Raw genomic sequence first — 56,822 nt, 5'->3', positions numbered from 1 at the left:
TCGCATCGCCATTGATGATTTCGGCACCGGCTACTCGTCGCTGAGTTATCTCAAGCACTTTCCGGTAACGGCACTCAAGATCGATCGTGCCTTCGTGCGGGATGCCCCGGATCAGCCCAAGGATCGCGCGATCATGGAGGCTGCGATCTTCATCGGCCACCGCCTGGGCCTGGAGGTCGTGGCCGAGGGGGTCGAGAATCGTGAGCAGCTCGCACTGGTCCGGGAGATGCGTTGCGACTTGGTTCAGGGGTTCTATTTCTTCCGTCCCATGCCCGCTCTGGCAATGGAACGTGTGCTGGGTGGTCTGGTAGCGGGGCACCCCGGGGTTTCGGGCTGAGTCTGTCGCCTGCTTGGCGTAGAATGTCAGCCTTGCGCATGACACGGCACGTCGCCGTGCGGCGGCAACGAAGATGACAGACAATACGGCGATGGGCGAGTATGTGCCCCTGCCGACGAGGTGGACGACGAATCGAGGAGACGAGCATGCGAAAGGAGAGGCCGTGAAGCTGCTGCTGGCGGATGCGGGACATTGCTTGAGTCTTGCGCTGGCGCGTGAGGCCAATAGACGTCGCGATACTCAACTGACCATCGTCGAGGAGACGCAAGTCGCGGCGGAGGCCTTGGCCGAGGCCCGGCCTGATGCGCTGATAGTGCCGCCATTATCGGCGCCGTCACGTTTGGCGCCCGCCGAGGTCATGGCCCATGTCGAAGCGGTCGACGCCAATCTCGCGCTGTGTCGGGAATACGATGTGCCGTTGATCTGGTGCGTGTCCGATGAACTCTATGAGGAGGGGGGCGACGGGCCGCTCGACGAGCATGTCATTCCGGCGCCACGAGATGACAGTTTGAAGCGCTTGATTGCGACCGGCGACCGGGTGCGTGAGTGTCTGCCTAGGCACCTCATAGTACGGCTGGGGCCGCTGTTCGCGCTTGGCGGGGCGCATGCCTGGTTGCCCGAGTTACTCGACACGCTGCTGGCGGGTGACGAAGTACGCGCCGCGGAAGACGTCATCCTGTGTCCGACCTCGGTCGATGCGGTGGCCATGGCGTTGATCGGCATGATGCAGCAGCAAGGTTGTGGCGCCGATGCTTGGGGCGCCTACCATCTAGCGGGTACCGAGCCGATCAGCCCGTATACGTTCGCCTCCGTCGTGCGCACATACCTCACCACGCATCTTGAACGGCAGGAGCGTGACGCGACATTAGGGACATTGCATGCCTTGCATCACCATCACGACCGTCCCTTGCGGCGGGTCCTGAACTGCCGCCGCGTGTTGGACGTTTTCGGTATCCATCAGAAGCCTTGGCGGCTCGAGCTGAGCCGCATGTTGGATGATTGGTGCCTGTTGCATGACAAGGAGTCGGCAACGTGAAGGTATTACGCAGTCTCGTATTTTATGCCGGCTACTTTCTGGCACTACTAATCAGCGGCCTAGTGTTGCTACCGGCCGCACCGTTCTTGCCGTTGTTTTCGCGTTTTCGGCTGCTGAATTTGTATAACCGTTTCATCGTGGGCTGGTTCGCCGTGTCCTGTGGGGTGCGTTATCACGTTAGCGGGCGCGAGAACGTGCCTGAGGGCCCCTGCGTGGTGCTCGCTAATCATCAAAGTGAGTGGGAAACCCTGTTCCTGCAGCTGCTCAAGGTTCCGGTGTGCACGGTGCTCAAGCGTGAGCTGCTCAATATGCCGGTCTTCGGCTGGGGGCTACGATTGATCAAACCTATCGCGCTGGATCGCTCGCGACCGTCGCGGGCCATGCGCATGGTGCTCGAGCAGGGCTCGCAGCGTTTGGCTGAGGGACTCTCGGTGCTGATCTTTCCCGAGGGCACTCGGGTGGCGCCAGGGCAACGGCGTCGCTACAACAAGAGTGGTGTAGTAATTGCTTGCCGCTCTGGTGTCCCGGTGTTGCCTGTGGCCCACAATGCCGGGGAACATTGGCCGGGACGGCATTGGGTCAAGAAGCCTGGACACTTGCATGTGGTGGTCGGCGAGCCGATCGATACGCAGGGGCGCGCGACCGACGAGGTGTTGGCCGAGGTAGAGCAGTGGATCGAAGCGCAGCTTCGCGAGATCTCCGCGGTACCGCGCCCCGAGGTTGAGGGCGAGCCCACTAAGGTGCCAGCCTGAGCTTCTGTCGACGATTGTGTGGTAGCATGCCAAAAAGGGGCGTCTCGTGAGAGACGCCCCTTTTTCGTGTTACCGGGAAACGCTCGGCGCTCAGGTCGCGGATCAGTCCCGGTAGCGCTGCAGCACCAGGCAGGCATTGGTGCCGCCGAACCCGAAGCTATTGGACAGCACGCGCTCGATGGCAACATTGTCGCGACGTTGCTCGACGATATCGAAGCCCTGGGCAGCATCGTCTAGCTCGCTGATGTTGGCCGAGGCGGCGATGAAGGCGTGTTCCATCATCAACAGCGAGTAGATGGTCTCCTGCACGCCGGTGGCGCCCAGCGAATGCCCGGTCAGCGATTTGGTGGAGCTCATCGCTGGCGTGGTATCGCCAAACACCTCGCGAACCGCCTTGAGCTCGGCGATGTCGCCCACCGGGGTGGAGGTGCCATGGGTATTGATATAGTCGATCGGACCGTCCACGTTCGCCATGGCTTGCCGCATGCAGCGTGCGGCACCCTCGCCCGAGGGTGCAACCATGTCGTAGCCATCGGAGGTGGCGCCATAGCCGACGATTTCGGCATAGATCTTGGCGCCACGTGCCTTGGCGTGTTCCAGCTCTTCGAGCACCAGCATGCCGCCACCGCCGGCGATGATGAAGCCATCGCGCGAGGCGTCATAGGGACGCGAGGCGGATTCAGGTGCGTCGTTATAGCTAGTCGAGAGCGCGCCCATGGCGTCGAACAGACAAGACAGCGTCCAATGCTCCTCCTCGCCGCCACCGGCAAAGACCACGTCCTGCTTGCCGAGCTGGATCTGCTCGACGGCACTGCCGATGCAGTGGGCCGAGGTCGCGCAGGCTGAGGAGATAGAGTAGTTGACGCCCTTGATCTTGAACGGCGTGGCGAGACAGGCGGAGACCGTGCTGCCCATGGTCCGCGTGACCCGGTAGGGACCGACGCGACGTAGGCCCTTCTCGCGCAGGACGTCGGCGGCTTCGACCTGGTTGGCGCTGGACGCGCCGCCGGAGCCAGCGATCAGGCCGGTACGCTCGTTGGAGATATCGCTTTCGTCGAGGCCAGCATCGCGGATCGCCTGTTCCATCGAGACATAGGCGAATGCCGCAGCATCGCCCATGAAGCGACGCAGCTTACGGTCGATTAAAGTATCGAGATCAATATCGATGACACCGGCCACATGGCTACGGAAACCACGTTCGGCGTATTCTTCTTTGAAACGAATACCCGAGCGCCCGTTGCGCAGTGCGTCCAGTACCTGGTGCTGGTCATTGCCGAGGCAAGACACGATGCCTTGGCCGGTGACTACCACTCGTCGCATGGAAGCCTCCTGATCAGAAATTCGCGGTGGAGGTAAACAAGCCAACGCGCAAATCGTTGGCCTGATAGATATCGCGACCGTCGACCGAGACGGTGCCGTCGGCAATCCCTAGTATCAACCGCCGGGTAATGATCCGCTTGAGGTTGATCCGGTAGGTGACCTTGGCGGCATCGGGCATGATCTGGCCAGAGAACTTGACCTCGCCACAGCCCAAGGCGCGCCCGCGGCCAGGATGGCCCAGCCAGCCGAGGTAGAAGCCGACCAGTTGCCACATGGCATCCAGACCCAGGCAGCCAGGCATGACCGGGTCGCCGGGGAAGTGGCAATCGAAGAACCACAGGTCGGGGTGGATATCCAGTTCGGCGATGAGCTCGCCCTTGTCGTACTCGCCTCCGCCCTCCTGGATCTGCGTGATGCGGTCGAGCATCAGCATGTTGGGGGCCGGCAGCTGGGCGTTGCCCGGGCCGAAAAGCTCGCCCTGGCTGCATGCCAGCAGTTCTTCGTAGCTGAAAGAATGTTGCTTGGTCACTGAGTCTTTCCGAGAGTCGAAATTGTGGTGCGTCGCAGAGCACGAACACCTTAGTCTACTGGCAGTGCCGAATGAATGCACGCTGGGCTAGCCTACCGGGCGCGCGTTATGGGTGCAATCCGCGGATGGGTGCGGGTTGCGCCGGTCGCAAGAGAAGGGGCATGATGCCTGCACCTTCACGAACCTCTATTGATTGAGCCGCTAATTCACCATGTGGTCCGTCTTTACGCTCAACCGTCCCTTGGTATGGACGGGCATTGCTGCCATGGCCTCCATGAGCCTGTTGCCGACGCTAATGCTGCGCCTGGCGGCTTTGGTGATCGTAACCATTGGCGCCCTGGATGCCTGGCGGCAGATTCGTCTAGAGGCGACCCGTCGTCGGCTGACCGAAGCGGCGCTCACGCTCTCCCCCGATGGCGTGGTTATTTCCAACTCCCACAATCGCATCGAGGCGGTCAATCCGGCCTTTACGCACATCACCGGCTACAGTGATGACGAGATACGCGGCCTCGATCCATCGGTGCTCTCCTCCGGGCGCCATGACAAGGCTTTCTACGAACATTATTGGCAGACCCTCAATGCCACCGGGCAGTGGGAAGGGGAAGTCTGGAACCAGCGCAAGCATGGCGATCAATTCCCCGAATGGCTGCGTGTGCGGGCGGTCGCAGATGACAAGGGGCGTGTCACGCATTACGTGGGATTGTTCACCGATATCACTCGTCACAAGGCACGTGAGCAGGATTTGCAACGTATCGGCTTCGAGGACCCGTTGACCGGCTTACCCAATCGCCGACGTCTGCATGATTTGTTGGCCTCGCGCTTGCAGCGACTGCGAGCAGGCGAGGGATTGGATATCGCGTTGATCGATATCGATGGCTTCAAGGCCGTCAATGACACCATGGGCGTCGACAAGGGCGATCGCCTGCTATCACGCTTCGGGCAACGGCTCGACGCCTTTGTCGCCGGAGGGGTGGTAGGGCGCCTGGGCGGCGACGAGTTCATGGTCATTCGCACCACGACTTATGATGATCACGAACAATGGGTGGAAGGGCTACGCGGGCATCTTAGCGAACCGTTCGAAATCGGTGACAAACCCCTTCGCCTGGGGCTGACCATCGGCACTTGCCGGGCGCCCGAAGACGGGCGTGATCCCGGCGTGCTGTTCCAGCGTCTCGAGTCGGCACTCTATGCCGCCAAGCGCCACGGGCGTAACCATAGTCAACGCTTCCGTCCTTCGCTGGAAGTCGCGGGGGATCCTCAACTCGAGCTGCTCAACGAGCTTCGCCAAGCCCTGGCGCACGGTACGCAACTCGAGCTTTTCTACCAGACCCAGCACTATCTCGACGACGGCCGTCTGGCCGGCATGGAAGCCCTGCTGCGCTGGTATCATCCCACGCATGGCATGATTTCGCCGGCGACGTTCATCCCTTTGGCCGAACGCCACGGTTTGATGGCGTCGCTGGGCGATTGGGTGATCGATCACGCCTGTGCGCAGTTGTCGACCTGGCGCCAGCAAGGGTTATCGTTCGTGCCAGTGTGGATCAATATCTCTGCGGTGCAGCTAATCCAGGGCGATCTTGAGTCCCGGTTGTCTGCCAGTTTGTCCAAGCACAACGTGCCTGCGGCCATGCTGGGACTGGAACTGACCGAGTCGGTACTGCTCGACGAGCGCGCTGGGGACATATCGACGCGTCTCGTCGCGCTGCGTGACAAAGGGCATCCGATTGCCATCGACGACTTCGGCACCGGCTATTCATCGATGGCCTATCTCAAGCAGTTGCCGGTGGATAAGCTCAAGCTCGACCGTGCCTTCGTGCGTGCCCTGCCCGACGATAGCGCCGATGCTGCTATCACCTCGGCAGTGCTCGCCATGGCTCGCGGCCTTGGGCTGGACGTGGTCGCCGAAGGGGTGGAAACCGAGGCGCAGCGGGATTATCTGCGTGCAGAGGGTTGTGCCATGGTGCAAGGCTTCCTCTATGCCCGCCCCGAACGGGTCACCGATGTCGAGAGGCGGCTCAAGGGCGATCTCGAGGTGTCACTTTCCTGAGCGCCAACCATCCGCATAGACTGCTCCACACTACGGCCTGCACCGCCACAGCCCAAGGCGCCAGTTCGACATCCGCCAGGCGTGCACCCCCCAGGTAGGAACTCGGCCCACCGAGCGCCCCGCCAAGCATCGCCAGCCACGGGTGCGACCATAGCCAAGCGAGTGAATGGTGAATGGTGGTCGCGAATAGCGGCCAGAGCAGCCACAGCCATAGCGGCAGTACCGGAGTGAGTTCCGATCCATCGGTAAAGCGTAAACCGCCGAGCAACGTCAGCGTGCCGTCCACGCCCGCGCCGAGTAGCGTGAATCCCGCCAGCCAGCGCCACTCTCCCGGTATGCCCAGCCACCGCAGGTGACACGTCACGATTACCGTGACCGTGAGCAAGGCCCAGGGCGTACCACCGAGCACGCAGGCTAGCCAGCCGACTTGAAACGCGAGCGCGTTTAAAATCTTGCCAAGCATGGCGTCAAGGTGCGCCGGTGAGCGGTGCGCGCCGGCTGCCAGGTTTGGCCAGTAGCCACTGCGAGGCGCCGATGGTGCGCTCGCGGAAGCCGCCTTCGCAGTAGCACAGATAATAGCGCCACATGCGGATGAAGCGTTCGTCATAGCCGAGACTACGAACGCGCTCGAGGCTGGATTCGAAGCGCTGGCGCCATTCGCAAAGCGTACGCGCATAATGTGCCCCGATCTCGTCGAGGATGAGTACGTTGAGTTGCGTGCGCCGCGCGATGCTTTCCAGCATCGCCTGGTGGGAAGGCAGGAAACCGCCAGGAAAGATGTAACGCTTGATGAAGTCGACCTCGCGCTTGGCTGCTTCATAGCGCTGGTCGCGAATGGTGATGGCCTGAATCAGCGCCAAGCCGTCGTCATCGAGTAGACTGTCGACGGTGGCCAGATAAGTGTCCAGGTACTGATGCCCCACTGCCTCGATCATTTCCACCGATACCAGGCGGTCGTAACGCCCCTCGAGGTCGCGATAATCGCGCTTGAGTAGGGTGATGCGATCCTCGAGGCCGGCTTCGCGTATGCGCAGCGCAGTATGCGCGTACTGCGCCTCGGAAATGGTCGTGGTGGTGACGCGGCAGCCTCGGGTGCGTGCCGCGTACAGTGCCAGCCCGCCCCAGCCGGTGCCGATCTCCAACAGGTGATGTTCGGGGCCAACATCCAGCTTGTCGAGAATGAGCTCCAGCTTGTATGTCGACGCGTCTTCCAGGCTAGCTTCGGGGCGTGGAAAGATGGCGCTGGAGTAAAGCCAGTGCTCGCGATCGAGGAACGTCTCGAAGAGGTCATTGCCGAGGTCGTAATGCGCGGCTACATGGCGTCGGGCGCGACCAGAGGTATTGCGTTGTAGGGATTGGAGAGTACTGAGCACACTATGCGCCAATCGTGCGGGGCCTTTCTCCAGACGTTCGTTGACGTGCTCCAGGTTGCGCGCGAGCAAACGAATCAGCGCGACCAGGTCATCGCAGTGCCAGTCACCGTCCATATAGGTTTCCCCGGCCGCGACGCTGCCCCCCAGCGCAATGCGTCGCCAGACTCGGTCATGATGTACCTGCAGGCGTACCGTGAGTGGTCCACCCTGGCCGAGACGATGAGTGCGTCCGGCTTCCTCGATGATGAGCACGCCGCCCTCTATGGTCGACAGCTGACGCAGCAGGCGTGGCTTGAGCCAACGTGCTATGCGCGCACCGAGCGTGCTGGCAGGCGTCTTGGTGGCGGAACGGGTCGTCGTCACGGGCGTGTCTCCTCGCCACGGGGATGGGAAAAGAGTGGCACGCGCTTCAGCCATAGACGCAATGCCTCGAAATGAATGCCGGCCAGCGTCTTGAGGCTCATCCAAGGGGCCCGTGCCAGGGCGGCAAGCCACGCGCGCCGTCCCGCTGGTGCGAAATGCAGGCTCAGCGTGGCATCGAAATGGCGCGTGTCCTCGCGCCATGCCTCCATGTGCATCAGCAGGTGCTCGCTTGGTGTGTTGAAGCGCCAGCGATAGCGCATGTCCATGGGGTTGAACGGCGAGACATGCAGCGCCTTGTCGAAATACGCGGCATGGACATGGCGCGTCGGCGTCACTCGGTAGGCATAGACCTGGCGCTCCCGCCACGGCGTATTGGTGACTTCGCCGAGAATGGCGCACAGACGCTCGTCTCGGTCGTAGGCGTAATACAGCGTGATGGGGTTGAAGAGCACCCCGCAGAGGCGCAGCTGGGTCAGCATGCGAATCGGGCCGTCGGGTGCTTCGCCCAGCTCGTGGCGAAGTCGCTGCCGCACCGCCGTCTTGAGCGGCAGATGCGTGGGCCCCAGATAATCCTCGCGGCGAAAGCGCGCCAGCGCAGCACGTCGTGCACTGAATCCCGGCAGCGGATCGAAGAGTTCGGGTAGCTCGTCCAAGTCGAGCCAGGCCATCCACACGCGGTAGGTGAAACGGTGCGTTCGCGGCGTGAATCGCCGATGGCGCAGTTCGCCCAAGGCTACCCGGCTATGCAAGGGGGCGCTCATGCCTGGACTCCTTCAGGTACTGCGGTTGCCGGTGAGAGAGACCCTTGCAGGACACCGAATTCATCGCAGCCCAGTGCACGGGCCACGCGCAGCGCGCTCCAGACGCCGTCTTCGTGGAAACCGTGGCGCCAGTACGCGCCACAGAAATGCGTGCGCTGGTGCGGACCGGAGATTTCCGCATGACGCTGCTGGGCAGCGGCACCCGCCAGCGTGAAGCAGGGGTGACGATAGACGAAGCGCTGAAGCATGCACTCGGGGGCGATGGCGTCGCTGTCGTTGAGCGTCACGCAGAAACGCGTCGCGCCTGTCAGATGCTGGAGGCGGTTCATGTCGTAGGTCACCGAGACGCGGGCGTCGTCCTGGCGTCCATCGATGCGATAGTTCCAGCTTGCCCAGGCGCGGCGCCGTCGTGGCAGCATTCGGGTATCGGTATGCAAGACAACATCATTGTCCTGATAAGGCAGGGCATCGAGGATCTGTCGTTCTGCTTGACTAGGGGCGCTGAGCATCGCCAGTGCCTGGTCGCTGTGGCAGGCGAGCACCACCTGATCGAAACGCTCCCGCCCTTGGGGCGTGGTCAGTGTCACGCCCGTTGCATCGCGATCGATACTCCGCACCGGGCAGGCCAAGCGGACGCGCTGAGCATAGGCGGCCGTCAGCGGGGCTATGTAGCGTCGTGCGCCGCCCACTAGCGTGTACCACTGAGGGCGATTATGCACCGACAGCAACCCATGATGATGAAAGAAACGCACGAAGGATGTCAGCGGGAAATTCGCCATGTCGCGTTCGCTGGCGGACCAGATAGCGGCACCCATGGGCAGCAGGTAACGGCGCCGGAAAGCCTCGCCGTAGCCACCCCGCGCCAGGTACTCGCCCAGCGTCATGCCCTCCGGCAAGGTGCCGTGTGATAGGTCGCGTACCGCGTGGCGATTGAAGCGCAGGATATCGCGCAGCATTCTGTGAAAGCCGGGGCGCAGTAGATTACGACGCTGGGCGAACAGAGTATCGAGGGTATGGCCGTTATATTCGAAGTCCTCGTGCGTGGCATGCACCGAAAAGCTCATTTCGGTGGCTTGTGCGGTCACGCCCAACTGTGCAAGCAAGCGCTGAAAGTGTGGATAGGTGCGGTCGTTGAAGACAATGAAACCGGTGTCGATGGCATGCCGGTGCCCGTCCAGCTCGACATCCACGGTCGCAGTGTGGCCACCGAGGTGCTCGTTGGCCTCGAACAGTGTCACCTCGTGGCGTTGCGAGAGGTAATGGGCGGCGGCCATGCCGGCAATGCCGCCGCCGACCACCGCGATGCGTGAGGCGGGCACGTTCACGGTCGACCCTCTTCGGCGGTGTTACGGGTCAAGAGACGCCCGAGCCGATGACGTAGCGCAGGCGGCAGGATGCCCGCCAGCTTGACCAGCAAGGTGAAGCGGCGCGGGAAGTGAATGTCCAGCACGCGTTTTTCCAGGCCGCTTAGTATGGCCTCGACGGCGGTATCGACCTCGACGCGCATGGGCATGGGGAAGTCGTTGCGCTCGGTTAGCGGTGTGCGCACGAATCCGGGGTGTATGACGCTGACATCGATGCCTTCCGCCGCCAGGTCGAGTCGCAGGGAGGTGAGGAAGTAGCTGATCGCGGCCTTGGAAGCGCCGTAAGCTTCGGCGCGTGGCAGTGGAAAATACGCCGAAGCGCTGGAAACGGCGGCCAGCTGCGGACGCTGCGTGCCATGGCGAGCGCGGCGCAGTAGCGGCAATGCCGCATCGATGGCATACAGGGTGCCGTGCAGGTTGGTGGCGAGCACGCGCTCGATCAGGTCGACGTCGAAGTGGCGAGCATCCAGATACTCGCAGGTGCCGGCATTGAGCAGTGCCAGCTCGAGCCCACCGAAGACGGCTTCGATCCTTGCTCCGGCCTCACTGACCGACGCGCGGTCAGTGAGATCGGCGGGGACCACCAGGGCATTCTCGAAAGGGGCGGCGAGTGCCTCCAGGGTGTCGCGTCGACGTGCGGTCAGGGCTACGCGGTGCCCGTCTTGCAACAACCGCTTGGCAAGGGCTTCACCGATGCCGGAGGTGGCGCCGGTCAGCCAGATACGTCGGGGTGCCGTTGGGGTCGCCATGGGCTCTCCTCTAGATGCCGAGCGCACGTGGTGCGGGATACCTAGCGCAAGTGGCTCGCCGGATCCACGCGCCGCTTGAGCCAGCGAATCACCGCCCCGAGCAGGGGCAGGTGTTCGTAAAGCATTGCACCGGCATCGAAATAATCACGATGCCGACAGACCCGGTCACCACGAAACGTCAACTGCGAGCATCCCGCGATACGCAGAGGCCGTCCTCGAGCGAGACGGGGATGCGTCAGGTGAAGCGTCCACGCCACGAAGGCGTCGTCGCCCTCACGCTGACGGCGAGTCACCTCGAACCGGCATGCCTGAACATTGGCCAGCATGTCCGCGTAATAACGCATCAGGACTTCGCGGCCCTCGATGTGATGTAACGGGTCGGTGAATGCTACATCGTCAGTGTAGAGGTTTTTGAGAGACTCTGTACACCTTTTGTCCAATTTATCGAAGACATGACAAAAGGTCGCCAATGCGGTGTCTTGGCTCATGCTGTCCTCCGAAAAGGGCGTGGGGCTGTGGCTTGCGCTTGGGGTGGGTTACGTCGTCAGTGACTTGAAGGCGTCCAGCGCGCGTTGACGTGCTGCCTTGTGGTCGACGATGGGTGTGGCATAGCCGGTCCGGCGGCGTTGCGACTCGTCGGGGAAAAAGCGTGACTTGACGGGGAGCTCGGCCAGTTCGGGGAGCCATTGCGCGATGAATCGCCCCTCGGGGTCGAAACGTTCCGCCTGCGTGGTGGGATTGAAGATACGGAAATAGGGCGCGGCGTCGGTGCCAGTGGAGGCGGCCCACTGCCAGCCGCCATTGTTGGAGGCGAAGTCGCCATCGATGAGATGCCGCATGAAGAAGGCCTCGCCGCGACGCCAGTCGATCAGCAAGTGCTTGGACAAGAACATCGCCACCACCATGCGCAAGCGATTGTGCATCCATCCACAATGGACGAGCTGGCGCATTGCGGCGTCGACCAGGGGATAGCCTGTACGCCCTTCGCACCAAGCCTGAAACCCCGCGTCATCGTCGCGCCAGGCCAAGGCCTTTGTATGCGACTGAAAGGGGCAGTGGCGATTGATGTCGGGAAAGCTGGCGGCGATATGCAGATAGAACTCGCGCCAGACCAATTCATTGGCCCAGGCGGTGAGGCCGGCATCGCCGTCGGCCAGGTGGCCCTCGTTGTTGCTCATCACCGCGTGCAGGCACTGGCGATGCGAGATCATGCCCAGCGCCAGGTAGGGCGACAGTTCGCTGGTGCCGGGGAGTGCGGGGAAATCTCGCTGGCGCTTGTAATGATGGCCGCGAAAACGCAGGAAGCGTTCGAGGCGGTCGCCGGCTTCGTCCTGTCCCGCGGGCCACAGACTCGGGTCGAGTGGCGCGTCGGCCATCGCCTCGAGATCACGAGAAGGCGGCGGGTCGGCGTCGATAGCCAGTTGGGCTTGGGGCTCAGGTTCTTCCACCAAGGCGATGCGGCGTGACGCCAACTGGCGATGCCAAGCCTTGGCGAACGGCGTGAACACGCTATATGGCTCGCCCTTGCCGGTGAGCAGCTCGCCGGGGGCGTAGGCGACGGCATCGGTATGGCCCCATACTGCCAGCCCGTTCGCCTGGAAGGCAGATTCCACTGCCGCATCGCGGCGGGACTCGTTGAGAGGATATTCGCGATTGAAGTGCAGCGCGCTGGCGCCATGAGTGCGCGCCAGTTCGAGCAGTGCTGCGGGTGCCTCGTCGTAGGTCGCGATGCGTCGTTGCAGCAAGGGGATATTGAGACCGGCCAGGTGCTCACGAAGCGCTGCTGCGCCACGCAGCCAGAAGTCCACCTTGTTGGCGCCGTGGTCGTGATGTTGCCACTGCGGAAAGCTGATCAAGAAAACGGCGATTACCGGTCCGCGTTCGGCGGCGGCATGCAAGGCGCGGTTATCGAAGGTTCGCAGGTCGCTGCGGAACCACATCAATTGCACATCGGACATGGCCCATCCCTGGCGCAGGTGTAAGGGTTAGCGTCCCAGCAGCCCATGCAGGCGGCTGAGCGCGGCGGGTAATTCGTTGCCGAGCGTGGCGACCTGGGTGTTTTCCAGTTCCGCACCGCGGATGCGTGCCACGGGGCCAACTAAGCACAGCGGCATCTCGAGTTGCTCCGCCAAGCGCGGCAACTGACGCCGAATGAGATCGCTGCGCTCGGCATATCCGCTAGTCATGAGCACGGCGTCTGCCTTGAAGCGTTCCGCGGCCAGCGGCAACTCGTTGAGCGGCAGGTCGGTATCCAGCCATTCGACCCGAAATCCCGAGGCAGACGCGACCAGCGCCAAAAGCAACAGGCGCAAAAGGTCGCGCTCCTCGGGCAGGCGCAATAGCAGTAGACGCGCCCCCCGTGAGGCTTGGTTGGCGTGGTAAAGGCGAATGCCGACCCGCGTGCGCAAGAAGCTTTCCAGCAAGCGGCGCTGCAACTCGGCACCGAACTGATCGCTCCAGCGTTCCTCGAGTTGATCGATCACCGGCTGCCATAACTCGGTCACGCACAAACCCGCGGGATAAAGCGCCATGCTGCGACTGAACAGGGCCTCCAGCGTATCGTTATCCAGCGCGTCGACGGCCTGCAGCAGTTGCTGGCGTTGGCTTTCCCAGTCGCTGATGTCTGGCGGTGGGGCATCATTGGCTGTGGGCTCGGCCTGCTCGAGCAGATCGCGTACTTGGCTGACGGGAACACCCCGGTTTAGCCATTGCAGAATGCGTTCGACGCGGCGTATGTCCTCGCGTGCGTAGAGACGGTGTCCCTTTGGGGTACGCTGCGGGCGAATCAGGCCGTAGCGACGCTCCCAGGCGCGCAAGGTCACGGAATTGACGCCGGTCAGCCGTGAAACCTCGCGGATCGGGTACAGCGGCGAACTGGCCGGATCCATCGCCTGTTCACTCATGCGCTTAGGTGCCTCCTGTGAATCTTGCCACTTAGCATGGGGGATGAAGTTGTACATCGCAATAGTTCTGTACAATCTCCATTACGGCCTATCTTTCCAGCGACGCCTCTACGCGGGCCGTCACGATGCCCGCCAATGCTTCGACGAAGGCGGGGTGCTGGCCCACGGGGTCGAGCAGCGTCAGTGCCGCCTGGGGATATTGCCCGCGCAATGCCTCAAGCTGGGCTGGTACGTCCTGACGCAGGTGACGTCCGGCGGCGAAAAACAGTGGCAAGATGTCGAGGCGTCGATGGCCTTGGTCATAAAGTTCGGCGACTCGGGTTTCCAGCGAGGGTTCACTTAGTTCCATATAGGCGATGACAGCGGGGGTTTCGAGGCGTGCGCGCAGGTCGTGTTCGAGCGTCTCGAAAGGCGCGCGCCAGCGCGCATCGCTGGAGCCATGGGCAAGTAATATCAAAGCGTGGCTCATCGAGCAATCTCCTATGGTATTTGGCGTGGCGCCTTGCGTGGCGCCTTGCGTGGCGACGACAGCCGCGTGGCGGGTGGCCATGAGCTATGCTGTTCGCTCAGGCCAATACATATTTACCTGGACAACTCTAGCAAACTGTACAACGGTCGTATAATACGTATTCGGAGAGTCATCATGCGCATACTGATCACCGGCGGTAGCGGTTTCGTCGGACGGCTGCTTTGCCATCGTCTACATGAGGCTGGCCATCGGTTGCTAGTGGTATCGCGCTCGCCCGCCCGGGCGCAAACGCATCTGCCCGAGGGCATCGAGATCCGCGAGTCGGTCATGGCATTTGCAGAAGACGCCCCCGAGGCGATCGTCAACCTCGCTGGCGAGCCCATTGCCGACAAGCGCTGGAGCGAGGCGCAGAAAAAGCGTTTGCTCGAATCGCGGCTGAACATCACGCGCGAGCTGGTGGCGTTGTGCGAGCGTCTGGAGACGCCGCCGAGGGTCATGGTCTCCGGGTCGGCCATGGGCTTTTACGGCGATCAAGGAGAGCGCGACGTCACCGAGCAGACGCCGCCCACCGATGAGTTCGCCCATCGCCTGTGCGCGCAATGGGAATCGGCGGCGCGGGCGGCCGAACCGCTGGGTGTGCGGGTCGCGCTGTTGCGTACCGGGCTGGTGCTCGATGCCGGTGGTGGCACGCTGAGCAAGCTGCTCCCGCCTTTCCGGCTGGGTCTCGGTGGTCGTCTGGGGAGTGGGCGTCAGTACATGCCGTGGATTCATCGCGAGGATCTAGTGCGCATCGTGCTGTTGTTGCTCGAGCGGGATGACCTCGAGGGGCCTTTCAATGCTTCTGCGCCGCACCCCGTCACCAATGCCGACTTCACGCGTACCTTGGCGCATCATCTGCATCGTCCTGCACTGATGAAGGTGCCCGCTAGCTTGCTGCGGCTGGCCCTGGGCGAGATGTCACGCTTGTTGCTGACCGGCGCCCGTATGCGCCCCGCGCGCCTCGAGGCGGCGGGGTTCACGTTTCACTATCCGACGCTGGACAGCGCCCTGAAGGCGATTCTCGGACGCTAACGCGCGGCCTCTCAACCTAGGTTTACTCGGGTGGGTCGACGGTGACGATCACGCGCACTGCATCGAGGCGTAGCCGTGTGGCATCGATGGCCGTATCCAGCGCCTGGCGCTCGTGGGCAAGGGCATCGATTTCCGCATCGCGCACTGCCGGGTTGTGGCGTGCCAAGGCCTTGAGGCGGGCCAGTTCGGTGTCCAGCGTCTCGCGCATGCGCGTCTGTGCAGCTTCGACGATGCTTGGCAACTCGTTATCGGCCTCGCCTTCGGCGTTGGTCAACAGCTCGCGCAATTGCGCATGGCGCGACTTGATCAGATCTCGCGCCACGGCCTTCTTGACCTTCTTGAGGTTCTTCGCAAGGCCCCCGAACGAGACCTTCTGGGTCAAGTTGGCACCCGACTCGTCGAGCAGCAACCGAACCGCCGTGGGTGGCAAGAAGCGCCCGACATTCAGGTGCCGAGGCGCCGGACAATGGGTCCGGAACACCAGCTCGGCCATCAGCCGGCCACCGGGAATCGAGGGGTGCTGAAGCAGCGCCAGTGCAGTGTTGCCCAGGGTGCCGTCAAGGATGCGCTCCATCATTTCGCGCACCAAGGGGTGTTCCCAGGAGAGGCGCTGCACGTCGTCGCGGGCCAAGGCGCGCTGCCGGTCGAACGTCGCCGAGAAGCCTTCCTCGCCTTTGACCAGTCCCGGCAGGCCGTCGAGCATGTGCGGTCCCGCCAGCAGGTGCTGGATATCGTTACCCAGGTCGCGACTCTCGACGCCGAACACGTCCAGAGCCTTGTCGACGTAACGTGGCAGTGTGGTGTCTTCGTCCAACTCGCGAATGGCCTCGGTGACGGCCTGGGCGCGTTCCGGGCGGCAAGCATTCCATTCCAGCAGCCGGTCGCGGCCGGCCTCATGCTCAGTGAGGCGACTTTCGAAATAGGCACGTGTTTCCTCGATGACCTCAGCGAGGGAGTCGTTATCGAGCAGGGAGTCGGCCACGGTATCGCCGAAAGCATTGTAAAGCTCGCTGCCGATGCCATGCGGGGCGTTGAAGGCACGCATGCCTTCATCGTACCAGCGCAGCAGCCGCTCGCCGGGGCTATCTTCGAATACCGGCACGTAGATTTCGATGGCGTGTTGCTGGCCGATGCGGTCGAGGCGGCCGATACGCTGCTCGAGCTGATCGGGATGCGCCGGTAGATCGAACATCACCAGATGCCGGCAGAACTGGAAGTTGCGCCCCTCGGAGCCGATTTCTGAGCACACCAGCACCTGGCAGCCGTCTTCGTCGTCGGTGAATGCCGCCGCGGCCCGGTCACGCTCGATGAGCGTCAGGCCTTCATGGAAGACCGGCGCCTGGAGGCCGCCCAGCACGCGCAGTGCCTCGCTGAGGTCGCTGGCGGTTTCGCGGTCGTGGGCGATAACCAGCACCTTGTCGCGGCCAACCTCGGTCAAGCGCTCCAAGAGCCAGGTAACGCGCGGGTCGATTTGCCACCAAGGTTCGGTATTGAGCGAAACGTCGCCCGGCGAATCGTCGCACAGCGCACGATACATGGCGTCGGGATAGAGCAGCACCTCGGGATGATCGAGGCCGGTGGCGATCAGAAGGTCATCGAGGTAGTCCATGTCGCGATCCAGCTTACGCAGTTCGCGGCGGTAGCTGGAAGGCGGAGTCAGGCGCGTGACGTGCAAATGGCGCTCCGGGAAGCCGGCGACATGGCGGCGGCTGTTACGGAACATCACGCGGCCGGTGCCGTGGCGGTCGAGCAACTGTTCACGGAGCTGGCGGCGGGCGCTATGGCGCTGCGCCTCATCGCTTTCGGGGTCGAACAACGTCTCGAGCAGCGCCTGGCTGTCGGCATCGTCGATGACGGCGCCCACGGCGTCGCGATCCGTGGCATCGCCAGGCAGGCGTTCGAGGGCGTCTACCGCATCGGCGACCTTGGCGTAGCCCGCCTCTTCGGCGGCGAAGGCCACCAGGCTGGTGTAGCGCTCGGGGTCGAGCAGGCGCAGCCGCGCGAAGTGGCCGGATTGGCCCATCTGCTCGGGCGTGGCGGTGAGCAGCAGCACGCCGTCGATGACGCGCGCCAACTGCTCGACGCAGGCGTAACCCGGGCCGCTGGCCTCGGGGCTCCAGCCGAGATGATGGGCCTCGTCGACGATCAGCAAGTCCCAGTCGCAGGCCTGGGCCTGAGTCTGGCGGTGCGGGTTGGCGAATAGCCACTGTTGGCTGGCCAACACCAGTTGAGCACTCTCGAAAGGGTTGCCGACGCTGTGTTGGCTTTGCTGTTCGTCGAGCAGCGTGAAATGCAGCGAGAAGCGGCGCAGCATCTCGACCAGCCATTGATGGCTCAGGCTGTCGGGCACCAGGATCAGGGCGCGCTCAACGCGTCCGGTGAGCAGCAGGCGATGTAGTATCAGGCCGGCTTCGATGGTCTTGCCCAGGCCCACTTCGTCGGCAAGCAGTACGCGTGGCGCATGACGGCGCGAGACCTCGTCGGCGATGTACAGCTGGTGGGGGATGAGGTCCACACGTGGCCCGGCCAAGCCGTTCGCCGGGTTCTGGGCAATGCGGTGATAATGGTGCAGGGTGCGGTAGCGCAGCTCGAACCAGTCGTTGCGATCGACTTGGCCGGTGAGCAGTCGGTCGCGCGCTTGCTGAAAGCGCATGCTATCGGCGAGGCGGCTTTCGGGAAGCTCGTCGTATTCGCCGTCTGCCGTCTCGACGATATAGACCAGTAGCCCGTCGCGTTCCTTGGTGTCGTCGACGGTCAGCGTGCGGCCGTCGGCGGCTTCGATCCGGTCGCCGGCGCCGAAAACCACGCGGGTCAGCGGCGCCTGGCGAACGCTATAGGTGCGCGTTTCCTGGCTGGCGGCAAAGAGAACGGTCACGCTTCGGACGTCACAGCTCAGGATCGTGCCCAGCCCCAGCTCGGCTTCGCCGTCGCTGACCCAGCGCTGGCCCGGAATGAATTCGCTCATGATGCCTCGGGATGATGATGTAACGGTGCGTGGCGCGCCGTCTTGCCGGGGGAGCATGCAAGACGGCGGGGCGCGGTATTCTACCGGAAAGCGGCGAAGGGCTTAACAGGCGATTGCGTTTTCAGGTCGTGGACGACAGCCAGCGCATGAGATGCGCCGTGGGAATCTCGCCCGTCTGGTAATCGCGCAGCCTGCCATGGGCGTCGAGACGCAGTGTCAGCGGCAGTTCGGGCATCCCGAAATAGGCCTGTAGGCGTTGTTGTGGGTCACGCAGGTCATGGGGGAAGGAGGCATCCCGGGCATCGAGATAGCGCGCGGCTTGCAGCAGGGTCTGGCCTTCGTTGACCGTCACCACAGTAGCGGTATCGCGATTCAGGTCGGTGAGCCGAGCCAACGTACGGCGGCATGCCCGGCAGTCGCTGCGCCACAACACCACGATGAGCGGAGACGCCGACACCAGCGTTTCGATGGACGTCGGCGTGCCGTCGAGTGCCTTCAATGTCAGGCTAGGCAAATGCGAGGGCGGAGGATCGCCCGCCAGCGGTTGCCAGGCGTTCAGCCCCCACCATAGCGCGCTGCATACCATGAGCGCGCCAGTGGCTCGTCGCATTTGGTGCACGGGCAGGTTGCGCAGGCACCACAGTGTCCATGCGACGGCGCCGAGCAAGGCGCCCAGCGGGTGATACCCGGACTGCCACAACGTGATGGCCTCGAACGGCGCCTCGCGGTAAGCCTCGGGATGAAGCGCGATGTATACCAGACGAGCCCCGATCAGCGCTGCCACCAACGTACCGCTCAACCACTGGCGTCGCCGTGTGCCGGGTAGGCGCAATAACGCGCCCAGCGCCAATAGTGCGAGCGCCGCGACGGCGGCGTATAGAGGCGCAGATGGAAGTGGCACGTGGCCGAGCATGATCGGCGGCATGGGATCCTCATGGTGGCGATGACGAAATGCGATCCAGACACGTTACACTAACCCCCTCGGGGTCGCCTCTTTAACGAGCATGGTGGCTGGGTTGAAGCCCTCGCGCGGCGGGCGTCAGTGCGAGGCGAAAGGAGGAACATGCATGGTGAGTTCGCGCTATGGGATCGATGGGTTGCGCGCGGCAGCCATCGCCAGCCAGGCTCTGGGATTCATCCTGATCATGACGCTGGAAACGTGTCTGGGCGACGCGGCGCGCCCCTGGCAAGGCATGACCCTGGCGCTGATGCTCCTTGCCGCATGCTGGGTGGCGCTAATGCGTCGCTATCGCCGCAACAAACAGCGCCGGGCCATGGCCGAGCGGGTCAGACGGGCGAAAGAAGATGATGAGTGATGGGGCACGTCAAGGTGCCAGCCTGTGCGGGCCCAAGTGTTGGCAGCGGGATGGGTCGAGGGCCAGTAGCATCAGTTGCCAATCGCCGGGTAGCGGCATGGTCAGCACCCGCCAAGCACAGCCACGCGATGCACTAGGATGTTCACGCGACGTTTCCAGGCAGCGCGCGCCTTGGCTGGTCAATCGGGGGGCAAGATGCTCGAACTCCGCATTGTCGGCTTCCAGGCGTAGCGTGCTGGCGGATGCCTCAGGGTGCTCTTCAAGCAGTAGCACATGACTGTTATGGCCTTCGCAGTGGAGTTCAAGATAAGCGCTGTACGGAGTACGCAACAAGACCGGCAATGCCAGATGCGTTTGCAGCCACTCCAGCAAGGGGGTGAGTCGAGCGACATGAAGCGCGGCGGGTTCCAGTGATAAGCGTTGCATGATGGACTCCCAAGACGCCGATGGGCGTATCCATCAGTATGGACGCTGACGCGCCGCTGGAAAGCACTGCATGGCTATGATGCGGATACACCATGCCTATCGACGTTTTGGTGCAAACGTTCTGGTGAGCGTACTGGCAAAGAGAAGAGTAAGAAGGTTGGCACATCCGTGTGCCACGGGGCTTCCTAGCTTGGTTACCATGACGGGCGGAACGCGATGTTTCGATAACTCAGGTTAAGGAATCGAAGTGGCGGGGCCAGGACGAGAACCTGAATGCAGGTTCTTGGGAAAACGCGTAAAATAGAGTCTATCGAATGAGGAGGACTTCCATGACAGCTTCCACAGCGTTCAAAAAACGTCGCACAGTGGATCGCAAAGCTCTACTGAAGGCCGTTGCCACGTCCACTGCCGTGGAAACCGGTAAGTCTAGCCACGCTATTGAGACAAAGCTGAGCACTAGCCAGTCCCGCTTCAAGTCCCTGCCGCTTTACTGACTCGTTCTATCATCGGCCCGTAATCGCCGCTCAGGCCGGCGTGGATCGCGCCTATGTAGGCGTCTTTGTTCTCGATCCAGTCGTGGTAGTCCAGCAGGTTCATCCCCGCCTGATAGGCCATGGCATCGGCCAGCAGACGCGCGATGCGTCCATTACAATCCCGGAAGGGATGGATCAGAATTAGCTCGACATGCACCTGAGCGATGACTCTGATGGCTGCCTCTCGGGTCATGCCACTACATGGCGTCAGTGGGCTCAGCCATTTCTTGTCTAACTGATGCAGTAAATTGGGTAGCTGGGCCGCTGCCGCAAACGGAAAGCCGTCCTTTTCCAGGTTGACCTGGCGCTCCTCCCCCGCCCAGTCGTAGAGGCTACCCAGCCAACGGCGATGCCAGTGCTTCAACGTCTCGGTATCGATGGACTGGTCTTCCTCCAGCGTGCTGAATACGTCTTCATAGAGCTTGAGAAGCAGCTCGGTTTCCGCTTCATCCAGGCTTTCCTGATCGGTAAGGCCCAACTTGTTGGCCATGACCTTGCCATCCGAGCCAGGCTCGGCACTGCCTTGGGCACCGGGAGCATGATAACGGCTCATGGGTTGCTCCTTTCGGTTCTTGTTATCCGCATGCTTTCAGGTTTTACGCTTTTCTGGCACCTGCCAGCAACTTCTTGTCTCGATAAGCTCAAGCAGACGCCGCTCGTGCAGCACTTGTCCCATTATCAGCCTTGGCTGAGGACTTCTCGATGTGTGGAACCTGGAGGGCGCAGCAACGAAAAACGGCCACCGCTCTGATGAGCTAAGTGGCCGTTTTTACTGATGTTCTTGGTCGGAGTAGCAGGATTCGAACCTACGACCTCTGCCTCCCGAAGGCAGCGCTCTACCAAGCTGAGCTATACTCCGTTCGCGCCGGGGGTGCCGGCTCGACGGGGCTGCATTATACGCATCCGCGATGCGCGCGCAACCCTTTTGCGAGGCGGCGGGTCAGGTCTGGCGCTCGACAGCGAGATGGGCGAGTTCGGCCATGCTGTCGCGGTAGCGGCTTTCGGGTAGCAGCTCGAGTTGGGCCAGCGCACGGTCGGCCATTTCCACGGCGCGGCGGCGGGTATATTCCAGAGCGCCGGTGTCGTTGACGATGGCCAGCACCTCGTCGAGATGGTCGAGTCCGCCCTGGCGGATGGCGCGGCGAATCATCTTGGTCTGTTCGGTATCGCCGGCGGACATGGCATGGATGAGCGGCAGTGTGGGTTTGCCCTCGGCAAGGTCGTCGCCGACGTTCTTGCCCATGGCATCGGCGTCGCCTTGATAGTCGAGCAGGTCGTCGACGAGCTGGAAGGCCAGGCCTAGATAGCGCCCGTAGAGCTGGAGTGCTTCTTCCTGCGCGGGGCTGGCTTCGGCGAGTACCGCGCCGCTGTGGCTGGCAGCCTCGAAGAGCATGGCGGTCTTGCCCTGGATGGTCTCGAAGTAGGCGGCCTCATCGATATCGGGGTTGCCGATATTGGTCAGCTGCAACACCTCGCCTTCGGCGATCACGCAGGTGGCGCCGGAGAGAATCTCCATCACGCGCATCGAGCCGACCTCGACCATCATCTGGAACGAGCGCGAGTAGAGGAAGTCGCCGACCAGCACCGAGGGGGCGTTGCCCCAGGCATCGTTGGCGGTGGCCTTGCCACGGCGCAGGTGTGATTCGTCGACCACGTCGTCATGCAACAGCGTCGAGGTATGCATGAACTCGATCAGCGTGGCCAGGGTCACGTGGCGCTCGCCCGGATAGCCCAGCGAACGCGCCGCGAGCAGCACGAGCAGAGGACGCAGCCGTTTGCCGCCGCTTTCGATGATGTAGTGGCCAATGGTTTCGACGAGGGGAACCCGGGAAGCCAGTTGGGCGAGGATGGTGCGATCGACGGCGGCGAAATCATCCGCGACCGCCGCATGAAGAGGCGATGCGTTAGGCTGCATGGGTCGGCTTGTCGCAAAAAGGGGTTGGGCCGGCTCATTGCGGCCTTGGGCTCAGGCTATGCTAGGGGGCCCCCCGAGGGGCGTCAAGGCGCACGCGGTGCCTGGAGTCGGAGCGCGCCATTCGTGGCACGAAAGACACTTGCCCGGTACGCGAGAGTGTCGCTATAATGCGCGGCTCGACTCATCATGCTCCCTGTCAGATGGCTGCCGGAAGGGGCGCCACTCGCCGCAGGCCGATGAAGAGCGCAATCCCGATGAGTGCTGGAGAGTGACATGTACGCAGTTATCAAAAGCGGTGGCAAGCAGTACCGCGTTCAGGAAGGCCAGACCCTGAAGCTCGAGAAGCTGGAAGTGGCCACGGGTGAAACCCTCGAACTCGACCAAGTTCTGCTGGTCGCCGATGACGATGACGTCAAGGTCGGCGCGCCGTTGGTCGAAGGTGCCAAGGTGACGGCGGAAGTCGTTTCCCATGGTCGCGGCGAAAAGGTGCAGATCATCAAGTTCCGTCGCCGTAAGCACCAGATGCGTCGTCAAGGCCATCGTCAGTGGTTCACCGAAGTCAAGATCACTGGAATTTCCGCTTAAGCGATATTCCCTAGATAACGCGAGGTATTTGCAATGGCTCATAAAAAGGCTGCCGGTAGTTCTCGTAACGGTCGCGATAGCGAATCCAAACGTCTTGGTGTCAAGCTGTTCGGTGGCCAGGCGGCGACCGCCGGCAACATCATCGTGCGTCAGCGTGGCACCAAGTTCCACGCGGGCAGCGGCGTTGGTATTGGCAAGGATCACACCTTGTTCGCTCTGAACGAAGGCGTAATCAAGTTCGAGACCAAGGGTCCGAAAAACCGCAAGTTCGTGAGCGTCGTCTCCGCCTGAGACCGCCGCGAACGGTGAAAGAAAAGGCCCCGCTCAGGCGGGGTCTTTTCGTATAGGGCGGCCGTAGCCGTCGGGAGAAGTGTCCATGCAATTCGTCGACGAAGCCTCGATCATTGTGGAGGCCGGCAAGGGCGGCAACGGCTGCCTGAGTTTCCGGCGCGAGAAGTACGTTCCCAAGGGCGGGCCGGACGGCGGCGACGGTGGGCACGGCGGCAATGTCTACCTGATCGGTGACGACGCCCTCAATACGCTGATCGATTTCAAGTATCAGCGTTTCTACAAGGCGCCCAATGGGCAGCCTGGCCAAGGCCGTCAGATGAGCGGTCGCAATGGCGAGGACCTGTACGTCAAGGTACCGGTGGGGACTACGGTGATCGACGAGGATACCCTCGAGGTAATCGCCGATGTGACCGAGATCGGCCAAGTCGAGCTGGTGGCGCAGGCGGGCCGCCGAGGGCTGGGCAACATTCATTTCAAGTCTTCCACTAACCGGGCGCCGCGCAAGACGACGCCGGGTACCGAGGGCGAGCGCCGCAACCTGCGCTTCGAGATGAAGGTGATGGCCGATGTCGGCTTGCTGGGCGTTCCCAATGCCGGCAAGTCGACGCTGATTCGTGCCGTCTCGGCCGCCAAACCCAAGGTTGCCAACTACCCCTTCACCACGCTGGTGCCCAATCTCGGGGTGGTCAAGTTGGGTACGCATGAGCATTTCGTGATGGCCGACGTGCCCGGGTTGATCGAAGGCGCGTCCGACGGCGCGGGCCTGGGGCTTCGGTTCCTCAAGCACCTGACCCGTACGCGGTTGTTGCTGCATGTCGTTGATGTGGCGCCGTTCGATGAAAGCGATCCCGTGGAGAGTGCGCGGGCTATCGCGTACGAGCTTGAGCAATTTTCCACCACGCTGGCCGAACGGCCGCGCTGGTTGGTGCTCAACAAGCTCGACTTGCTCCCCGAGGAGGAGCGCCAGGCGACGGTCGACGATATCGTCGCGCGCCTGGAATGGGCGGGGCCGGTGTATCGGATTTCGGCGATTAGCAGCGAGGGCACCCAGCCGCTGGTACAGGCGGCGCATCGCTGGCTGACCGAGCAGCGTCAGCTCGAGGCGGAAGACGAGGTGGCCTTCGAGCATGAGCGCGAGATGCGTCAGCGCATGGAAGACGAGGCCGTGGCGCGTACCGAAGCGCGCATGTCGCGCAAGCGCAAGCCGGTCCAGGAAGATGACGATGACTTCGACGATGATGATTACGATGTCGAAGTGGAATACGCCCCCTGAGCCAAGGCAAGAAGGGAGAGAAGCCGGTGAGTGAGTCGCAGTCGGCAAGCCGTGATGCCTTGCGTGGTGCGCGGCGTGTCGTGGTCAAGATCGGCAGCGCATTGTTGACCAACGACGGCCGTGGTCTCGATGCCGAGGCCATCGGCGGTTGGGTCGATCAGATTGCCTCCCTACATGCGCGTGGTGTCGAGGTCGTGCTGGTCTCGTCCGGGGCGGTGGCCGAGGGCATGGCGCGTCTGGGCTGGGCATCCCGGCCCTCGGCAGTGTATGAACTGCAAGCGGCTGCCGCGGTAGGGCAGTCGGGGCTATCGCAATGCTACGAGGGTCACTTCGCGCGTCACGGTCTGCGTAGCGCGCAAGTGCTTTTAACGCATGATGATCTGTCCGACCGCAAGCGTTACCTCAATGCGCGCTCGGCGTTGCGCACGCTGGTCGCGTTGCGTGTGGTGCCGGTGATCAACGAAAACGACACCGTGGTCACGGACGAGATCCGCTTCGGCGATAACGATACGCTGGGCGCGCTGGTGGCCAACCTTCTGGAAGCGGACGCGCTGATTCTGCTCACCGATCAGGAAGGTTTGTTCGATGCCGATCCACGCCACGATCCCGAGGCGCGGTTGATCAGCGAAGGGCGTGCCGACGATCCTGCCCTGGCGTTGGTGGCCGGCGATGGCGGTGCCTTAGGGCGCGGCGGAATGACGACCAAAGTGCGTGCTGCGCGCCTGGCGGCACGCTCCGGTGCGTTGACGGTGATCGCCAGTGGGCGTCAGGCGTCGGTGCTAACGCGGCTGGCGGAAGGTGAAACGTTGGGTACGTTGTTGATGCCGGATCATGCGCCGTTGGCAGCGCGCAAGCGGTGGCTGGCTGGGCAGCTTCAGGTGCGCGGCACGCTGGTGCTCGATGATGGCGCGGTCGAGGTACTGCATCGCCATGGATCGAGCTTGCTGCCAGTGGGCGTGCGGCGTGCCGAGGGCGTCTTCAAGCGCGGCGACATGGTGGTCTGTGTCAACGAGCAAGGTGCCCGAGTCGCCAAGGGGCTGGTCAACTACGGCAGCGACGAAGCACGTCGTATCGTGGGTCAGCCCAGTCATCGTATCGAGACGTTGCTTGGCTACATGGAATCGCCGGAGCTCATTCATCGCGATAACTTGGTCATCATCTGAGGGCGTGATGTCGAGGAGTCGATCGGTGAACCTATAGCCGTTTCCACGCGGACCATGCTAGAATGCCGCATCCTCTCAGACACGGCCCGTTGATGGGGCGCCTCGCGAGTGGCGATCCCGTTTTGGCCGATTCGCGTGACGTAGTAAAAAGTCATACGAATCAATTTCTTACAGAATATGACTGTCAACATCTCCAAGGAGTAGACGGTGGCGAACACCAAACAGGCCCGTAAACGCGCCCGCCAGGCGGAGCAGCGTCGTCAGCACAATGCCAGCCAACGCAGCATGGTGCGCACGTATATCAAGCGCGTCGTCAAGGCGATCCAAAGCGGCGATCACGGTCAGGCCATGGCCGAGCTCAAGGCGGCACAGCCGGTCATCGACCGCATCGCCGACAAGGATGCGATCTCCAAGCGTAAGGCTGCACGCATCAAGAGTCGCTTGAACAAGCGAATTAAGGCCCTGGCTGCCTGAAGCCGGGACTTGGCGTTAACGCGTGAAAAAACCGGCTTCGGCCGGTTTTTTTGTAAGTGGCGCTTGGGCGTCGGAGGTGTGGAGGTAGTCGGTGACGGGTAAGCAATCGCAGGCAGCGCCGGAAGACGGCGAGTCGGCAGCGAAGCGACCGGCGCGTGGCGGTCTGTTGCGCTCGGGGATGGTGGTCAGCACGATGACCATGCTCTCGCGCGTGCTGGGGCTGGCGCGCGATGTCGTGATCGCGGCCTTGTTCGGGGCCGGCAGCGGTGCGGATGCCTTCTTCGTCGCCTTCAAGATTCCCAACTTCATGCGCCGCCTGTTCGCCGAGGGCGCCTTCAATCAGGCATTCATTCCGGTGCTGTCCGAGTATGCCACCCAGCGGACCCGTGAAGAGGTACGCGAACTGCTCGATGCGGTATCGGGCAGTCTTGGTGTGATACTTGCCCTGCTCAGCGCCGTGGCGGTGCTCCTCGCGCCCTGGCTGGTGTGGCTATTCGCGCCAGGCTTTAGTGCTGACCCGGGCAAGCTGGCGCTGACCGCCGACATGCTACGTTTGACGTTTCCCTACCTGTGGCTGATTTCGCTCACCGCCTTCGCGGGTAGCGTGCTCAACACCTGGAACCGTTTCGCCGTGCCGGCGTTCACCCCGGTGCTGCTCAACCTGTCATTGATCGGCGCGGCGTTGGGCCTGACGCCCTGGATGCAGGACCCGGCCATGGCGCTGGCCTGGGGGGTACTGATCGCGGGTGTCGTTCAGTTGGGGTTTCAGGTGCCGTTCTTGGCACGTTTGGGGCTGACGCCGCGCCCCTGGCCCAACTTCCGGCACCCGGGCGTGCGTCGCATCCTGGCGCTGATGGCGCCGGCGTTGTTCGGGGTGTCGGTGTCGCAGATCAATCTGTTGCTGGATACCGTGCTGGCGTCTCTGCTGGCGTCGGGTAGCGTGTCTTGGCTCTACTACTCGGATCGCCTGGTGGAGTTGCCGCTGGGCGTATTCGGTGTGGCACTGGGCACGGTGATCTTACCGGCCCTCTCCAAGCGCCATGCCGAACAGTCGCCAGCGCACTTCGCGAAGATGCTCGACTGGGCGCTGCGCGCAGTGCTATTGATCGGGCTGCCCGCAGCCTTGGCTTTGGTGCTGCTGGCCGAGCCATTGCTGGTGAGCTTGTTCCACTATGGGGCGATGACGGATCACGATATCGTGATGGCGGCGCGCAGCATGCGGGCTTATGCGTTAGGTCTGTTGCCCTTCATGCTCATCAAGGTGCTGGCGCCGGGGTACTTCGCGCGCCAGGACACCAAGACGCCGGTTAAAATCGGGGTCGTGGCGATGGTCGCCAACATGGTCTTGAACCTGTTGTTGATCTGGCCGCTAGCGCATGCAGGACTGGCACTGGCCACGGCGCTGTCGGCGTTTCTCAACGCCGGCTTGTTGGGTTGGGGGCTACAGCGGCGCGGCGTACTGATGTTTCAGCCGGGTTGGGGACGCTACGCGTTGACACTGGGCGGCGGCTGCGTCGTCATGGGTGCCGGGCTTTGGTGGTTATGCCCCGAATGGCATCAGTGGCTGGCCTGGGGTGTATGGCAGCGCGCGGCGACACTACTTGGACTGACCCTAGGCGGTGCCCTGGTCTACTTTGGATGGCTGGCGCTGTGCGGTGTGCGCCTCAGGCATTTCCGTCTGGGTGGCTGATGGTAGGGCAGGCATGGCTGTCAGTTGTGGCCCCCTTGGTTATAATCGAACGTTTCACCGGCATATGAACGGCATATGGAACTGATCAGAGGACTGCACAATCTGCGTGAGGCGGGCCCGTGCGTGGCGACGATCGGCAATTTTGATGGCGTGCATCGCGGCCATCAAGCGATCCTCGATCAGCTCAAGAGCCGCGCCACGGCGTTGGGATTGCCGATGACGGTGGTCGTCTTCGAGCCCCAGCCACGCGAGTATTTTGCCGGCGAGCAGGCGCCGCCTCGTTTGAGCAGGCTGCGCGACAAGGTCGAGCTGCTGGCCGAATACGGCGCCGAGCGCATCGTCTGCCTACCCTTCAATGCTGCTCTGCGAAGTCTGACGGCCGATGAGTTCATCGAGCGCGTGCTGATCCGCGGCCTGGGGGTCAAGCATCTCGTCGTGGGTGACGACTTTCGTTTTGGCTGTGACCGAGCGGGCGATTTCGCATTGCTGCAACGCGTGGGCGAGCGCCGTGGTTTTGAGGTCGAGCATACGCGCACTTTTGCCCTCGATGATGAGCGCGTCTCAAGTACCCGGGTACGCACCATGCTAGCCAGCGGCAACTTCGCCCAGGCCGCGCGGTTGCTGGGGCGTCCCTACCAGCTCTCAGGGCGTGTGGTTGCCGACCGGCAGTTGGGGCGCACCATCGGCGTGCCTACCGCTAATCTGCCGTTGGCGTCGCGCTCCCTTGCACTACGCGGTATCTATGCCTGCGTCACGCGGCTGCCTGATGGCCGCGAGCTGCCGGGGGCGGCCAACATCGGCTGGCGTCCCACGGTAGGCAGTACGCGGCCGGTGTTGGAGGTGCATCTGTTCGATTTCGAAGGTGACCTCTATGGCCAGCGTCTTACGGTCGTGCCCTGTGCACGGCTGCGAGGCGAGGTCAATTTTGCGGGGCTGGAGGCCCTGACGCGTCAGATTCATGCCGATCTGGCGCAGGCACGTCGCTATTTTCGTGCGGCCACACCGCTCGATGCCACCGCACTCGAGCTGCCGTGCGCTTCGACTGGCTGGACTTATCCGCTGGCCTCGGCGCCCTTGGCGCCCGAGCCTTCGACTTCCGACTCCTCGGCCGGCTCTCGCCCGGCTGACCAAGACGATGGCTGACCTTCCGCTATGAGCGATTACAAACATACCCTGAACCTCCCCGAGACCGACTTCCCCATGCGTGGCATGTTGCCCAAGCGTGAGCCGGGGCGGGTATCGCAGTGGCAGGACATGAACCTCTACGAACGCTTGCGCGACGCGCGCGCCGGCCGCGAGAGCTTCGTGCTGCACGATGGCCCTCCCTACGCCAACGGCAGTATTCACATCGGTCATGCCGTCAACAAGATTCTCAAGGACATCGTCGTCAAGTCGAAGGCGCTGGCGGGGTACGATGCGCCCTACGTGCCCGGCTGGGACTGTCACGGCTTGCCCATCGAGCACAAGGTCGAGACCACTCACGGCAAGCATCTCGGCGCCGGTGAAGCACGCGATCTATGTCGCGAGTACGCGGGGGCGCAGATCGAAGCGCAGAAGACCGACTTCGTGCGCCTGGGCGTGATCGGCGACTGGGAGCACCCCTACCGGACCATGGACTTCGCCAACGAAGCGGGTGAGATCCGCGCGCTGGCCAAGATGGTCGAGGGCGGCTACGTCTTCAAGGGCTTGAAGCCGGTCAACTGGTGCTTCGATTGTGGCTCGGCCCTGGCCGAGGCGGAAGTCGAGTACGCCGACAAGAAGTCCGATGCCATCGATGTCGCCTTCACCGCCGCCGATCCCGCCAAGTTAGCGACGGCGTTCGGGCTCACGTCGCTTGATAAGCCGGCGGCGATCGTCATCTGGACCACCACGCCGTGGACCATTCCCGCCAACCAGGCGCTGAACGTGCATCCCGACTTCACCTACGCCCTGGTCGATACCGGCGAGCGGCTGCTGGTGCTCGCCGAGGAACTGGTCGAAAGCTGTCTAGCGCGCTATGGCCTCGAGGGCGATGTCGTGGCCACGACGACGGGCGCGTCGCTGGAGTTCATCACTTTTCAGCATCCTTTCTACGAGCGCGTGGCGCCGGTGTATCTCGCCGATTACGTGACCGTGGAAGAGGGCAGCACGGGGATCGTCCACTCGGCGCCGTCCTACGGCCTGGACGATTTCATGACCTGCCGCGCGCACGGCATGAGCTTCGATGACATGCTCAACCCCGTACAGGGCAATGGCGTGTACAGCGATGATCTGCCGTTCTTCGGCGGGCAGATGATCTGGAAGGCCAATCCTCAGATCGTCGACAAGCTGCGTGAAGTGAACGCGCTGATGGTGCACACGCCGATCACGCACAGCTACATGCACTGCTGGCGTCACAAGACGCCGGTCATCTACCGCGCGACCGCCCAGTGGTTCGTGGGCATGGACCGCGAGGACGATACGGGGCGCACCCTGCGTCAGCGCGCCTTGGACGGCGTCGAGGCGACGCAGTTCGTTCCCGCCTGGGGCAAGGCGCGCCTGCACTCGATGATCGCCAACCGTCCCGACTGGTGCATTTCGCGCCAGCGCAACTGGGGGGTGCCGATTCCGTTCTTCCTGCACAAACAGACCGGGGAATGGCATCCGCGCACCGTCGAGCTGATGGAAGATGTCGCCAAGCGCGTCGAAGCCGAGGGCATCGATGCCTGGTTCCGTCTCGACGCCCGCGAGCTGCTGGGCGACGAGGCCGACGACTACGAGAAAGTTACCGATACCCTGGATGTGTGGTTCGACTCCGGCACCACCCATTGGCACGTGCTGCGTGGCTCGCATTCGCTGGGGCATGCACAAGGGCCGCGCGCCGATCTGTATCTCGAAGGTTCCGACCAACATCGCGGCTGGTTCCATTCGTCGTTGCTGACCGGATGCGCCATCGACGGCCATGCGCCCTACAAGGCGCTGCTGACACACGGCTTCACCGTCGACGAGAAGGGCCGCAAGATGTCCAAGTCGATGGGCAACGTCATCGCGCCGCAGCAGGTGATGGACAAGCTGGGCGCCGATATCCTGCGCCTGTGGGTCGCCTCCACCGACTATTCCGGCGAGATGGCGGTCTCCGACGAGATCCTGAAGCGCACCGCCGACGTCTACCGGCGTATCCGCAACACCGCACGCTTCTTGCTGGCCAACTTGAATGGCTTCGATCCCGCGCGTGACGCCGTGGCGTTCGAGGACATGCTGGCGCTGGATCAGTGGGCGGTGGATCGCGCGGCGCAACTTCAGCAGCGCATGCAGACGGCCTATGACGACTACCGCTTCCGTGACGTCTATCAGCAGGTGCACGACTTCTGCGCGCACGAGCTGGGCGGCTTCTATCTGGATGTGATCAAGGATCGCCAGTACACCACCCAGGCTGACTCGCTCGCGCGCCGCAGCTGCCAGACGGCGCTCTATCATGTGGTCGAGGCGTTGGTGCGCTGGGTGGCGCCGATTCTGTCCTTCACCGCCGAGGAAATCTACGAGGCCATCCCCGGCACGCGCGGCGATAGCGTGCTGCTGGAGGAATACTATCCGCACCTGGCGACCCTGAAGGCGGATGCCGTGATGGGGCGTGAGTTTTGGTCGCGGGTGCTCGAGGTCAAGCAGGCGGTCAACAAGTGCCTGGAAGACGCGCGTAACGCCAAGGTGATACGCAATAGCCTCGCTGCCGAGGTCACGCTTTACGCTGATGATGGTATGCGCGAGACCTTGTCGCAGCTCGGCGATGAGTTGCGTTTCGTGCTATTGACCAGCGAGGTGCATCTGGCGTCGCTGAACGCGGCGGGCAGCGAGCAGGCCGAGGCCAGCGAGCTCGACGGGCTCAAGGTGGGCGTGATGGAAAGTCCGCACACCAAGTGCGAGCGCTGCTGGCATCACCGCGCAGATGTGGGGACGCATGCCGCTGATCCGAACCTGTGCGGTCGTTGCCTTAGCAACCTGCCCGATGGGCCGGGTGAAACGCGCCGTTATGCCTGATGGCGCATCACGGGCCATAGCGCCGCTTGATCATGATATGAGAGGCTCGAATGAACGACGCTGCAACGCCTGATCGATCGGTATTGCCGCCCATGAAGCGGCCCCTGCGCTGGCTATGGCTGGCGCTGCTGGTGATCGTGCTGGACCTGGGCAGCAAGCTGCTCGCCAGCACTCATTTGATCTATGCACAACCGGTCGAATTATTGCCGGTGTTCAATCTGACGCTTTTGCACAACACCGGCGCGGCATTCAGCTTCCTGGCCGATCACGCCGGGTGGCAACGCTGGCTGTTTGCGGCCATCGCTCTCGGCGTTAGCATCGGCCTGACCGTATGGTTGACGCGTCTCAAGGCCGATGAACGTCTCTCGGCCGCAGCGATTGCGTTGGTGATCGGTGGCGCGTTGGGCAATCTCTATGATCGCCTGGTGCATGGCTATGTGGTCGACTTTCTGTCGTTTCATTGGCAGGGAAATTACTTCCCCGCCTTTAACTTGGCCGATACCGCCATCACCTTGGGAGCCATTGGTTTGATTCTGGCCTCCCTGCGTGACGGCCGACGACACACGGCAACATCCGATAAGAGAGACGCCCCATGAGTGAGTACCGCATCGGCGATGGGATGGAAGTGACGTTGCATTTCACCGTCAAATTGGAAGACGAGACGGTGATCGACTCCACCCGCGACAAGGCACCGGCGACGTTCCAGGTCGGCGATGGTAACCTGCCGCCGGGGTTCGAGACCCCGCTCAAGGGCATGACCGATGGCGAGACAGGTCGTTTTACCATTACCCCCGAGCACGGCTTCGGCCAGCACAATCCGCAGAACGTGCAGCGCCTGCCGCGCGATCAGTTCGACGACGAGCTCGAGGTCGGTACGATGATGTCGTTCACCGACCCGGGTGGCGGCGAGCTGCCCGGCGTCATCGCCGAAATCGACGAACGTAATGTCGATGTGGACTTCAATCACCCGCTGGCGGGGCGTACCCTGACCTTCGAGGTGGAGGTGATCGAGGTTCGCCCGGCCACGACCCATTAAGTTTTGACGGGCGCACGCCGCCCATCGATACGATGCCACGACGCATCGAGGCGAGGTAAGCATGCAAATCAAGCTGGCCAATCCACGCGGTTTCTGTGCCGGCGTAGACCGCGCCATCGAGATCGTCAATCGCGCGCTCGATGTGTTCGGGCCACCCATCTACGTGCGTCACGAAGTCGTCCACAACCGCTTCGTGGTGGATAGTCTGCGCGAGCGCGGGGCGGTATTCGTCGAGGAGTTGCATGAAATCCCCGACGACGTGATCGTCATCTTCTCCGCCCACGGCGTGTCGCGTGCGGTCCAGGAAGAGGCCGAGCGGCGTGGACTGCGTATCTTCGACGCCACCTGCCCGCTGGTCACCAAGGTGCACATGGAAGTCCTGCGCTACGCCAAGCGTGGCCAGGAGTGCGTGCTCATCGGGCATGCCGGCCATCCCGAGGTCGAGGGCACCATGGGGCGCTACGATACCTCCTTCGGCGGTCAGATCCATCTCGTCGAGGACGAGCAGGACGTGGCGAGCCTCGAGGTCAACGACCCTGACCGGCTGGCATTCGTCACCCAGACCACGCTGTCCATGGATGACACCTCAAGGGTCATCGATGCCCTGCGCGAGAAGTTCCCGCGTATCGACGGGCCGCGCAAGGACGACATCTGCTATGCCACCCAGAATCGTCAGGACGCGGTGCGTGAACTGGCTAGCGAAAGCGGCCTGGTGCTGGTGGTGGGCAGTCCCAACAGCTCCAATTCGAACCGCCTGCGGGAATTGGCAGAGCGCACCGGCACGCCGGCGTATCTGATCGATACCGCCGAGCAGATCCGCCCCGAATGGGTAGATGGCGTGGAAACCATCGGCATCACGGCCGGTGCTAGCGCACCGGAAGTCCTCGTCCAGGCGGTCATCGACCGGCTCAAGTCGCTGGGCGCCGAGGATCCCAATGAACTCGCCGGGCAGGCGGAAGACATCGTCTTCTCCATGCCCAAGGAACTGCGAGAGCAGGTGATCGCCAGCACGTGAGAGGTGCCGCGTCTTCGATGTGATGTGAGCGTTACAATTCGTTGCAAAGTACGCTACATTGACAAAGCGCATGGGGTATTGCCCCATGCCGCGTACGTAACGCGCCGCTTCACCGATCAGGAAGTCGTACGTGCCGCATCGTGCTTATCGCCTTCGCCACGTGTCGCATAGCCGTGGTTTTTCCCTCCTCGAATTGCTGATCGTGCTGGTGATCTTCGCGATCATGGCAAGCATCGCCGTGCCCAGCTTTCAGTCCTTGCGCCAGCAGCAACAGCTCACCGACGCCAGCAACGAACTAGTCGCCGCGCTGCGCCTGGCGCGTGGTGAAGCCATCATGCGCGAGGCCGATGTCACGATGAGCCCGGCTACGGGCAAGAACTGGGCAAAAGGCTGGCGGATAGCCGACAAGGATAAAAATACGGTCGTAGTCCATGAGCCGTTGCCGGCCCAGCTCAGCGTGGGTGGTGAGAACGCCCAGCCTCCCGATGAAGTCACTTTCAATGATCTGGGATATCCCGATTCTGATGGCGAATGGCGTCTCAGTCATGCGGGACTGTCGGGCGACGCCTCACGCCAAGTGTGCTTGACGATGACCGGACGAGCTTATGTCGCTGAGCAGGATGACGAGAATGGCGAGGAGTGCGACGCATGATCGAGTCACCGGCACAGCGCCCTCCTCATCGCCAGCAAGGTTTCGGCCTAATCGAAGTGCTGGTCGCACTGACGATTCTCTCCGTCGGCATGCTCGGGCTCGCCGCGATGCAGCTCAACTCGTTGCAGAACGCACGCGAGAGTCTCAATACGACAATCGCCACCATCATGGTTAGAGACATGAACGAACGCGCCTGGGCGCAGCAGGATGAGACTTGTAAAGATATTAAGAGTAGCTGGAAGAATTATGTCGCTAATTTTGAAGGACTTCCCTCGGCTCATGGGGAGGGGGAAAATATCAGGAATGGCCTTTATGACCTTGAGATCACGTGGCAGGGCCATGGAGACCCGGGTGACGCAAACTATGAGCCTCCGCACGTGAACTTGGTGGCCTTCTTGCCATGCAACTGAGCCAGCGGATGAATAACCAACATCGCCAACGAGGCTTCACGCTGATCGAAATGATGATCAGCATGTTTCTCGGCTTGATTATCCTCGGTGGCACGATCACGGCTTACCAAGCGATCAGTAGTGTTAGTGAGCAGCGGGATAACTATTACAAGCTGCAAGACGAGCTGATGTATATACATCGGGTACTATCTTCGTCAATCAAGGTGGCGAAGTCTGTCAAGATAGAAGAAAGTAGTAACGGGAATAAGCTTGTCTTGGCGTCGTCAGAATCGGTAGAGAATAGAATAACCTGTCCAGGAGTGGGGTCTGATCAAGATGGCCAAACCACTGCTGGGTCTGTTGTTTACCAATCTGACGGTTCCGATTTTTTATGTCAACCTAAGGGCAGAAAGATAGTTGATTTGTCGTCTGCGGGTAAGGTCGGTATAGAAGCGATTCGCTTTTGCCGTTTGCTCGAAGAAGGTGAAAAGGGATGCAAGACAGGTGAAGGCCTAGACGGTGTCGTCGTATTTATTGATTACTATGACTGGGATTGCGATCCAAGTAATGAGGCATGTGAAAGTAAAGCCTTGTCCTTTCATTTGGCTGCGCGTGATATCAATGATTCCGATAAGCCTAAAGAGGATAAATAATGAAGGCATCAAAACAGTCTGGGTTCGTGCTCGTCGTGGGAATGCTGCTGCTGACGGTGGCGTCCGGGGCTGTTATTTCCGGCATGTCCGTCAATAAGTATCAAGAGCGTCAGGCAGGTAATTATGTGCGAACCAATAATTATGAGGCGGGCGCGGACGAGGCTTTTCGACGCTTTGAAAGAGAAAGCTGGGGAGAAGAGGTTAAGGCAGTAGTGGAAAAAAGGCTTGGTGGTTCCGAGAAAGGTACGATCATTTTTCCCCGTGAGGACGACGAGAACTGGCTTCCTAGCGGTGAACGTGAGAAAAGAGCACGGGAGCGCAATGGGGAAGAGGAGCAGGATGAAGATGGTGGTGATGAAGATATTAAGTACGCTTTTACTCGAGCAGGAATTAAAGAGGTCGTAAAGCTCGAAGGCGATAGAGTGAAGGTGGTTTTTTGGGGTGAGAAAAGGCTGAGTGGCTATGATGAGAATGACGCTTCCGAAAATAACAATGGGCGCGATGTGTTGCAGGCCGTTTACTCTATAAATAATGATGAGCAATCTGGTGATGAGCAACCCGATGGTGCTTATCAAAACGTGTTGCTCGGCTGCGAGGGTGTTGACGCATCAGGCGGTGGAGTTATCGATAGTTACGATTCCCGTGATGGAAAGTACGGTGAAGGTGGCAATGCTAATAAAAGTAATGCCACCATAAAGTCCAACTCTCAGGAAAGTGATATTGTCTTGGGTACTGGGAAGCCGGTCTACGGAGATGTAGAGTCTGCGGGGCGAATTATCGTCGGTAACTCTGGCACGATTCATGGCGATCTGAAAGCGAACGACGATATCGTGATAAATAATGGTGGTGCCGATATCCAAGGCGATATTAGCAGTCGTGGTTCGGTCGAGATGCTAAATGGAGGTAGTGTTTCAGGCAGTATCCTCGCCAATCGAGATGTCACGATCAATGGCGGTGGCGCGAAAGTCGGCGGGGGTATTAGTAGCCGGGGGGCGGTTACGTTAAAAGGTGGAGCGGTTGTGGGCAATATCCTCGCGAACCGGGATGTGGCAATAGAAGGTGGCGGCGCAGAAGTCGGCGGAGGGATCAATAGTCAAGGCGCGGTTACGTTAGAGGGCAGCACGGTTTTGGGCAGCATCCTCTCTAAGCTAGATGTCACGATCAACGGAGGTGGGGCACAAGCGGCGGGAGATGTCAGCTCGCAAATGTCCGTTCGCTTACCTGACAGTGGAACCATCAGTGGCAATGTCGTGGCGAATACGGAAATCGTTACCGGTAGCTGGAGTTCGCGCATCGGAGGTAATGCTACGGCACCGAAAGTGCATACAACCGTGAATAAGCGGGATGTGGCAAACCAAGTGGGCGGCACCATCAACCTCGTCTCACCAGATGTTGCTGAGGCCCCTGAAGCCCCTGAGGCTTCTAAAGTGGAAGTTGAGCAGCAAAGCTGTGAAGCTTTTACATCCACGACAACCAAGGGCGCGACGATTAGTGACTTGATCGATGCGCTGCCAGATGCCTCGTCGGGGAGCCTATCGATTGGTGGTGGCAGCCAGACTTATACGCTGACGCCGAATGGGCTCCAGGTGTCGTCTGATCGTAATAACAACAGCGTGCCGAATCCCGAGCGCTACAAGGTCTCACGCGACGTCCCGGTCGATGGCATCTTCCCCGAGCCCACCAACGTCCTTGTGCTGGACAGTTTTTCGCTGGGTGGCAGTGCCAACTTCGTCGTCGACGGCGGCGACATGACACTCTACGTCAAAGGCGATGTCGATATTGGCGGCGGTGCCACATTCAGCGTCGCCGAGGGCAGTTCGTTGAAGATCGTCACCGAGGAGGGGCGTTTCAACCTGGGCAGCAATCTCAATGTGGCGTCCGACAGCGTGACCGATGATGAAGGCAATCCCATCCTATCTCTCTACTCGGCCTATGACGATGAGGGTGCCAGCGGCTGGAACGCTGGCGTCAATATCACCGGAGCCTCCGCATTCAAGGGCACCATCTTCGCGCCTTACAGCACCGTCAATGTTGCCGCTGGGGGGGGATTGTATGGTGCCGTGAAAGGACGGCGTGTCGAGGTTTCCGGCGGTGCCGGCATTCACTATGACGAAGCACTGATGGAGTCGACCGTTGGTACGGGCGGTGGTGGAGACGGCGATGGCGGTAGTGGTGACAACGGCGATGATAACTCCAGCGCCTCCGGTTGGTCTCTAGAAGGCTTGTCATACGGCAATGCGGACTGAGTCATCGCGCGCAGGCAGTGTCACCATCGGGCAGGCGCTCGATGCGTACCCGGCCGCCACGGCTCAGCACGATCCGCCGTGCCGGTGTCGTCGCTTTGGCCGTGCACAGATAGAAGCTGCCAATCTGAAAGCTGCCGGAGGCACGGATCGAGTAGCCGTTCGACGCGTAACGCACGTAGCGACGCAAGGGCTGATTGGCGTGCAGCCGGAGTCCGCCGGGTGGGGCGCCACCCGCGCGTAGTGTCGGCTCCGAGGGCGATTGCTCGCCATCGTCGTCGCGATCGGCGAATATGCGCCAGCCCTGTTCCCAGCCATCTGGCTCACCCACCATCATCACCGGCACGCCTTGGCGAATAGCCTCGCTGCGCGCGTAGTAAAGCGCCTGATAAAGCGTATGACTGGCGGCCTGCAAGCGTTGATCGCGTAGCACATGACCCATGGCGGGAACGCCTTGGGTGGTGAGCAGGCCGACGATGATGATGATCACGAGCAATTCGAGCAGTGTCATTCCTCGCATGTGCCACGATGTTGGATGCATCGATTGCCTTACTTTATATTAGTATTTACTTTGTTTGTTTATAAAGTAGTCTTGGCAGTCGAGCAAATACGATGAGGGCAACACATAGGGGCGCGCGGTCACGGCATGGATGTACGCCGGGTTTCAGCTTGATCGAAGTGCTGATCACGCTGTTCATTTTATCTTTCGGCATGCTGGGATTGGCGGCTACGCAGACCCAGGCACTGCGTGCCCAGCGGCATGCCGATGCCGAGTCTCAGGCGGTGCAGCGGGTGGGGGCCATGCTCGAACGCTTGCGCATCGACCGCCACGGCGCGCTGGCCGGTGCCTATGATCAGCCGTGCAGTGACGACCCCGGCAACGCCGCATCGGCCCAGGTAAGTGCCTGGCTGACCGGACTGGTTAGCGCGCTGCCCCAGGCGCAAGGCTGCATCGAGGTGACGGGCGATGACGATGTGGCGACGGCGATGGTGAAGGTGGTCTGGCGATCGCCGCGTGTGAGCTGGAGTGATGACGATGGGCAGCGGCAATATCGATTACAGACCCGACTTTGAGCGACCCATTCCGGGGCGGCGCCATCAAAGCGGGGTGTCGCTGATCGAGTTGATGGTGAGCCTGGCGCTGAGCATGATCGTGCTGCTTGGCGTCATTGACCTGTTCATTGCCTATCAGCATCAGTACCGCTTGCAAACGCAACTGGCTCAGGTGCAGGAGAGCGGTCGCTTCGTGACTGACGTGCTGACACGGGAGCTACGCAAGGCGGGGTATGCCGAATGGCAAAAGGCGCAGACCTTTCCGGCGACATCGCAATTTGCCCAGGGCGCTATCGTGGCGGGGAACGGCAGCACCTTGCGGGTCCGCTATTACGGCAGCACGGATGAGCCTCTGCAGGATTGCCTGGGCGGGGGGCTCGAGAGTGCTGACATCACGCGGGCGACGCTATCGCTGAACGCCTCGCAGGGGCTGGACTGCGCGGTGGATGGTGCGTCTCCCCAGCCGCTCGACGCGAATGTCGAGGCCATGGCGCTGCGCTATTTCGTCGAAGGTCGTTGGCGCCGCGCCGCGGGCGTCGGCGATTGGGCCAGCGTCAAGGGCGTGAGCATCGAATTGCTGGTGGCGTCGCGACAGAATGGGCTCGTCGATACGGCATCATCCTATGTCTTCGACGGCGAAACCGTCACGGCGTTGGATCGTCGCCTATATCGGGTGTACGCCACGAGCGTGGCTCTGCGTAATGTGGCATCTCCGCCGCTTGTCACCTCGCAGGGAGAGACGTCATCGTGAGCGTCAGCGGCCCCTCTCGGGAACGGGGCATGACGCTGATCGTCGCGCTGATTCTGCTGATGGCGATGACGGCGTTGGGACTCGCCGGTCTGCAGGGCGCGGTCCTGCAGGAGCGCATGGCGCGCAATGTCATGGATCGCCAGGTGGCGTTTCAAGCAGCGCAGGCAGCGCTTAAAGAAGGCGAATGGCGATTGCGTCATGCGGATTACACACTGCCCGATGCTCAAGGCGACTGCGCGGCGCCTGATTGCCTGATGCCACAGGCGTCGCATGCCAGCCAATGGTCGGCCGCTCGTTGGCGACGTGACGGCGTGGCATATGGCGATAGCGGGGCACCCATCCCCTTCGATACCCACGAGCCGCCCCGCGTGACGCTGGCTGCCCTGACGAGCTCGTGTCCCGAGGTCGGCGCGCCCTGCCAAGCACGTATCGAGATGACCGCGTTTGGCTGGGGCAGGCGCCAGGTAACGCATGCGTTGCTCAAGCGTCGCGTTACGCTGATGTTGCCTCGCGAGTCAGGCGAGGCGTTGATTCAAGCCCGCCGGGCGCAGGCCGATAATCACGACACGCGCGTTACCCGTTCTTCCGAGGGGCCCAGTCGTCCGGCGTGGCGCGAGGTCTTGCGCTGAGTACCTTGCGTTGAACGTCTCGCTTTCCGTCTCCAGGAGCCCATGCCATGCATCGAACCCGCGGTTTTACCCTGATCGAGCTGATGATCGTCATGGTCATCATCGGCATCCTGGCAGCGATCGCCATTCCCTCGTATACCGAGTATGTGCGCAAGGCACACCGTGCTGACGCCCAGGCTACTTTGACGCAACTGGCGTACTGGATGGAGCGCCAGTACACGCGGGACAGCCGCTACGATACCGAAGCGACCGAGACCTTGCCCGATGCAATGACGCAGAATGAGTCTTACACCTTCGACTTTGATAAGCGCTCGGCCAATGAATTCACGCTCAAGGCGACGCCCACGGGCAGTCAGAGTGAAGACCGTTGCGGCGAGTTGACTCTGAATGATGCCGGGGAACGCGGCGCGGGCGCCGAGGACTGCTGGTAACTCGGTGTCCCCGCCGCTGCCTTGCTGCGCGTCGCATGATAGATTGCAGGTTTCTCAGCGATGAAATGAGTGCCCGCGTGAGTGATTTTCTGATCGTTGGAGGCGGCGTCATCGGCATGATGACGGCTCTGCAACTCGCCGATGCCGGCCGTCGCGTCACCCTACTCGAGCGCGGCGAATGTGGCCGCGAGGCTTCCTGGGCCGGTGGCGGCATCGTCTCTCCGCTGTACCCCTGGCGCTATAGCGCGCAAATCTCTGCGTTGTCGCGCTATTCCGAAGGCGCCTATCCTGAATTGTCGCTGCGCCTGCTGGAAGAAACCGGCATCGATCCCGAGTATCGCCAGCGAGGGCTTCTGTATCTGCGTGTCGATGATGAGCCCCAGGCGCTTGCGTGGGCACGCGAGGTTGGCAAGCCCTTGGAACGGGTCGGTGCGGAGACGATTTACGCCAAGGAGCCCAATGTCGCTCCCGGGGTCGACTCGGCGCTGTGGATGCCGACTCTGGGCAGTATTCGAAACCCACGCTTGTGCAAGGCGCTGCGGGCCCGCCTGCTGGCGATGCCTAATGTAACCCTGCGCGAGCATGTCGAGGTCGAGGCGCTGGATGTGTCGGATGGGCGCCTTCGTGGCGTTCGGACATCGGCGGGGCGCGAGGCAGCCGAGCGCGTAGTGGTATGCGGTGGCGCCTGGGCTGGTCAGCTGCTGGCGGGTATCGGCGTAACCCTGCCGGTGCGCCCGGTGCGTGGGCAGATGATTTTGTTCAAGGCGCCGCCGGGGCTGGTCGAACGCGTGGTGCTGAAGGATGGCCGTTACGTGATCCCGCGTGGCGATGGGCGCGTCGTTGCCGGGTCCACCTTGGAAGAAGTGGGGTTCGATCAGCGCACCACCGAGGTGGCCAAGGACTCGCTTTACGATAGCGCGCTGTCGATCGTGCCGGCGCTGGCCGAGTGCCCGGTGGAGCATCACTGGGCCGGCTTGCGCCCCGGTTCGCCGGATGGCGTGCCGTCCATCGGCGCGGTGCCGGACATCGAGGGGTTATGGGTCAACGCCGGCCATTATCGCAATGGCCTGGTGCTGGCGCCGGCGTCGACGCGTCTGCTGGTCGATCAACTGCTGCAACGCGCGCCGGTGGTCGATCCTGCCCCCTATCGGCTAGGTGGTGTCTGACGACAAGGCATTTTGCCAGCGAGCCGGCGTTGCGTGACAATACAGCCATGAGGCCGTCTCGACGGCAGTTTCCACAGCCAATCGCAATGAGAGAGGCGCTTTCCGCTCATGCAAGACCTGACTCTGGTGATGGCCCAGCTCGACCCGCTGGTGGGCGATATCCCCGGCAATACCGCACAGGCCATCGAAGCCGTGCGCGAAGCGCGCATCGAACACCGCGCCGACGTGGTGGTCTTCCCCGAACTGTTCCTGACCGGTTATCCGCCGGAAGACTTGCTGTTGCGCGAATCGATGGAAACACGCCTGGAAGAGGCGCGTGCGACGATGGCGCGCAAGGTGTCGCGAGACGTGATGGTTGTCATCGGCTATCCAGGCAGGCGCGATGGCCGGCTGCATAACCTTGCGGGCGTGTTGTACAACGGCGAATGGCTCGGCGAATATGCCAAGCAGGCGCTTCCCAACTATCAGGTATTCGACGAGCAGCGCTACTTCACACCAGGGCACTCGCCGCTGGTCATCGAGCATGGCGGCGCCAAGCTTGGCATCCTGGTCTGTGAGGATCTGTGGGACGGTGCGCCGGTGACGCAGAGTGTCGAGGCCGGCGCCGATATCCTGATCACGCTCAATGCCTCGCCCTATCACCGTGACAAGCCGCTCGAGCGCGAGCGGTTATTCGCCCGGCGTGCTCAGTCGGCTGCGCGGCCGCTAGTATATCTCAACCAGATTGGTGGCCAGGACGAGCTGGTCTTCGATGGGGGGTCGCTGGTGCTCGACGCCCAGGGGGAGGTTGCGGTACGTGCGCCGTTCTGGGAAGTCGGCCTGATGCCGGTGCGTTTTACCGACGCACAAGGCGCATGGGCGCCCGAGGCCGGCGAATGCGAACCGCTGCTGGAGTCGGAAGAAAGCCTATATTGCGCACTGGTGACCGGGCTTCGCGACTACGTCAACAAGAGTGGCTTCCAGGGCGTAGTGTTGGGGCTTTCCGGCGGTATCGACTCCGCCCTGTCGCTGGCCATCGCGGTCGATGCGTTGGGCCCCGAGCGCGTGCAGGCGGTGATGATGCCCTATCACTATACGGCGGATATCTCCAAGGCGGATGCGGCCGCGCAAGCCGATTTGCTCGGCGTGCATTACGAGGTCATGCCCATCGCGCCGATGGTGGAAGCCTTCACCGCCACGCTGGAAGAGAGCTTCGCCGGTACCCAGCGTGATACCACCGAGGAGAACCTGCAGTCGCGTTGCCGGGGCGTGTTGTTGATGGCGCTTTCCAACAAGAAGGGGCTGATGGTGCTGAGTACCGGCAACAAGAGCGAGATGGCGGTGGGCTATGCCACGCTATATGGCGATATGGTGGGCGGTTACAACGCGCTCAAGGACGTCTACAAGACGTGGGTGTATCGCCTTGCCAAGTGGCGCAATGAGCAGGAGCCGGCCATTCCCGAGCGTGTCATTACGCGCCCGCCTTCCGCCGAGTTGGCGCCGGACCAAGCGGACAGCGACTCGCTGCCCGGCTACGACGAACTGGACGCCATCCTCGAGCGCTACATCGAAGGCGACATGAGCGCCGAGGCGATCATCGATGCGGGCTTCGCCAGCGAAGATGTCTACAAGGTCGTGAAGCTGGTCGACCGCAGCGAATACAAGCGGCGTCAGGCGCCGGTGGGGGTTCGCGTGACCGCGCGCGGTTTCGGGCGCGATCGTCGTTATCCCATCGTCAACGGCTGGCAGCCGGGGGAATGACCCCGGTTTCGGGCTACGATCCATGAAAAACACCCTCGTCGGCATGACCGGCGAGGGTGTTTTACTGGGCTGGGTGCGCGGCTTAACTTTGCGACCCGAAGCCCGTCGTCAGCGATTCAGCGTCAGCGGCTTGGCGTCGACATGCTCGGGCTCGAAAGTCTTGCCATCGAGGCGTGCATTGTCGGGGTCGTTGTCGATGAGCGTCTGCAAGGCGTCGCGCGCCCGCTCGGGCATGTTCAGCCCCATGTAGCCCTCGACCATTACTGCCAGGGCGTCGCGTGTGGCAGGTGTTTGTGGGTAATGCTCAAGCACCCACTTGCCGCGATTGATCGCCGCCAGATAGGCGCCCTTGCGAAGATAGAAATCGGCGACTTGCAGCTCGTGACGCGAGAGCACGTTGCGCAGATAGACGATGCGTTGACGTGCGTCGGCCGCGTAGGGGCTTTCCGGGAAGCGCCGCACCAGCTCGCCGAAGTCGACATTGGCATCGCGCGTGGCGCCAAGATCACGCTTGGAGATATCGATCAGCTCGAGCCCTTCGAGGCTGAAACGCCCGGCTTGATACGCTGCGAGGCCGCGCATGTAATACGCGTAGTCGACCTGCTCGTGATCGGGGTGCAAACGAATGAAGCGGCTGGCGGCGGCGCGCGCCTGCTCCCAGTCCTCGGTCTGATAGTACGCGTAGATCAGCTCCAACTGGGCCTGCTCGGCGTAACGACCGAAGGGGAAACGGGTATCCAGCGCCTCGAGGCGTGTCACGGCGGTGCTGTAACGCCCAGCATCCAGTGACTCTTGAGCTTGCTGGTAAAGATCCTGCTCTTGTAAATCCGGGGCCGGCTCGTTGCTGGCGCAACCGGCAAGCAGCGCGCCACTAAGCAGCAACGCACCGAACGTGCCAAGTGAAGGGAATCGCATCGTCATCCTCGTTCAACCAATACGGGGCGGCCGTGCTAGAATCCGCCAGTTCGGAGTCACTATAAAGCAAACGCCCCCGGTGGCGAAATGGAACCGAGCATTGCCATGGCAGATACCGTGCAGCGAGAAGAACGCGTCCCCGAAACGATGGCGGGCCAGCGTCTGGACCAGATCGCCTCGGCGCTCTTCGCGGACTTCTCCCGCGAGCGCCTCAAGGCGTGGATCAAGTCGGGGGCGCTGACCTGCGACGGCGCGTCCGCGCGCCCCAAGGACAAGTTGCGCGGCGGCGAGCAACTGACGCTCGAGGCCACGCTCGAGGAAGATAAGCGCTTCGCGCCGCAGGCAATGGCGCTGGATATCGTCCATGAAGACGATGATGTCATCGTGATCGACAAGCCGGCGGGACTGGTCGTGCATCCCGCCGCGGGCAACCCGGACGGGACGCTGCTCAACGCGTTGCTGCATCATGCACCGGGACAGATGCAGCTGCCCCGGGCGGGCATCGTGCACCGGCTCGACAAGGACACGACCGGTTTGATGGTGGTGGCCAAGACGTTATCGGCGCATGCCTCGCTGGTCGAGCAGTTGCAGGCGCGCACGGTGTCGCGTGAATACGATGCCGTGGTGACCGGCAGGATGACCGCAGGGGGCAGTGTCGATGAACCGATCGGGCGACATCCCAAGGATCGCAAGCGCCAGGCAGTCACTCCCTCGGGCAAGCCGGCGGTGACGCACTACCGCGTGGTGGAGCGTTTCCCCGCCCATACGCATGTCCGCTGTCGCCTCGAAACCGGGCGTACTCATCAGATCCGCGTGCATATGGCACATCGCCGCTTTCCGTTGATCGGCGACCCGGTCTATGCCGGTCGCCTCAAGATGCCTGCTGGGGCCACCGACGCACTGAAGGACGTGCTGCGCCATTTTCCGCGTCAGGCGTTGCATGCACGCAAGCTGGCCTTCGTGCATCCCGGTACGGGCGAGGCGGTGGAGTTTCGCGCGTCGTTGCCGGACGATATGCTGATGTTGCTGGATTTTTTGCGCGACGCAGCCGACACGCACGCTGAGTGAGTCCCACATGAACGAACGCCCCACCTTGATTCTGCCCGATTGGCCGGCGCCGAGCACGGTCGGCGCCTTCGTCACCACACGCGAAAGCGGCCCCAGCCAGGGCGCCTTCGCGTCCTTTAATACGGCGTATCACGTAGGCGACACTCCCGGGTCGGTCGACCGCTGCCGCCGACTGTTGAGTGCCGAGCTTGACGACGCCCGTCCCTTGTTATGGCTGAACCAGGTGCATGGTGCCGCCGTCCAGCAGGACTACCGTGCGGCGTTTGCCGAGCAGCCGCCGCGCGCGGACGCCTCGGTGGCCTTCGACAAGGGGTATGCCTGTGCCGTCCTGACCGCCGATTGTCTGCCGGTGTTCTTCTGCGATCGCCAGGGCACGCGTGTGGGTGTGGCGCATGCCGGCTGGCGGAGCCTGGCGGGCGGCGTGCTGGAGGCCAGCGTGGCGGCTCTGGGACAGTCGCCTGATGAGCTCATGGCGTGGCTGGGGCCGGCGATTTCCAAGGCGCAATTCGAGGTCGGCCCTGAAGTGTTTGAAACCTTCGTGGCCGTGCAGCCCGAAGCGGAAAGCGCCTTCGAGCCCAGCCCCTATCGCCTCGGGCACTATATGGCGGATATCTATCGCTTGGCGCGGTTGCGTCTCGAGCGGTTGGGTATCGGTCATATCGGCGGCGGCCACTTCTGTACCGCCTGCGAGCCACGTTTTTATTCCCATCGTCGCGACGATGGTCACACCGGTCGCATGGCCAGTGTGATCTGGTTGCGCTGAACGGCGCTCCGCGTCCGAACCGACGTTATCGAGCGTCGGAACGATTTTTGCACGCCCTGCCTTGAAACGCCTCGAGCATACCTCCATTGATGATGTCAACATAAGATAACCGTGCGGCATGCCGGTGGCGTGTCGCGATGGATGAAGGAGGGGTTCGATGCGTATCGATCGCATGACCAGTAAATTGCAAAACGCCCTGGGCGAGGCGCAGTCCCTGGCGGTAGGGCGCAGTCATAACCAACTCGATCCCGGCCATGTGCTGATGGCGCTCGTCGAGGCGCAGGAAAACGGCATCAAGGGCCTGGTACAGAAGGCCGGCGGCGATGTGTCGCGCCTGCGTAACGGGCTTTCACAGTATCTCGACGATTTGCCGCGCGTCGGCCAGTTCGATGGCAATGTGCAGCTTTCCTCGGCGTTGTCGCAGCTGTTCAACCTCGCCGACCGCGAAGCCCAGCAGCGTGGCGATCAATATATCGCCAGCGAGCTAGTGGTGCTGGCGGCGCTGGAAATGAAAACCACCATTAGCAAGGTGCTCCAGCAGGCCGGTCTGGACGTGCAGTCCGTGCGTAGCGCCATCGATAGCCTGCGCGGCGGTAACAAGGTGGATGACGCCTCGGCTGAGGAAAGCCGTGAAGCGCTGGATAAGTACACCATGGATCTGACCCAGCGTGCCGTGGATGGCAAGCTCGATCCGGTGATCGGCCGCGACGACGAGATTCGCCGCACCATCCAGGTGTTGCAGCGGCGTACCAAGAACAATCCCGTGTTGATCGGCGATCCCGGTGTGGGCAAGACCGCCATCGTCGAGGGCCTGGCCCAGCGTATCGTCAACGGTGAGGTGCCCGAGGGGTTGAAAGATAAGCGCGTGCTGTCCTTGGACATGGGGTCGTTGTTGGCCGGCGCTAAGTACCGAGGCGAGTTCGAGGAACGCCTCAAGGCCGTGCTCGGGGAGCTGGCCAAGGAAGAAGGCCGCGTCATCCTGTTCGTCGATGAGTTGCACACCATGGTCGGTGCTGGCAAGGCCGAGGGCGCGATGGATGCTGGCAATATGCTCAAGCCGGCGTTGGCGCGCGGTGAGTTGCATTGCGTCGGGGCGACTACGTTGGACGAGTATCGTCAGCACATCGAGAAGGACGCGGCGCTTGAGCGGCGTTTCCAGAAGGTGTTGGTGGATGAACCCAACGAGGAAGACACCGTGGCGATCCTGCGTGGCCTCAAGGAGCGCTATGAGGTGCATCACGGTGTCGATATCACCGACGGCGCGATCATCGCTGCGGCCAAGCTGTCGACGCGCTATATCACCGACCGGAAACTGCCCGACAAGGCCATCGACCTGATCGATGAGGCGGCCTCGCGGATTCGCATGGAATTGGATTCGATGCCCGAGGAGATGGACCGCCTCGACCGTCGACTGATCCAGCTCAAGATGGAGCGCGAGGCACTCAAGAAGGAAACCGACGAGGCGACCAAGAAGCGCCTCGATTCACTCGAAGCTCAGATCGACGAACTGAGCCGTGAATATGCCGATCTCGAGGAGGTCTGGAAGGCCGAGAAAGCCAGCATCCAGGGCGCTGCGCAGTTCAAGGCGGAGCTCGAGCAGGCGCGCATCGATCTTGAGGCGGCACGGCGGCAGAGCGATCTGGGGCGTATGTCCGAGTTGCAGTACGGGGTGATTCCCAAGCTCGAGCAGCAGATCGCCGAGGCCAGCGAGCACGAGGCGGATACCGCCAAGCACCAGCTGTTGCGCTCTAACGTTACCGAGGAGGAGATCGCCGAGGTGGTCTCGCGCTGGACTGGCATCCCGGTGTCCAAGATGCTCGAGGGCGAGCGTGACAAGCTGCTGCGCATGGAAGAGGCGCTGCACGAACGCGTCATCGGTCAAGACGAGGCGGTGACCGCGGTGGCCAACGCCGTGCGCCGCTCACGCGCAGGATTGGCCGACCCGCATCGCCCCAACGGGTCGTTCCTGTTCCTGGGGCCCACCGGGGTCGGCAAGACCGAGCTGTGCAAGTCGCTGGCCAACTTCCTCTTCGATACCGAGGAGGCCATGGTGCGCATCGACATGTCCGAGTTCATGGAGAAGCATTCCGTGGCGCGGCTGATCGGCGCGCCGCCGGGCTATGTCGGCTATGAGGAAGGCGGTTACCTGACCGAGGCGGTGCGCCGTAAGCCCTATTCCGTGCTACTGCTCGACGAGGTCGAAAAAGCGCATCCGGATGTCTTCAACATCCTGCTGCAGGTGCTCGAGGATGGCCGGCTGACCGATGGCCAGGGGCGCACGGTGGACTTCCGTAATACGGTGATCGTGATGACCTCCAACATGGGGTCGGACATCATTCAGCGCATGGGCGGCGATGATGCCGATTACGCCGTGATGCGCGATGCCGTGATGGGGGTGGTGGGCGATCATTTCCGTCCGGAACTGATCAACCGCATCGACGAAGTGGTGGTGTTCCACGCCTTGGGGCAGGAGCAGATTCAGTCCATCGCGGCCATCCAGCTCGAGCATCTCCGGGCGCGTCTGGCCGAGCGCGAGATTCGTCTCGAGGTCAGCGACGATGCCCTGGCGCAATTGGCGGTGGTCGGCTTCGATCCGGTATTCGGTGCACGACCGCTCAAGCGGGCCATCCAGAGCCGGATCGAGAACCCGCTGGCGCAGGAGTTGCTCGCCGGGCATTTCGCGGCGGGCGATACTATCCGCGTCACTACAGAAGACGGCCACCTCGTCTTCGCCAAGTAACGTGATCGGTCCGGCGGGGCCGGGCCGATCGGTACTCTCGATATACGGTCGCGTCCTGACCGTCTTCCCGCCCGCGACGTGCCGCGTCGCGGGTTTTTTGTGCCCGACTTCTGGGCCGCCGGCACCTTCTGGTCCGATTACTCCTGTGGGAAGAGCTTGCGCTGCAGCTTTTCCAGCGGCACGCCTTTTGTCTCCGGCATCAAGAAAGCGACGAAGAGCACCTGGAGCACCATCATGACGCCAAAGAAGGCGAATACTGGCCCGCCGTTGAACACGCCCAGCACCCAGGGAGTGACCAGTGTGATCGCGGCGGCGAAGAACCAGTGCGTGAAGCTGCCCAGCGACTGACCGCGGGCGCGCTCGCGATTGGGGAATATCTCGGAAATGAAGACCCAGATGACCGTGCCCTGACTGATGCCGTGGGCGGCGACGAAGAGGCATAGCTGAAGAGGAATCAGCGCGCCCCCCAGGTTATCGGTAAAGAACGCATGCGAGATGCTCGACAGCGAGATGATGTAGCCCACCGAGCCGATATACATCAGCTTGCGGCGGCCGAAACGATCGATCAACGCCATACCGATCATGGTGAAGATCACCATGACCAAGCCGATGCCTGCGGTGGAGAGCAAAGATGCGCTGGCGCCGAGCTGTGCCGACTCGAGAATACGCGGCGCGTAGTAGAGCACGAAGTTGATGCCGGTGAATTGATTGAAGAAGGCGATCAAGAACGCCAGCGTGATCGGCAACCGGTATCGGCGCGAGAAGAAGCGTGAGTGGACCTTGTTGTCCTCGCGGTCGGCGGCTTGAATCTCCTCGATCTGAGCATCGACATCACGCTTGGCATCGATCTGGCGTAGTACCGCCGCAGCGCCACGGGTGTCGTGGCGATTGAGAATCAGCCAGCGTGGGCTCTCGGGTACCTTGAACAGTGCCAGTGTATAGACAAGTGCCGGTACGGCTTCGATGCCGACCATCCAGCGCCAGGCATCATCGCCGAGCAAGCTGCCGAGGATCGCGTTCGAGACGTAGGCCATGAAAATGCCGAATACCACATTGAATTGATAGAGCGCTACCAGGTTGCCACGCCGTTCGGCGGGCGCGATCTCGGAGATATAGGCCGGCGCGGCGACCGATGACATGCCCACGCCGAACCCACCGATCAGGCGGAAAAAGGAAAACCAGAACGGGTCGGTGGCGAGTGCAGAGCCCACGGCTGATACGAAATAGAGGACACCGATCGCGAACAGTGTCTTGCGCCGCCCCAGGCGGTCGGTAGGCCAATTGCCGAAGATCGCGCCGAGCACCGTCCCCCATAGCGCCATCGACATGATGAAGAGGCCGTGCTGGAGATCGCTGAGTCCCCAGAGTTCTTGCACGGGCCTGTCCGCTCCGGAAATCACAGCGGTGTCGAAGCCGAAGAGGAAGCCCGCCATGGCGACGAATACGGACCATTTCAGAATGGGTGACATGAGCAATTACCTTTGCCGTATGGGTGAATCCATTCACTGACCCTCACATCTTAATCAAGATTACAGCAGCGATGCCTTAATTATGCTGCCACCCGGCATCCAACTTTAGTGGATGATCGGCGTATCAATGGCGGAGTGATGCAGCACTGCTCTCCGCGCGTGCGCGGTGAGAGGTTGACAGCTCGGGGGCGCTGATGGAATCTAGGTGGTTCCTGATTGCGGGCGCAGCCATTGACGGGTGATCCCCGGCCGCTGCGTGAAGGGTAGGTTGAAAAATGCCTCTACCCGCCTGTCGAAGGAGATCAAGGGTATGGGCCAAACGCCTGTTCCCGCCAACCCCGACACGGCGATCTGCCGTGCCAGGAATCGCTTTGACCAGCCGGTCTCGGCGGTTTCTATGAGTGCGGGTCCCCACCCCGGGCCCAGAGCCAGGATTATGGCATCAGGTGCCGGCGCAGCCGGCAGCGGCGTACTGCCGCATCGACACTTCGCTGCCCGTAACGTGGCAGTGAATGGCACTCGTTATCTCCAGGGGAGAACTATCAGTGGAATTGCTTTCCGGCGCCGACATGATCGCCCGCTTCCTGCAGGATGAGGGCGTCGAGCGTATCTACGGCTACCCCGGCGGTGCAGCGTTGCATATCTATGATGCGCTGTTCCGCCAGGACAAGGTCAAACACATCCTCGTTCGTCATGAGCAAGCTGCTACCCACGCCGCCGATGGCTATGCCCGCGCCTCGGGCAAGCCAGGCACGGTGCTGGTCACCTCCGGTCCCGGCGCGACCAATGCCGTGACCGGCATCGCCACCGCCTACATGGATTCGATCCCGATGGTGGTGCTGTGCGGCCAGGTGGCCAGTCATCTGATCGGTGAAGATGCCTTTCAGGAAACTGACATCGTCGGCGTGACGCGCCCTATCGTGAAACACAGCTTCGCCATCAAGCACCCTTCGGAGATCCCCGAGGTGCTCAAGAAGGCGTATTATCTCGCCGCGACCGGTCGCCCCGGGCCGGTGGTGGTGGATATCCCCAAGGATATGACGGCGCCCACCGAGCGTTATGAGTACGTCTATCCGAAGAAGGTCAAGATCCGCTCCTATAACCCGGTCACGCGGGGTCATAGTGGCCAGATAAAGAAAGCCGTGGACATGATGCTCAAGGCGCGGCGGCCGGTGTTCTATACCGGCGGCGGCATCGTCACCAGCGGCGCGAGCGAAAACTTGACGGCGTTGGTTAAACGCCTGGGCTTCCCCATTACCACCACGTTGATGGGCATCGGCTCCTATCCGCAGACCGATGCGCAGTCGCTGGGTTGGCTGGGTATGCACGGCAGCTATGAGTCCAACATGGCCATGCACCATGCCGATCTGATCATCGCCATCGGGGCGCGCTTCGACGACCGAGTCACCAATAACACCTCGAAGTTTTGTCCCACTGCCAAGATCGTGCATGTGGATATCGATCCCAGTTCGATCTCCAAGACGGTGCGCGCCGATGTGCCGATCGTGGGGCCGGCGGATAGCGTCATCAATGAAATGATCAGCCTGTTGCAAGGCCGGGAAATGGCTAACGCCGAGGCGCTGCCGGAATGGTGGACGACCATCGATGGTTGGCGCGCCGAGCGCGAAGGCAAGCTCTACGAGGCTTCTCAGCCGGGCGAGCGACTCAAGCCGCAGGAAGTCATCGAGGCGGTGTATCACATCACGCGCGGCGAGGCCTTCGTGACCACCGATGTCGGCCAGCACCAGATGTTCGCGGCGCAGTACTACAAGTTCGACAAGCCCAATCGCTGGATCACATCCGGGGGGCTGGGCACCATGGGCTTCGGTTTCCCGGCGGCGATGGGCATCAAGCAGAACTTCCCCGATGACATCGTGGTGTGCTTCACCGGGGAGGGCAGCTTTCAGATGATGATGCAGGAATTGTCGACCTGTAAGCAGTTCGGCACCGGGGTCAAGATCATCAACCTCAACAACGGCACGCTGGGTATGGTGCGCCAGTGGCAGGATCTCAACTACAAGTCGCGCCATGCGCACTCGTACGTGGAGTCGCTGCCGGACTTTCAGAAGTTGATCGATGCCTACGGCTTCACGGCGCTCAAGGTAGAACATCACGACGAGCTCGATGCGGCGCTGGAGCGCACGTTCGCCGACAACGACGAACTGGTGTTCCTCGATATCGACGTTGACCCGCGGGAACACGTCTATCCGATGCAGGTGCCCTTGGGCGCCATGCGTGACATGCTGCTTTCGAAGACGGAGCGGACCTGATGCGCCACATCATCTCGATTCTGCTGGAAAACGAACCCGGCGCCCTGTCCCGCGTGGTGGGGTTGTTCTCCCAGCGCAACTTCAACATCGAAACGCTCAACGTGGCGCCCACTGAGGAGCCGAGCCTGTCGCGCCTGACCGTGACCACGGAAGGCGATGACCGTGTCATCGAGCAGATCACCAAGCATCTCAACAAGCTCATCGATGTGGTCAAGCTGGTCGACCTGACCGAGGGCAATCACATCGAGCGTGAGCTGATGTTGGTCAAGGTGAAGGCGCTGGGCGCGAGCCGCGACGAGGTCAAGCGCACGGTGGATATCTTCCGCGCGCAGATCGTCGACGTTACGCCGAGTGTCTATACGGTGCAGATCACCGGTGATGCCGGCAAGCTGGACGCCTTCATCCAGGCCATGGCGCCGATCGGTATTCTCGAGGTGGCGCGTACCGGGGTATCGGGCATCTCGCGAGGTGACAAGATACTCAGCCTCTGAGCCTGTGCTCTTATGCCATGCCATTACAGGCCGCTCTCACGAGCGGCCTTTTTGCTTTAAGGAGTAAAGGCTAGCGGATCTGCGACCATAGGGCCCTGACCAGCGGGTTGCGCAGCTTCTTCTCGGTGACGCAGAGCCCGACCTCGTAAGGCGTTAACGCGGGCTCGACTTCGAGGGCCTGAATGCGCTCGGCCAATGGGCTGTTGTCGACCACGATCTGCGGCACTACGCCGACGCCGAAGCCCAGCCCGACCATGCTGACGATGGCTTCGTTGCCCGCCACCTGGGCATAGATGCGCGGCTTGACCCCCAACTGGCGGAACCAGGCATCCGTTCGCTCGCGGGCAAGGCCCGACTCCGAGAGGATCATGGGAATGCTGCCCCAACTGGCGGCGTCCGTCGTGGCGGTGAGGCCAGCCAGCCATTCCGGCATGGTGCGCGGCGCGATGAACAGCAGCGGCGACGTGGCGATTGGCTTGAATGCTAGCTGTGCGGGCAGGGTCTCGGGACGCGCGGTGATCGACATGTCTTCTTCGCCGCTGAGGACGCGTGAAACCGCGCTGGCCGGGTCGCCGGTATGCAGCTTCAATTCGATGCGCGGGTGGCGCTGTCGAAACTCGCTGAGCAGCTCGTAGAGAAAGCTGTAGCTGGCAGTCACCGAGCAATAGATGCTGATCTCGCCGGACAGTTCGCGGCTTTCCGCCATCAGCGAGTGACGAAATACATCCCATTGCTCCAGAGCATCGCGTGCATAACGCTGGAAGAGGCGGCCTTCATGAGTCAGTCGGACACTGCGGTTGTCGCGCTCGAACAAGGTTACGCCGAGTTGTGTCTCGAGCTGGCGGATCGTGCGGCTCAGTGTCGAGGGACTGACGTGACACAGCTCGCTGGAGCGGCCAAAGTGCAGGGTGTCGGCCAGGCTGAGGAACTGTTGGTAGGGACGCGTATCCATGGCAATATCATTTCAGTTTTCGGCATACGGTATTGCAAATATAGCGTTTTACGCAACGCTTGGGGCTGACGTAAAGTGATATCAAAGCGTCGCGACAGACGACGCTCATGGCGGAAGGCCATCAACGCTGACACTTAATACGTTCCTTCTTCGATATCTGGAGTACGACATGCGCGTTTACTACGACAAAGATTGCGACCTCTCGCTGATCCAGGCGAAGAACGTCACCATCGTGGGGTATGGTTCCCAGGGCCATGCCCATGCCCATAACCTCAAGGAGTCCGGCGTCGAGGTCACCGTGGCGCTGCGTCCGGGCTCTTCGTCAGTGGCCAAGGCCGAAGAGGCGGGCTTCAAGGTGGCCTCCGTGCCTGAGGCCTGCAAGACGGCCGACGTGGTGATGCTGCTGGCGCCCGATGAGAACCAGAAGGCGATCTACGAGCAGGATATCGAGCCCAACTTGAAAGAAGGCGCGACGCTGGCTTTCGCGCATGGCTTCAACATCCACTACAACCAGGTGACGCCACGCGCGGATCTGGACGTGATCATGATCGCGCCCAAGGCGCCGGGTCACACGGTGCGCTCCGAGTTCGTGCGTGGTGCGGGTGTCCCGGACCTGATCGCCGTGCAGCAGGATGCCACGGGGCAGGCCAAGGAACTGTCGCTGTCGTACGCTGCCGGCGTGGGTGGTGGTCGTAGCGGCATCATCGAAACGACCTTCAAGGATGAAACCGAAACCGACCTGTTCGGCGAGCAGGCAGTGTTGTGCGGTGGCGCGGTCGAACTGGTCAAGGCCGGTTTCGAGACGCTGACCGAGGCCGGGTACGAGCCCGAGATGGCCTACTTCGAGTGTCTGCACGAACTCAAGCTGATCGTCGACCTGATGTACGAAGGCGGTATTGCCAACATGAACTACTCCATCTCCAACAATGCGGAGTATGGCGAGTACGTCACTGGCCCCAAGGTCATCAACGAGCAGTCTCGGGAAGCGATGCGCCATGCCTTGAAGGACATCCAGACCGGCGAATACGCCAAGATGTTCATCAACGAGGGCAACAGCAACTATCCGTCGATGCATGCGCGTCGCCGCCTGAATGCCGAGCATCCGGTCGAGCAGGTGGGGGCGAAGCTGCGTGGCATGATGCCCTGGATCGCGGCTAACCAGCTGGTCGACAAGAGCAAGAACTAAGCGCTTTTGTGAGTCGGTAGCGAACGGGCGCGGCCAATTGGCCGCGCCCGTTTACGTTTTGGGTCGTCAAGGAGGCCGACTGTCGACTAGGATTGCAGTGTGTAGAATGTCGGAATGGCCCATCAAGGGCCGTTCCATGGCAACGGATGACTTTTATGACGCAAGAATCGGGCACGCCAGAATCGCCCAAGAAAGCCGACACCGAGGATGTCTCGGAGGACAATTCGGCCTTTCAGGACGAAGACGAAATCATTGAGGAAACCATCGAGAATGGGAAGCGCGTGCGTCGACGAGGCATTTATTTGTTGCCCAACCTGTTCACGCTATCGGCGCTGTTTTCTGGTTTCTTCTCCATTATCGCGGCGATGAACGGCAACTTCTCGGGGGCCGCCATCGCGATCTTCGTGGCGATGGTTCTCGATGGGCTCGATGGACGCGTGGCACGGATGACCAACACGCAAAGTGCCTTCGGCGCCGAGTTCGACAGCCTGGCCGACATGGTTTCGTTCGGCGTAGCTCCTGCGCTGGTGGCGTTTTCCTGGATTCTGCAAGACGTCGGCAAGATTGGCTGGATCGCTGCTTTTATCTTTGCCTCCGGTGCGGCATTGCGTCTGGCTCGCTTTAATGTGCAAATCGGCAGTACTGACAAGAAGTGGTTCGTGGGTTTGCCGAGTCCTTCCGCAGCCGCGCTCGTCGCCGGCTGCGTATGGACGCTGCATAAGTTCGACGCCGATGCCTTGGGCTTTAAATTGTTCATCGCGTTCGTCGTGGCAGCAGCAGGGGTGTTGATGGTCAGCAACATCCGCTACCACAGCTTCAAGGAAGTCGATTTCAAGGGCCCTGTTCCCTTCGTCGTGCTGTTGGCGATTGTGCTCGCATTCGTGGTGATTTCACTTGAGCCCTCGCTCATGCTCTTGATCTTGTTCGGCTGCTATGTGGTGTCGGGGCCTTTGCTCGCACTCATGCGCAAAATACGCTGAGTTCGTTTCTTTCTTAGCCAGTGCCCGCCACGGTGTGGCGCTGGATTATCCACACCCTCTTTTATGTGCTGCCCCGTTCGGGGTGTGGATAAGGCGAATGGCGGCAACGTTTACCTGCTGCCAATCGAACGGCAACTATTTTTAAATCATCCCCTTGCGTTCCTCCTCTGTGGATCGTAAAGTACGCATCCGCTGCCGGCGACGGACCTCGTGGCCAGTGGTGGATGGGTAGCGCAAGTGGCTGACTTGCTTGAGAAATTCGAATCGTTGGTTGGTTTTCTCGCTTGACAGTGACGCCGGATTCGGTAAAATGCGCCGCACCTCGAAAGGCCCCTGACAACGCCGCGGTTCAAGGCGATGTCAGCGATTGTCACCTCGGCTAACGCCTTGACAATCACGGCGCTTTCGGTAGAATACGCCTTCCTTGCGAGGCGCCCATCGGGCACACGCAAGCAGCTCTTTAACAATCGATCAGGTAATTCATGTGGGCGTTTGCTCAGGATAGGGGTGCCAGTCACGACCTATCAAGGCA

54 protein-coding genes and 1 tRNA gene (1 of these 55 running past the window's edge) are annotated in these 56,822 nt (G+C 61.8%); 34 read left to right on the top strand and 21 right to left on the bottom strand.

What is annotated here, in order from left to right; genetic code table 11:
- The 3 genes from LUN51_RS14180 to LUN51_RS14170 form a co-directional block, all read left to right on the top strand.
- A protein-coding gene (locus LUN51_RS14180; protein ID WP_431355580.1) for a putative bifunctional diguanylate cyclase/phosphodiesterase crosses the window boundary here: on the top strand, positions 1-337 show its end. It extends 1,511 nt beyond the left edge of the window; only the last 337 of its 1,848 coding nucleotides appear in the window; its start codon lies off the left edge, out of view; it ends in the stop codon at positions 335-337.
- Between the two features lie 163 nt (positions 338-500).
- Complete coding sequence (locus LUN51_RS14175) at positions 501-1,373, top strand: sugar nucleotide-binding protein (protein ID WP_277811764.1); 873 nt, start codon at positions 501-503, stop codon at positions 1,371-1,373.
- Entirely contained in the window at positions 1,370-2,125 is a 756-nt protein-coding gene (locus LUN51_RS14170) for a lysophospholipid acyltransferase family protein (RefSeq protein WP_277811763.1), read from the top strand. Before LUN51_RS14175 ends, LUN51_RS14170 begins: the two co-directional genes overlap by 4 nt.
- A 102-nt stretch (positions 2,126-2,227) precedes the next feature.
- Here the strand turns inward: LUN51_RS14170 and fabB are convergent, their stop codons facing one another.
- Entirely contained in the window at positions 2,228-3,445 is a 1,218-nt protein-coding gene (fabB, locus tag LUN51_RS14165) for a beta-ketoacyl-ACP synthase I (protein ID WP_277811762.1), read from the bottom strand.
- A gap of 13 nt (positions 3,446-3,458) precedes the next feature.
- On the bottom strand, positions 3,459-3,974 hold the full coding sequence (fabA, locus tag LUN51_RS14160; RefSeq protein ID WP_277811761.1) for a 3-hydroxyacyl-[acyl-carrier-protein] dehydratase FabA: 516 nt from the start codon (positions 3,972-3,974) through the stop codon (positions 3,459-3,461).
- A 211-nt stretch (positions 3,975-4,185) separates the two neighbouring features.
- Between fabA and LUN51_RS14155 the strand changes: the two genes are divergently transcribed.
- On the top strand, positions 4,186-6,021 hold the full coding sequence (locus LUN51_RS14155) for a putative bifunctional diguanylate cyclase/phosphodiesterase (RefSeq protein ID WP_277811760.1): 1,836 nt from the start codon (positions 4,186-4,188) through the stop codon (positions 6,019-6,021).
- Here LUN51_RS14155 and LUN51_RS14150 read toward each other — a convergent pair.
- The 9 genes from LUN51_RS14150 to LUN51_RS14110 form a co-directional block, all read right to left on the bottom strand.
- Positions 5,990-6,484, bottom strand: a complete 495-nt coding sequence (locus tag LUN51_RS14150; RefSeq protein WP_277811759.1) for a DUF2878 domain-containing protein — start codon at positions 6,482-6,484, stop codon at positions 5,990-5,992. The genes LUN51_RS14155 and LUN51_RS14150 overlap by 32 nt on opposite strands.
- Positions 6,485-6,488: 4 nt before the next feature.
- Positions 6,489-7,757, bottom strand: a complete 1,269-nt coding sequence (locus LUN51_RS14145; RefSeq protein ID WP_277811758.1) for an SAM-dependent methyltransferase — start codon at positions 7,755-7,757, stop codon at positions 6,489-6,491.
- Positions 7,754-8,518, bottom strand: coding sequence for a DUF1365 domain-containing protein (locus LUN51_RS14140; protein WP_277811757.1), 765 nt, complete (start codon positions 8,516-8,518; stop codon positions 7,754-7,756). The genes LUN51_RS14145 and LUN51_RS14140 overlap by 4 nt, the downstream gene beginning before the upstream one ends.
- Positions 8,515-9,843 (bottom strand): NAD(P)/FAD-dependent oxidoreductase, encoded by a 1,329-nt coding sequence (locus tag LUN51_RS14135; protein WP_277811756.1) that lies wholly within the window; start codon positions 9,841-9,843, stop codon positions 8,515-8,517. The genes LUN51_RS14140 and LUN51_RS14135 overlap by 4 nt, the downstream gene beginning before the upstream one ends.
- Positions 9,840-10,631, bottom strand: a complete 792-nt coding sequence (locus LUN51_RS14130; protein ID WP_277811755.1) for an SDR family NAD(P)-dependent oxidoreductase — start codon at positions 10,629-10,631, stop codon at positions 9,840-9,842. The genes LUN51_RS14135 and LUN51_RS14130 overlap by 4 nt, the downstream gene beginning before the upstream one ends.
- Before the next feature lie 41 nt (positions 10,632-10,672).
- Positions 10,673-11,119, bottom strand: a complete 447-nt coding sequence (locus tag LUN51_RS14125; RefSeq protein WP_277811754.1) for a nuclear transport factor 2 family protein — start codon at positions 11,117-11,119, stop codon at positions 10,673-10,675.
- Between the two features lie 48 nt (positions 11,120-11,167).
- A complete protein-coding gene (phrB, locus tag LUN51_RS14120) occupies positions 11,168-12,589 on the bottom strand; it encodes a deoxyribodipyrimidine photo-lyase (RefSeq protein ID WP_277811753.1) in 1,422 nt (473 codons plus the stop codon).
- A gap of 27 nt (positions 12,590-12,616) precedes the next feature.
- Positions 12,617-13,534, bottom strand: coding sequence for a MerR family transcriptional regulator (locus LUN51_RS14115; RefSeq protein ID WP_075369389.1), 918 nt, complete (start codon positions 13,532-13,534; stop codon positions 12,617-12,619).
- Positions 13,535-13,622: 88 nt separating this feature from the next.
- Positions 13,623-14,003, bottom strand: coding sequence for a sirohydrochlorin chelatase (locus LUN51_RS14110; protein ID WP_277811752.1), 381 nt, complete (start codon positions 14,001-14,003; stop codon positions 13,623-13,625).
- 174 nt (positions 14,004-14,177) lie between these two features.
- Between LUN51_RS14110 and LUN51_RS14105 the strand changes: the two genes are divergently transcribed.
- The gene (locus LUN51_RS14105) at positions 14,178-15,074 is read left to right on the top strand and encodes a TIGR01777 family oxidoreductase (protein ID WP_277811751.1); all 897 of its coding nucleotides are present in this window, start codon (positions 14,178-14,180) and stop codon (positions 15,072-15,074) included.
- Positions 15,075-15,096: 22 nt separating this feature from the next.
- Here the strand turns inward: LUN51_RS14105 and rapA are convergent, their stop codons facing one another.
- Both rapA and LUN51_RS14095 read right to left on the bottom strand, forming a co-directional pair.
- Entirely contained in the window at positions 15,097-18,039 is a 2,943-nt protein-coding gene (gene rapA / locus LUN51_RS14100; protein WP_277811750.1) for an RNA polymerase-associated protein RapA, read from the bottom strand.
- Positions 18,040-18,160: 121 nt separating this feature from the next.
- Positions 18,161-18,964 carry a TlpA disulfide reductase family protein gene (locus tag LUN51_RS14095; protein WP_277811749.1) on the bottom strand — a complete coding sequence of 268 codons (804 nt, stop codon included), beginning with the start codon at positions 18,962-18,964 and terminating at the stop codon, positions 18,161-18,163.
- Between the two features lie 142 nt (positions 18,965-19,106).
- On the opposite strand from LUN51_RS14095, the gene LUN51_RS14090 reads away from it, so the two are divergent.
- Positions 19,107-19,355 carry a hypothetical protein gene (locus tag LUN51_RS14090; protein ID WP_277811748.1) on the top strand — a complete coding sequence of 83 codons (249 nt, stop codon included), beginning with the start codon at positions 19,107-19,109 and terminating at the stop codon, positions 19,353-19,355.
- Between the two features lie 9 nt (positions 19,356-19,364).
- Here the strand turns inward: LUN51_RS14090 and LUN51_RS14085 are convergent, their stop codons facing one another.
- From LUN51_RS14085 to ispB, 4 genes are all read right to left on the bottom strand, one after another.
- A complete protein-coding gene (locus LUN51_RS14085) occupies positions 19,365-19,781 on the bottom strand; it encodes a hypothetical protein (protein WP_277811747.1) in 417 nt (138 codons plus the stop codon).
- A 471-nt stretch (positions 19,782-20,252) separates the two neighbouring features.
- Positions 20,253-20,867: a Fic/DOC family protein gene (locus tag LUN51_RS14080; protein WP_277811746.1), complete on the bottom strand. Its 615-nt coding sequence runs from the start codon at positions 20,865-20,867 to the stop codon at positions 20,253-20,255.
- Positions 20,868-21,096: 229 nt separating this feature from the next.
- Positions 21,097-21,173 (bottom strand) — tRNA-Pro (locus LUN51_RS14075).
- Positions 21,174-21,254: 81 nt separating this feature from the next.
- Positions 21,255-22,229, bottom strand: coding sequence for an octaprenyl diphosphate synthase (ispB, locus tag LUN51_RS14070; RefSeq protein WP_277811745.1), 975 nt, complete (start codon positions 22,227-22,229; stop codon positions 21,255-21,257).
- Between the two features lie 273 nt (positions 22,230-22,502).
- Between ispB and rplU the strand changes: the two genes are divergently transcribed.
- The 15 genes from rplU to LUN51_RS13995 all read left to right on the top strand — a co-directional run bounded on the left by rplU (position 22,503) and on the right by LUN51_RS13995 (position 37,689).
- Positions 22,503-22,814 (top strand): 50S ribosomal protein L21, encoded by a 312-nt coding sequence (gene rplU, locus LUN51_RS14065; RefSeq protein WP_097023999.1) that lies wholly within the window; start codon positions 22,503-22,505, stop codon positions 22,812-22,814.
- A 33-nt stretch (positions 22,815-22,847) separates the two neighbouring features.
- The gene (gene rpmA / locus LUN51_RS14060) at positions 22,848-23,105 is read left to right on the top strand and encodes a 50S ribosomal protein L27 (RefSeq protein ID WP_040239264.1); all 258 of its coding nucleotides are present in this window, start codon (positions 22,848-22,850) and stop codon (positions 23,103-23,105) included.
- Positions 23,106-23,190: 85 nt separating this feature from the next.
- Positions 23,191-24,378 (top strand): Obg family GTPase CgtA, encoded by a 1,188-nt coding sequence (gene cgtA, locus LUN51_RS14055; protein ID WP_246925121.1) that lies wholly within the window; start codon positions 23,191-23,193, stop codon positions 24,376-24,378.
- 26 nt (positions 24,379-24,404) lie between these two features.
- Positions 24,405-25,541 (top strand): glutamate 5-kinase, encoded by a 1,137-nt coding sequence (gene proB / locus LUN51_RS14050; protein ID WP_246925137.1) that lies wholly within the window; start codon positions 24,405-24,407, stop codon positions 25,539-25,541.
- A gap of 207 nt (positions 25,542-25,748) precedes the next feature.
- A complete protein-coding gene (gene rpsT, locus LUN51_RS14045; RefSeq protein ID WP_040239257.1) occupies positions 25,749-26,015 on the top strand; it encodes a 30S ribosomal protein S20 in 267 nt (88 codons plus the stop codon).
- Between the two features lie 178 nt (positions 26,016-26,193).
- Complete coding sequence (murJ, locus tag LUN51_RS14040) at positions 26,194-27,705, top strand: murein biosynthesis integral membrane protein MurJ (RefSeq protein ID WP_246925274.1); 1,512 nt, start codon at positions 26,194-26,196, stop codon at positions 27,703-27,705.
- 75 nt (positions 27,706-27,780) lie between these two features.
- Positions 27,781-28,848, top strand: a complete 1,068-nt coding sequence (gene ribF / locus LUN51_RS14035; RefSeq protein ID WP_246925151.1) for a bifunctional riboflavin kinase/FAD synthetase — start codon at positions 27,781-27,783, stop codon at positions 28,846-28,848.
- Positions 28,849-28,857: 9 nt separating this feature from the next.
- Positions 28,858-31,698 (top strand): isoleucine--tRNA ligase, encoded by a 2,841-nt coding sequence (gene ileS, locus LUN51_RS14030; RefSeq protein ID WP_277811744.1) that lies wholly within the window; start codon positions 28,858-28,860, stop codon positions 31,696-31,698.
- A 50-nt stretch (positions 31,699-31,748) separates the two neighbouring features.
- Positions 31,749-32,294 carry a signal peptidase II gene (lspA, locus tag LUN51_RS14025; protein WP_277811743.1) on the top strand — a complete coding sequence of 182 codons (546 nt, stop codon included), beginning with the start codon at positions 31,749-31,751 and terminating at the stop codon, positions 32,292-32,294.
- Positions 32,291-32,734, top strand: a complete 444-nt coding sequence (gene fkpB / locus LUN51_RS14020) for an FKBP-type peptidyl-prolyl cis-trans isomerase (RefSeq protein ID WP_035415327.1) — start codon at positions 32,291-32,293, stop codon at positions 32,732-32,734. The genes lspA and fkpB overlap by 4 nt, the downstream gene beginning before the upstream one ends.
- A 61-nt stretch (positions 32,735-32,795) precedes the next feature.
- Positions 32,796-33,749 carry a 4-hydroxy-3-methylbut-2-enyl diphosphate reductase gene (gene ispH, locus LUN51_RS14015; protein ID WP_035415324.1) on the top strand — a complete coding sequence of 318 codons (954 nt, stop codon included), beginning with the start codon at positions 32,796-32,798 and terminating at the stop codon, positions 33,747-33,749.
- Between the two features lie 130 nt (positions 33,750-33,879).
- Complete coding sequence (locus LUN51_RS14010; protein ID WP_277811742.1) at positions 33,880-34,401, top strand: GspH/FimT family pseudopilin; 522 nt, start codon at positions 33,880-33,882, stop codon at positions 34,399-34,401.
- Positions 34,398-34,811, top strand: a complete 414-nt coding sequence (pilV, locus tag LUN51_RS14005) for a type IV pilus modification protein PilV (RefSeq protein WP_277811741.1) — start codon at positions 34,398-34,400, stop codon at positions 34,809-34,811. The genes LUN51_RS14010 and pilV overlap by 4 nt, the downstream gene beginning before the upstream one ends.
- Positions 34,802-35,443 carry a PilW family protein gene (locus tag LUN51_RS14000; protein ID WP_277811740.1) on the top strand — a complete coding sequence of 214 codons (642 nt, stop codon included), beginning with the start codon at positions 34,802-34,804 and terminating at the stop codon, positions 35,441-35,443. Before pilV ends, LUN51_RS14000 begins: the two co-directional genes overlap by 10 nt.
- Positions 35,443-37,689, top strand: coding sequence for a polymer-forming cytoskeletal protein (locus tag LUN51_RS13995; RefSeq protein WP_277811739.1), 2,247 nt, complete (start codon positions 35,443-35,445; stop codon positions 37,687-37,689). The genes LUN51_RS14000 and LUN51_RS13995 overlap by 1 nt, the downstream gene beginning before the upstream one ends.
- Before the next feature lies 1 nt (position 37,690).
- Here LUN51_RS13995 and LUN51_RS13990 read toward each other — a convergent pair whose 3' ends face one another.
- Positions 37,691-38,197, bottom strand: a complete 507-nt coding sequence (locus tag LUN51_RS13990; RefSeq protein WP_277811738.1) for a GspH/FimT family protein — start codon at positions 38,195-38,197, stop codon at positions 37,691-37,693.
- Positions 38,198-38,298: 101 nt separating this feature from the next.
- Between LUN51_RS13990 and LUN51_RS13985 the strand changes: the two genes are divergently transcribed.
- The 6 genes from LUN51_RS13985 to LUN51_RS13960 all read left to right on the top strand — a co-directional run bounded on the left by LUN51_RS13985 (position 38,299) and on the right by LUN51_RS13960 (position 43,456).
- Complete coding sequence (locus LUN51_RS13985; protein ID WP_431355579.1) at positions 38,299-38,760, top strand: type IV pilus modification PilV family protein; 462 nt, start codon at positions 38,299-38,301, stop codon at positions 38,758-38,760.
- On the top strand, positions 38,723-39,490 hold the full coding sequence (locus LUN51_RS13980; RefSeq protein WP_277811736.1) for a PilW family protein: 768 nt from the start codon (positions 38,723-38,725) through the stop codon (positions 39,488-39,490). The genes LUN51_RS13985 and LUN51_RS13980 overlap by 38 nt, the downstream gene beginning before the upstream one ends.
- Before the next feature lie 29 nt (positions 39,491-39,519).
- Positions 39,520-40,119, top strand: coding sequence for a pilus assembly PilX family protein (locus LUN51_RS13975; protein ID WP_277811735.1), 600 nt, complete (start codon positions 39,520-39,522; stop codon positions 40,117-40,119).
- Positions 40,120-40,166: 47 nt separating this feature from the next.
- A complete protein-coding gene (locus LUN51_RS13970) occupies positions 40,167-40,550 on the top strand; it encodes a type IV pilin protein (RefSeq protein WP_277811734.1) in 384 nt (127 codons plus the stop codon).
- 77 nt (positions 40,551-40,627) lie between these two features.
- Complete coding sequence (gene thiO / locus LUN51_RS13965; protein ID WP_277811733.1) at positions 40,628-41,716, top strand: glycine oxidase ThiO; 1,089 nt, start codon at positions 40,628-40,630, stop codon at positions 41,714-41,716.
- Positions 41,717-41,824: 108 nt separating this feature from the next.
- On the top strand, positions 41,825-43,456 hold the full coding sequence (locus tag LUN51_RS13960; RefSeq protein WP_277811732.1) for an NAD+ synthase: 1,632 nt from the start codon (positions 41,825-41,827) through the stop codon (positions 43,454-43,456).
- A 108-nt stretch (positions 43,457-43,564) separates the two neighbouring features.
- On the opposite strand, the gene LUN51_RS13955 is transcribed toward LUN51_RS13960, so the two are convergent.
- Entirely contained in the window at positions 43,565-44,371 is an 807-nt protein-coding gene (locus LUN51_RS13955; RefSeq protein ID WP_277811731.1) for an outer membrane protein assembly factor BamD, read from the bottom strand.
- Between the two features lie 105 nt (positions 44,372-44,476).
- Between LUN51_RS13955 and rluD the strand changes: the two genes are divergently transcribed.
- From rluD to clpB, 3 genes are all read left to right on the top strand, one after another.
- Complete coding sequence (gene rluD, locus LUN51_RS13950; RefSeq protein ID WP_277811730.1) at positions 44,477-45,439, top strand: 23S rRNA pseudouridine(1911/1915/1917) synthase RluD; 963 nt, start codon at positions 44,477-44,479, stop codon at positions 45,437-45,439.
- Between the two features lie 7 nt (positions 45,440-45,446).
- Entirely contained in the window at positions 45,447-46,202 is a 756-nt protein-coding gene (gene pgeF / locus LUN51_RS13945; protein ID WP_378093553.1) for a peptidoglycan editing factor PgeF, read from the top strand.
- Positions 46,203-46,359: 157 nt separating this feature from the next.
- A complete protein-coding gene (gene clpB, locus LUN51_RS13940) occupies positions 46,360-48,942 on the top strand; it encodes an ATP-dependent chaperone ClpB (RefSeq protein ID WP_277811729.1) in 2,583 nt (860 codons plus the stop codon).
- Between the two features lie 137 nt (positions 48,943-49,079).
- Here the strand turns inward: clpB and LUN51_RS13935 are convergent, their stop codons facing one another.
- Entirely contained in the window at positions 49,080-50,411 is a 1,332-nt protein-coding gene (locus tag LUN51_RS13935; protein WP_277811728.1) for a sugar porter family MFS transporter, read from the bottom strand.
- Positions 50,412-50,956: 545 nt separating this feature from the next.
- Here LUN51_RS13935 and LUN51_RS13930 point away from each other — a divergent pair.
- Positions 50,957-52,681 carry an acetolactate synthase 3 large subunit gene (locus LUN51_RS13930; protein WP_097024199.1) on the top strand — a complete coding sequence of 575 codons (1,725 nt, stop codon included), beginning with the start codon at positions 50,957-50,959 and terminating at the stop codon, positions 52,679-52,681.
- Positions 52,681-53,172 (top strand): acetolactate synthase small subunit, encoded by a 492-nt coding sequence (gene ilvN / locus LUN51_RS13925; protein WP_097024198.1) that lies wholly within the window; start codon positions 52,681-52,683, stop codon positions 53,170-53,172. The genes LUN51_RS13930 and ilvN overlap by 1 nt, the downstream gene beginning before the upstream one ends.
- A gap of 70 nt (positions 53,173-53,242) precedes the next feature.
- Here the strand turns inward: ilvN and ilvY are convergent, their stop codons facing one another.
- Positions 53,243-54,124 carry an HTH-type transcriptional activator IlvY gene (gene ilvY, locus LUN51_RS13920; protein WP_261508200.1) on the bottom strand — a complete coding sequence of 294 codons (882 nt, stop codon included), beginning with the start codon at positions 54,122-54,124 and terminating at the stop codon, positions 53,243-53,245.
- 169 nt (positions 54,125-54,293) lie between these two features.
- Between ilvY and ilvC the strand changes: the two genes are divergently transcribed.
- A complete protein-coding gene (gene ilvC, locus LUN51_RS13915) occupies positions 54,294-55,310 on the top strand; it encodes a ketol-acid reductoisomerase (RefSeq protein WP_261508198.1) in 1,017 nt (338 codons plus the stop codon).
- Positions 55,311-55,465: 155 nt separating this feature from the next.
- Positions 55,466-56,290, top strand: a complete 825-nt coding sequence (gene pssA / locus LUN51_RS13910; RefSeq protein ID WP_261508197.1) for a CDP-diacylglycerol--serine O-phosphatidyltransferase — start codon at positions 55,466-55,468, stop codon at positions 56,288-56,290.
- Positions 56,291-56,822 lie beyond the last annotated feature (532 nt).

It is taken from the genome of Chromohalobacter canadensis, from assembly GCF_029544075.1.
In the GTDB taxonomy this organism is placed as follows: Bacteria; Pseudomonadota; Gammaproteobacteria; order Pseudomonadales; family Halomonadaceae; genus Chromohalobacter; species Chromohalobacter canadensis_A.
Note: the sequence above shows the minus strand (reverse complement) of the source record. Positions and strands in the feature narration are given on the sequence as shown.

What these genes read in the sequence shown, in the direction of transcription:
- fabB (WP_277811762.1), bottom strand. Translation starts at nt 3,445, where the DNA reads ATGCGACGAGTGGTAGTCACCGGCCAAGGCATCGTGTCTTGCCTCGGC.
- LUN51_RS14155 (WP_277811760.1), top strand. Translation starts at nt 4,186, where the DNA reads ATGTGGTCCGTCTTTACGCTCAACCGTCCCTTGGTATGGACGGGCATT.
- LUN51_RS14150 (WP_277811759.1), bottom strand. Translation starts at nt 6,484, where the DNA reads ATGCTTGGCAAGATTTTAAACGCGCTCGCGTTTCAAGTCGGCTGGCTA.
- LUN51_RS14140 (WP_277811757.1), bottom strand. Translation starts at nt 8,518, where the DNA reads ATGAGCGCCCCCTTGCATAGCCGGGTAGCCTTGGGCGAACTGCGCCAT.
- LUN51_RS14130 (WP_277811755.1), bottom strand. Translation starts at nt 10,631, where the DNA reads ATGGCGACCCCAACGGCACCCCGACGTATCTGGCTGACCGGCGCCACC.
- LUN51_RS14125 (WP_277811754.1), bottom strand. Translation starts at nt 11,119, where the DNA reads ATGAGCCAAGACACCGCATTGGCGACCTTTTGTCATGTCTTCGATAAA.
- phrB (WP_277811753.1), bottom strand. Translation starts at nt 12,589, where the DNA reads ATGTCCGATGTGCAATTGATGTGGTTCCGCAGCGACCTGCGAACCTTC.
- LUN51_RS14115 (WP_075369389.1), bottom strand. Translation starts at nt 13,534, where the DNA reads ATGAGTGAACAGGCGATGGATCCGGCCAGTTCGCCGCTGTACCCGATC.
- LUN51_RS14110 (WP_277811752.1), bottom strand. Translation starts at nt 14,003, where the DNA reads ATGAGCCACGCTTTGATATTACTTGCCCATGGCTCCAGCGATGCGCGC.
- LUN51_RS14105 (WP_277811751.1), top strand. Translation starts at nt 14,178, where the DNA reads ATGCGCATACTGATCACCGGCGGTAGCGGTTTCGTCGGACGGCTGCTT.
- rapA (WP_277811750.1), bottom strand. Translation starts at nt 18,039, where the DNA reads ATGAGCGAATTCATTCCGGGCCAGCGCTGGGTCAGCGACGGCGAAGCC.
- LUN51_RS14095 (WP_277811749.1), bottom strand. Translation starts at nt 18,964, where the DNA reads ATGCCGCCGATCATGCTCGGCCACGTGCCACTTCCATCTGCGCCTCTA.
- LUN51_RS14090 (WP_277811748.1), top strand. Translation starts at nt 19,107, where the DNA reads ATGGTGAGTTCGCGCTATGGGATCGATGGGTTGCGCGCGGCAGCCATC.
- LUN51_RS14085 (WP_277811747.1), bottom strand. Translation starts at nt 19,781, where the DNA reads ATGCAACGCTTATCACTGGAACCCGCCGCGCTTCATGTCGCTCGACTC.
- LUN51_RS14080 (WP_277811746.1), bottom strand. Translation starts at nt 20,867, where the DNA reads ATGAGCCGTTATCATGCTCCCGGTGCCCAAGGCAGTGCCGAGCCTGGC.
- ispB (WP_277811745.1), bottom strand. Translation starts at nt 22,229, where the DNA reads ATGCAGCCTAACGCATCGCCTCTTCATGCGGCGGTCGCGGATGATTTC.
- rplU (WP_097023999.1), top strand. Translation starts at nt 22,503, where the DNA reads ATGTACGCAGTTATCAAAAGCGGTGGCAAGCAGTACCGCGTTCAGGAA.
- rpmA (WP_040239264.1), top strand. Translation starts at nt 22,848, where the DNA reads ATGGCTCATAAAAAGGCTGCCGGTAGTTCTCGTAACGGTCGCGATAGC.
- cgtA (WP_246925121.1), top strand. Translation starts at nt 23,191, where the DNA reads ATGCAATTCGTCGACGAAGCCTCGATCATTGTGGAGGCCGGCAAGGGC.
- murJ (WP_246925274.1), top strand. Translation starts at nt 26,194, where the DNA reads ATGGTGGTCAGCACGATGACCATGCTCTCGCGCGTGCTGGGGCTGGCG.
- ribF (WP_246925151.1), top strand. Translation starts at nt 27,781, where the DNA reads ATGGAACTGATCAGAGGACTGCACAATCTGCGTGAGGCGGGCCCGTGC.
- ileS (WP_277811744.1), top strand. Translation starts at nt 28,858, where the DNA reads ATGAGCGATTACAAACATACCCTGAACCTCCCCGAGACCGACTTCCCC.
- lspA (WP_277811743.1), top strand. Translation starts at nt 31,749, where the DNA reads ATGAACGACGCTGCAACGCCTGATCGATCGGTATTGCCGCCCATGAAG.
- fkpB (WP_035415327.1), top strand. Translation starts at nt 32,291, where the DNA reads ATGAGTGAGTACCGCATCGGCGATGGGATGGAAGTGACGTTGCATTTC.
- ispH (WP_035415324.1), top strand. Translation starts at nt 32,796, where the DNA reads ATGCAAATCAAGCTGGCCAATCCACGCGGTTTCTGTGCCGGCGTAGAC.
- pilV (WP_277811741.1), top strand. Translation starts at nt 34,398, where the DNA reads ATGATCGAGTCACCGGCACAGCGCCCTCCTCATCGCCAGCAAGGTTTC.
- LUN51_RS14000 (WP_277811740.1), top strand. Translation starts at nt 34,802, where the DNA reads ATGCAACTGAGCCAGCGGATGAATAACCAACATCGCCAACGAGGCTTC.
- LUN51_RS13995 (WP_277811739.1), top strand. Translation starts at nt 35,443, where the DNA reads ATGAAGGCATCAAAACAGTCTGGGTTCGTGCTCGTCGTGGGAATGCTG.
- LUN51_RS13990 (WP_277811738.1), bottom strand. Translation starts at nt 38,197, where the DNA reads ATGACACTGCTCGAATTGCTCGTGATCATCATCATCGTCGGCCTGCTC.
- LUN51_RS13985 (WP_431355579.1), top strand. Translation starts at nt 38,299, where the DNA reads ATGAGGGCAACACATAGGGGCGCGCGGTCACGGCATGGATGTACGCCG.
- LUN51_RS13980 (WP_277811736.1), top strand. Translation starts at nt 38,723, where the DNA reads ATGGGCAGCGGCAATATCGATTACAGACCCGACTTTGAGCGACCCATT.
- LUN51_RS13975 (WP_277811735.1), top strand. Translation starts at nt 39,520, where the DNA reads ATGACGCTGATCGTCGCGCTGATTCTGCTGATGGCGATGACGGCGTTG.
- LUN51_RS13970 (WP_277811734.1), top strand. Translation starts at nt 40,167, where the DNA reads ATGCATCGAACCCGCGGTTTTACCCTGATCGAGCTGATGATCGTCATG.
- LUN51_RS13960 (WP_277811732.1), top strand. Translation starts at nt 41,825, where the DNA reads ATGCAAGACCTGACTCTGGTGATGGCCCAGCTCGACCCGCTGGTGGGC.
- LUN51_RS13955 (WP_277811731.1), bottom strand. Translation starts at nt 44,371, where the DNA reads ATGCGATTCCCTTCACTTGGCACGTTCGGTGCGTTGCTGCTTAGTGGC.
- rluD (WP_277811730.1), top strand. Translation starts at nt 44,477, where the DNA reads ATGGCAGATACCGTGCAGCGAGAAGAACGCGTCCCCGAAACGATGGCG.
- pgeF (WP_378093553.1), top strand. Translation starts at nt 45,447, where the DNA reads ATGAACGAACGCCCCACCTTGATTCTGCCCGATTGGCCGGCGCCGAGC.
- clpB (WP_277811729.1), top strand. Translation starts at nt 46,360, where the DNA reads ATGCGTATCGATCGCATGACCAGTAAATTGCAAAACGCCCTGGGCGAG.
- LUN51_RS13935 (WP_277811728.1), bottom strand. Translation starts at nt 50,411, where the DNA reads ATGTCACCCATTCTGAAATGGTCCGTATTCGTCGCCATGGCGGGCTTC.
- ilvN (WP_097024198.1), top strand. Translation starts at nt 52,681, where the DNA reads ATGCGCCACATCATCTCGATTCTGCTGGAAAACGAACCCGGCGCCCTG.
- ilvY (WP_261508200.1), bottom strand. Translation starts at nt 54,124, where the DNA reads ATGGATACGCGTCCCTACCAACAGTTCCTCAGCCTGGCCGACACCCTG.
- ilvC (WP_261508198.1), top strand. Translation starts at nt 54,294, where the DNA reads ATGCGCGTTTACTACGACAAAGATTGCGACCTCTCGCTGATCCAGGCG.
- pssA (WP_261508197.1), top strand. Translation starts at nt 55,466, where the DNA reads ATGACGCAAGAATCGGGCACGCCAGAATCGCCCAAGAAAGCCGACACC.